Annotated in this window: 50 protein-coding genes and 1 tRNA gene (2 of these 51 only partly in view); 30 read left to right on the top strand and 21 right to left on the bottom strand. The window is 73.3% G+C overall.

The genetic code is table 11. The features are described 5' to 3' along the window. From V1260_RS08870 to V1260_RS08850, 5 genes are all read left to right on the top strand, one after another. Positions 1-499, top strand: the 3' portion of a protein-coding gene (locus V1260_RS08870; RefSeq protein WP_329746451.1) for a heme-binding beta-barrel domain-containing protein. Its footprint begins 149 nt before the window's first position; only the last 499 of its 648 coding nucleotides appear in the window; its start codon lies off the left edge, out of view; the stop codon is at positions 497-499. Continuing rightward, a complete protein-coding gene (gene ygfZ, locus V1260_RS08865; RefSeq protein WP_329746450.1) occupies positions 492-1613 on the top strand; it encodes a CAF17-like 4Fe-4S cluster assembly/insertion protein YgfZ in 1122 nt (373 codons plus the stop codon). The genes V1260_RS08870 and ygfZ overlap by 8 nt, the downstream gene beginning before the upstream one ends. Positions 1614-1761: 148 nt before the next feature. Then, a complete protein-coding gene (locus V1260_RS08860) occupies positions 1762-2196 on the top strand; it encodes a hypothetical protein (RefSeq protein WP_329746449.1) in 435 nt (144 codons plus the stop codon). After that, positions 2193-3479 carry an FUSC family protein gene (locus V1260_RS08855; protein ID WP_329746448.1) on the top strand — a complete coding sequence of 429 codons (1287 nt, stop codon included), beginning with the start codon at positions 2193-2195 and terminating at the stop codon, positions 3477-3479. The genes V1260_RS08860 and V1260_RS08855 overlap by 4 nt, the downstream gene beginning before the upstream one ends. A gap of 75 nt (positions 3480-3554) precedes the next feature. Beyond that, a complete protein-coding gene (locus tag V1260_RS08850) occupies positions 3555-3881 on the top strand; it encodes a DUF2516 family protein (protein WP_329746447.1) in 327 nt (108 codons plus the stop codon). Positions 3882-4038: 157 nt separating this feature from the next. On the opposite strand, the gene fbaA is transcribed toward V1260_RS08850, so the two are convergent. The 3 genes from fbaA to V1260_RS08835 all read right to left on the bottom strand — a co-directional run bounded on the left by fbaA (position 4039) and on the right by V1260_RS08835 (position 6611). Further along, positions 4039-5064 carry a class II fructose-bisphosphate aldolase gene (fbaA, locus tag V1260_RS08845; RefSeq protein ID WP_329746446.1) on the bottom strand — a complete coding sequence of 342 codons (1026 nt, stop codon included), beginning with the start codon at positions 5062-5064 and terminating at the stop codon, positions 4039-4041. 165 nt (positions 5065-5229) lie between these two features. Further along, a complete protein-coding gene (locus V1260_RS08840) occupies positions 5230-5880 on the bottom strand; it encodes a TrmH family RNA methyltransferase (protein WP_329746445.1) in 651 nt (216 codons plus the stop codon). Further along, positions 5877-6611, bottom strand: a complete 735-nt coding sequence (locus V1260_RS08835) for a DedA family protein (RefSeq protein WP_329746444.1) — start codon at positions 6609-6611, stop codon at positions 5877-5879. Before V1260_RS08835 ends, V1260_RS08840 begins: the two co-directional genes overlap by 4 nt. Positions 6612-6759: 148 nt before the next feature. On the opposite strand from V1260_RS08835, the gene ypfJ reads away from it, so the two are divergent. Further along, positions 6760-7689 carry a KPN_02809 family neutral zinc metallopeptidase gene (gene ypfJ, locus V1260_RS08830; protein ID WP_329746443.1) on the top strand — a complete coding sequence of 310 codons (930 nt, stop codon included), beginning with the start codon at positions 6760-6762 and terminating at the stop codon, positions 7687-7689. 49 nt (positions 7690-7738) lie between these two features. Here ypfJ and V1260_RS08825 read toward each other — a convergent pair whose 3' ends face one another. Together V1260_RS08825 and V1260_RS08820 are read right to left on the bottom strand one after the other, a co-directional pair. After that, positions 7739-8350 carry an orotate phosphoribosyltransferase gene (locus tag V1260_RS08825; RefSeq protein ID WP_329746442.1) on the bottom strand — a complete coding sequence of 204 codons (612 nt, stop codon included), beginning with the start codon at positions 8348-8350 and terminating at the stop codon, positions 7739-7741. A 62-nt stretch (positions 8351-8412) separates the two neighbouring features. After that, complete coding sequence (locus tag V1260_RS08820) at positions 8413-9258, bottom strand: SDR family NAD(P)-dependent oxidoreductase (protein WP_329746441.1); 846 nt, start codon at positions 9256-9258, stop codon at positions 8413-8415. A 66-nt stretch (positions 9259-9324) separates the two neighbouring features. Between V1260_RS08820 and V1260_RS08815 the strand changes: the two genes are divergently transcribed. The 7 genes from V1260_RS08815 (at position 9325) to V1260_RS08785 (ending at position 15182) form a co-directional block, all read left to right on the top strand. Then, positions 9325-10134, top strand: coding sequence for an exodeoxyribonuclease III (locus V1260_RS08815; RefSeq protein ID WP_329746440.1), 810 nt, complete (start codon positions 9325-9327; stop codon positions 10132-10134). 372 nt (positions 10135-10506) lie between these two features. Continuing rightward, positions 10507-11658 (top strand): hypothetical protein, encoded by a 1152-nt coding sequence (locus V1260_RS08810; protein WP_329746439.1) that lies wholly within the window; start codon positions 10507-10509, stop codon positions 11656-11658. Further along, positions 11655-12938: a TadA family conjugal transfer-associated ATPase gene (locus V1260_RS08805; protein ID WP_329746438.1), complete on the top strand. Its 1284-nt coding sequence runs from the start codon at positions 11655-11657 to the stop codon at positions 12936-12938. Before V1260_RS08810 ends, V1260_RS08805 begins: the two co-directional genes overlap by 4 nt. A gap of 188 nt (positions 12939-13126) precedes the next feature. Further along, positions 13127-14086 carry a type II secretion system F family protein gene (locus tag V1260_RS08800; RefSeq protein ID WP_329746437.1) on the top strand — a complete coding sequence of 320 codons (960 nt, stop codon included), beginning with the start codon at positions 13127-13129 and terminating at the stop codon, positions 14084-14086. Positions 14087-14242: 156 nt separating this feature from the next. Next, positions 14243-14443, top strand: a complete 201-nt coding sequence (locus tag V1260_RS08795) for a DUF4244 domain-containing protein (protein WP_329746436.1) — start codon at positions 14243-14245, stop codon at positions 14441-14443. Beyond that, a complete protein-coding gene (locus tag V1260_RS08790; RefSeq protein WP_329746435.1) occupies positions 14443-14838 on the top strand; it encodes a TadE family type IV pilus minor pilin in 396 nt (131 codons plus the stop codon). Before V1260_RS08795 ends, V1260_RS08790 begins: the two co-directional genes overlap by 1 nt. Beyond that, a complete protein-coding gene (locus V1260_RS08785) occupies positions 14835-15182 on the top strand; it encodes an Rv3654c family TadE-like protein (RefSeq protein ID WP_329746434.1) in 348 nt (115 codons plus the stop codon). The genes V1260_RS08790 and V1260_RS08785 overlap by 4 nt, the downstream gene beginning before the upstream one ends. 38 nt (positions 15183-15220) lie before the next feature. On the opposite strand, the gene V1260_RS08780 is transcribed toward V1260_RS08785, so the two are convergent. Further along, positions 15221-17710 carry a DEAD/DEAH box helicase gene (locus tag V1260_RS08780; RefSeq protein ID WP_329746433.1) on the bottom strand — a complete coding sequence of 830 codons (2490 nt, stop codon included), beginning with the start codon at positions 17708-17710 and terminating at the stop codon, positions 15221-15223. Positions 17711-17786: 76 nt separating this feature from the next. Between V1260_RS08780 and V1260_RS08775 the strand changes: the two genes are divergently transcribed. The 9 genes from V1260_RS08775 to V1260_RS08735 all read left to right on the top strand — a co-directional run bounded on the left by V1260_RS08775 (position 17787) and on the right by V1260_RS08735 (position 29914). After that, positions 17787-19427 (top strand): DUF7059 domain-containing protein, encoded by a 1641-nt coding sequence (locus V1260_RS08775; RefSeq protein WP_329746432.1) that lies wholly within the window; start codon positions 17787-17789, stop codon positions 19425-19427. Then, positions 19424-20404, top strand: coding sequence for a phosphatase PAP2 family protein (locus V1260_RS08770; RefSeq protein ID WP_329746431.1), 981 nt, complete (start codon positions 19424-19426; stop codon positions 20402-20404). Before V1260_RS08775 ends, V1260_RS08770 begins: the two co-directional genes overlap by 4 nt. 121 nt (positions 20405-20525) lie before the next feature. Continuing rightward, positions 20526-23234 (top strand): type I DNA topoisomerase, encoded by a 2709-nt coding sequence (topA, locus tag V1260_RS08765; protein ID WP_329746430.1) that lies wholly within the window; start codon positions 20526-20528, stop codon positions 23232-23234. 250 nt (positions 23235-23484) lie between these two features. Then, a complete protein-coding gene (locus tag V1260_RS08760) occupies positions 23485-24831 on the top strand; it encodes an ABC transporter substrate-binding protein (RefSeq protein ID WP_329746429.1) in 1347 nt (448 codons plus the stop codon). Then, the gene (locus V1260_RS08755; protein WP_329746428.1) at positions 24828-25982 is read left to right on the top strand and encodes a carbohydrate ABC transporter permease; all 1155 of its coding nucleotides are present in this window, start codon (positions 24828-24830) and stop codon (positions 25980-25982) included. The genes V1260_RS08760 and V1260_RS08755 overlap by 4 nt, the downstream gene beginning before the upstream one ends. Beyond that, entirely contained in the window at positions 25979-26833 is an 855-nt protein-coding gene (locus tag V1260_RS08750; protein WP_329746427.1) for a carbohydrate ABC transporter permease, read from the top strand. The genes V1260_RS08755 and V1260_RS08750 overlap by 4 nt, the downstream gene beginning before the upstream one ends. Before the next feature lie 80 nt (positions 26834-26913). Continuing rightward, the gene (locus tag V1260_RS08745) at positions 26914-27987 is read left to right on the top strand and encodes a Gfo/Idh/MocA family protein (protein WP_329746426.1); all 1074 of its coding nucleotides are present in this window, start codon (positions 26914-26916) and stop codon (positions 27985-27987) included. Beyond that, entirely contained in the window at positions 27984-28718 is a 735-nt protein-coding gene (gene tmk / locus V1260_RS08740; protein WP_329746425.1) for a dTMP kinase, read from the top strand. The genes V1260_RS08745 and tmk overlap by 4 nt, the downstream gene beginning before the upstream one ends. Positions 28719-28723: 5 nt before the next feature. Continuing rightward, positions 28724-29914, top strand: coding sequence for a DNA polymerase III subunit delta' (locus V1260_RS08735; RefSeq protein WP_329746502.1), 1191 nt, complete (start codon positions 28724-28726; stop codon positions 29912-29914). Between the two features lie 129 nt (positions 29915-30043). On the opposite strand, the gene V1260_RS08730 is transcribed toward V1260_RS08735, so the two are convergent. From V1260_RS08730 to V1260_RS08715, 4 genes are all read right to left on the bottom strand, one after another. Further along, entirely contained in the window at positions 30044-30949 is a 906-nt protein-coding gene (locus V1260_RS08730; RefSeq protein ID WP_329746424.1) for a DUF3027 domain-containing protein, read from the bottom strand. 5 nt (positions 30950-30954) lie between these two features. Continuing rightward, positions 30955-31341 (bottom strand): cold-shock protein, encoded by a 387-nt coding sequence (locus tag V1260_RS08725; protein ID WP_329746423.1) that lies wholly within the window; start codon positions 31339-31341, stop codon positions 30955-30957. A gap of 211 nt (positions 31342-31552) precedes the next feature. Next, positions 31553-32239, bottom strand: coding sequence for an NUDIX hydrolase (locus V1260_RS08720; RefSeq protein WP_329746422.1), 687 nt, complete (start codon positions 32237-32239; stop codon positions 31553-31555). After that, entirely contained in the window at positions 32236-32919 is a 684-nt protein-coding gene (locus V1260_RS08715; protein ID WP_329746421.1) for an endonuclease III domain-containing protein, read from the bottom strand. The genes V1260_RS08720 and V1260_RS08715 overlap by 4 nt, the downstream gene beginning before the upstream one ends. 159 nt (positions 32920-33078) lie before the next feature. Here V1260_RS08715 and V1260_RS08710 point away from each other — a divergent pair, with 159 nt between their 5' ends. Next, positions 33079-33756 (top strand): Crp/Fnr family transcriptional regulator, encoded by a 678-nt coding sequence (locus V1260_RS08710; protein ID WP_015776602.1) that lies wholly within the window; start codon positions 33079-33081, stop codon positions 33754-33756. A gap of 71 nt (positions 33757-33827) precedes the next feature. Here V1260_RS08710 and V1260_RS08705 read toward each other — a convergent pair whose 3' ends face one another. The 4 genes from V1260_RS08705 to V1260_RS08690 form a co-directional block, all read right to left on the bottom strand. Then, positions 33828-34649 (bottom strand): MBL fold metallo-hydrolase, encoded by an 822-nt coding sequence (locus V1260_RS08705; protein ID WP_329746420.1) that lies wholly within the window; start codon positions 34647-34649, stop codon positions 33828-33830. A 7-nt stretch (positions 34650-34656) separates the two neighbouring features. After that, complete coding sequence (locus tag V1260_RS08700) at positions 34657-35157, bottom strand: RidA family protein (RefSeq protein ID WP_329746419.1); 501 nt, start codon at positions 35155-35157, stop codon at positions 34657-34659. Between the two features lie 4 nt (positions 35158-35161). Further along, positions 35162-35341, bottom strand: coding sequence for a DUF4177 domain-containing protein (locus tag V1260_RS08695; RefSeq protein WP_442878144.1), 180 nt, complete (start codon positions 35339-35341; stop codon positions 35162-35164). A gap of 91 nt (positions 35342-35432) precedes the next feature. Beyond that, positions 35433-35747: a WhiB family transcriptional regulator gene (locus V1260_RS08690; protein WP_442878143.1), complete on the bottom strand. Its 315-nt coding sequence runs from the start codon at positions 35745-35747 to the stop codon at positions 35433-35435. Positions 35748-36021: 274 nt separating this feature from the next. Between V1260_RS08690 and V1260_RS08685 the strand changes: the two genes are divergently transcribed. From V1260_RS08685 to V1260_RS08660, 6 genes are all read left to right on the top strand, one after another. Then, positions 36022-38421, top strand: coding sequence for a penicillin-binding protein (locus V1260_RS08685; protein ID WP_329746418.1), 2400 nt, complete (start codon positions 36022-36024; stop codon positions 38419-38421). A gap of 1 nt (position 38422) precedes the next feature. Further along, the gene (locus V1260_RS08680; RefSeq protein WP_329746417.1) at positions 38423-39361 is read left to right on the top strand and encodes a metallophosphoesterase; all 939 of its coding nucleotides are present in this window, start codon (positions 38423-38425) and stop codon (positions 39359-39361) included. Between the two features lie 73 nt (positions 39362-39434). Further along, a tRNA-Pro gene (locus tag V1260_RS08675) sits at positions 39435-39508 on the top strand. Between the two features lie 443 nt (positions 39509-39951). After that, positions 39952-41100: a C40 family peptidase gene (locus V1260_RS08670; protein WP_329746416.1), complete on the top strand. Its 1149-nt coding sequence runs from the start codon at positions 39952-39954 to the stop codon at positions 41098-41100. Positions 41101-41462: 362 nt separating this feature from the next. After that, complete coding sequence (locus V1260_RS08665) at positions 41463-42872, top strand: beta-N-acetylhexosaminidase (RefSeq protein ID WP_329746415.1); 1410 nt, start codon at positions 41463-41465, stop codon at positions 42870-42872. Position 42873: 1 nt separating this feature from the next. Next, positions 42874-43485, top strand: coding sequence for a LytR C-terminal domain-containing protein (locus V1260_RS08660; RefSeq protein ID WP_329746414.1), 612 nt, complete (start codon positions 42874-42876; stop codon positions 43483-43485). A 24-nt stretch (positions 43486-43509) separates the two neighbouring features. Here V1260_RS08660 and V1260_RS08655 read toward each other — a convergent pair whose 3' ends face one another. Continuing rightward, positions 43510-45471, bottom strand: coding sequence for an Ig-like domain-containing protein (locus tag V1260_RS08655; RefSeq protein ID WP_329746413.1), 1962 nt, complete (start codon positions 45469-45471; stop codon positions 43510-43512). Positions 45472-45537: 66 nt separating this feature from the next. Between V1260_RS08655 and V1260_RS08650 the strand changes: the two genes are divergently transcribed. Beyond that, a complete protein-coding gene (locus tag V1260_RS08650; protein WP_329746412.1) occupies positions 45538-47208 on the top strand; it encodes a maltokinase N-terminal cap-like domain-containing protein in 1671 nt (556 codons plus the stop codon). Here V1260_RS08650 and V1260_RS08645 read toward each other — a convergent pair. From V1260_RS08645 to V1260_RS08620, 6 genes are all read right to left on the bottom strand, one after another. Then, positions 47171-47680 (bottom strand): hypothetical protein, encoded by a 510-nt coding sequence (locus V1260_RS08645; RefSeq protein WP_329746411.1) that lies wholly within the window; start codon positions 47678-47680, stop codon positions 47171-47173. The genes V1260_RS08650 and V1260_RS08645 overlap by 38 nt on opposite strands. A 143-nt stretch (positions 47681-47823) precedes the next feature. After that, the gene (locus tag V1260_RS08640) at positions 47824-51210 is read right to left on the bottom strand and encodes an ATP-binding protein (protein ID WP_329746410.1); all 3387 of its coding nucleotides are present in this window, start codon (positions 51208-51210) and stop codon (positions 47824-47826) included. A gap of 343 nt (positions 51211-51553) precedes the next feature. Next, the gene (locus tag V1260_RS08635) at positions 51554-53494 is read right to left on the bottom strand and encodes an SIP domain-containing protein (RefSeq protein ID WP_329746409.1); all 1941 of its coding nucleotides are present in this window, start codon (positions 53492-53494) and stop codon (positions 51554-51556) included. Positions 53495-53498: 4 nt separating this feature from the next. Next, positions 53499-54539, bottom strand: a complete 1041-nt coding sequence (locus V1260_RS08630) for a FecCD family ABC transporter permease (protein WP_329746408.1) — start codon at positions 54537-54539, stop codon at positions 53499-53501. Next, entirely contained in the window at positions 54536-55534 is a 999-nt protein-coding gene (locus tag V1260_RS08625) for a FecCD family ABC transporter permease (protein WP_329746407.1), read from the bottom strand. The genes V1260_RS08630 and V1260_RS08625 overlap by 4 nt, the downstream gene beginning before the upstream one ends. A gap of 4 nt (positions 55535-55538) precedes the next feature. Beyond that, positions 55539-56007, bottom strand: the 3' portion of a protein-coding gene (locus tag V1260_RS08620; protein WP_329746406.1) for an ABC transporter substrate-binding protein. The gene runs 602 nt beyond the window's last position; the window shows 469 of its 1071 coding nt (coding positions 603-1071); its start codon lies off the right edge, out of view — the gene reads right to left on this strand; its stop codon occupies positions 55539-55541.

The following is a 56007-nucleotide window of genomic DNA, read 5'->3' as shown; positions in this document are numbered from 1 at the left end:
CCGCCCGGACGGCACCCTCGCCTGGCGCTCGGTGATCCACGAGCTGGACGACTCCGCCCCCCTGCCTCCCACGAGCGCCTTCGCCGCCACGCAGCCCGTCGCCGCCGAGGCCTCGCGCCGTCTGCTGCTGCGCGAGGACGGCGTGTGGACCGTCGGCGATCCGCTGCCGGGACAGGACCTCGCCGCGGCGCGCGCCGCCCGCCCCGGCGACCCCGCCGCCTTCCTCTCTCACGCCCTGACCGCGCAGGTCACGCGCCGGGACGGGGAGACCGGGCAGGAGCACTCCGAGACCTGGCGCGGCGAGGTCCGCGGACCGCGGGTCCAGCTCGCCCTGGGTGAGAGCGCGGCCGACGGTCGTCCGCTGGTCACCGACACCCGCATGTTCGGCTACATCGCCGGGCGGATGATGTGGCTGTGGGAGCGGCGCCTGCCCGTCACCGCCGCGGATCCCCACCCGGATCTCGCCCCCTTCGTCTCCCTGGAGCTGCATCGTGCCTGAGCCCGTCGGCGCCCATCGTCGGCTGTTCGTCACCGGGGCGGTGCTCGGCGAGGGCCCCGACGCCGCGGTGCCCGTGCACTATGGCGCCCCGCTGCGCGAGCAGCGTCGGCTCCTGGACCGGCGCGCGGTCGTCGACCTCGGCCAGCTCGAGCTGCTCGAGGTGCGCGGCACCGACGCCCGCACCTGGATGACCACCATCACCAGCCAGGTCCTCGCCGGCACCCCCGTCGGCTCCTCGGCGAGCCTCGCCGTGCTCTCTCCGCAGGGTCGCGTCGAGCATCTCGCCTCCTCGGTGGTCCTCGAGGAGGAGGCGCTGCTGCTGATCCTGGACGCGGGAGCGCGGGCCGGCCTGCGGCGTTACCTCGAGATGATGCGCTTCGCCGCCCGCGTCGAGCTGATCGACCGCGACGACCTGCGGGTCCTCGGCGCTCTCGCACCCGCGGCCGAGGTGCTCCCCGGTCTCGGCCTGCCCGATCCGGTGGCCGTCTGGGCCGAGCCCTGGCCGCAGGTCGCCCTCGGCGGCGTGGCCTACGGGCCGGATCCGGAGGATCCCGTCGGCGCCGTCCTCACCGTGCTCGACGCGGCGGCCCTCGGCGGCCTCCCCTGGGCCGGGGAGCAGCTGGCTGGCATGTCCTCCTGGGAGGCGCTGCGGATCGCGGACCATCGGGCTCGCGCCGCCCGCGAGATCGACGAGCGCACCATCCCGCACGAGCTCGACCTGCTGCGCACCGCGGTGCACACGGCGAAGGGCTGCTACCGCGGCCAGGAGACGGTCGCGAAGGTGCTCAACCTCGGTCAGCCGCCGCGCCGGCTGGTCATGCTGCACCTCGACGGCTCGCAGGACCTCCCGGTCGGGGTGGGCGGTGAGGTGCGCCTCGGAGGGGCCGACGGGAAAGCAGTCGGCACCGTCACCTCCTCCGCGCTGCACGCGGATCTGGGGCCGATCGCCCTCGCCGTGGTGCGCCGCGCCGTGCCGCTCGACGCCCCGCTGAGCGTGGGGGTCGCGGTCGCCGACTCGGCCGGCGAGGATCGCGTGACCTGGGTGGACGCCGCCCAGGAGCCGATCGTCGTGGCCCGCGACCACGGCGAGCGCCCCGCGACCGCGAAGCTCTGAGCCCGCGGCGGCGCCTGCGCCGGCCTCTGAGCCCTCGACTGCGCCGGTGCCCGCGCCGGCAAGCCCGGGCCCACCTGCGCGGCACCTTCACGCACCTCCCACGCCGTCTCCCGGACGGTGCGCCCGCCCACCTGGAACAATGGACGCCATGAGCGCGCAGGACGATCAGGCCGAGTGGATCCGGCACCGCCGCGAGGTGGTCGAGGCCAAGGAGCAGGCCCTGCGCGCCGCCCGCCAGGACGAGCACGAGCGGGCCACCGCCCTCATCCGGGAGGCCGTCGCCGGGTACGCCGCCGCCGGGATCGACCCGATCCCCCTGCGGGCCCGTCCGTACACGGGGAGCGGCACGCTGCGCACATCCCTGCAGGGCTGGTATCTCAAGCAGGACCGGTCCCTGGCCGTGGACGCCGCGGGCAACTACTACGTGATGCGGGTCGAGGGCGGGCTGCTGGCCCGGCTGCGCGGCGCGGACCCGGGGCCCTCCCCGGCCCCGCTGGTCGTCGGGCGCGGTGCGCGCGACGGCGACACCTTCGAGCTCACCGAGCTGCTGCGCCTGCGGCGAGAGGACCCGGTCCGCCCATGAGCCCGCTCTCCTCCCCCGCCCCCTGGCCCGAGCGGGCCCGCGGTGCGATCACCGGCTGGTTCACCACCGGGTTCTCCCGCGGGCGCTCCGACGCCCTGACCGTCGCCCGCGCCGCCCTCGCCGCGTCCCTCGCCTATCTCGTCTCGGGATTCCTGTGGAACCACGAGCATCCCTTCTTCTCCTCGATCGTCGCCTTCATCATCATCGGCTTCGGCATCGAGAAGAAGATGCGCAAGGTCGTCGAGCTGGCGTCGGGCGTCATGCTCGGCGTGCTCCTCGGCGAGCTGGCCCGCTCCCTGCTCGGCTCCGGCACCTGGCAGATCTTCGTGGTGGTGCTGGTCGCCGGGCTGCTGGCCCGCTTCATCGACAAGTCCTCGCTGTTCGGCTTCCAGACCGCGATCCAGTCGCTGCTGGTGATGATCATGCCGGTCACCCCGGGGATGACCCCGGGCGGGCGGGTGCTCGACGCCCTGACCGGCGTGACCGTCGCGATCGTCGTGCACCTGCTGCTGTCGGGGAACCCGCTGCGCCTGCAGGCCCGCGCCGCCTGCTCGTTCTTCGGCGAGCTCGACGACACGCTCGTGGCCCTCGCCCTCGCCGCCCGCAGCGGCGATCACGGCGTCGCGCGGGCGGCCCTCGTGAGCCTGCGCTCCAGCTCCCAGAAGTACACCGACGAGTGGACCCTCGCCAACGACGTCGCCAACGAGATGGCGACCTTCTCCCCCACCGGGGTTCGCCACGCCCACCAGGTCGAGCGGCTGCAGCACCTCCTGATCGGCTCGGACCGGGCGATGCGGAATATGCGCGTCATCGCCCGGCGCGAGGTCGAGTTCCTCGAGGCGGTCCACGGCGATGCCCACTCGCGGCTCGCCGACGCGCTGCTCGCCGCGCGGGACGCGGTCGGTGCCCTGCGGGAGGCCGTGCAGCGCGACGAGGTCGACTTCACCGAGGCGCGGCGTCGGCTGCGGCTGTTCTGCTCCTATCTCACCCCCGAGATGCTGCTGCAGAACGACGAGGGAACCCGGCCCGGGCGGGCCGGGCACTTCGAGGGCGTGACCCTCACCATCCAGCTGCGCTCCCTCGCGATCGACCTGCTGCAGTCGACCGGTCTGAGCGCCGTCGAGGCCAAGAGGTTCCTGCCCAGCCTGGTGGTCGCGGCAGACGGCGAGGCGATCGGGCCGCGCCCCCTCACCCGGGAGATGCGGGCGCTCGAGCCGCCCGCCACCACCGAGGCGCTCGAGCTGCTGATCACCGACCGCTCGGACCCGGATCGCTCCCGCTGAGGCGTCCCTCCCCCACACAGGCCCCAGGCGGTCCGCCCTCGAAGGGCCTTCAGCACGCGACCGTATCCTGAGGCGATGATCGCCCTCATCCAGATGTGGATCCTCGCCGTGCTCGCCCTCGTCCTGCTCGCCGTCGAGGTGTGGGCCTTCGTGAACGCCCTGCGCTTCCGCCCCGACGCGTACACCGCGGCGGACAAGCGCTCGAAGGTGTTCTGGTGCGTGCTGACCGGGGTCGCGATGCTGCTCGGCTTCCTGTCGCTCCCCTACCCGATCGGCAACGGCGGCGCCTCGATGCTGTTCATGCTCATCGGCATCGTCATCGCCGGGGTCTTCCTCGCCGACGTGCTGCCCGCGCTGCGCCGCGTGATGGGTCGCGCCCAGGGGCCGCGCCGCCGCTGGTGAGCACGGCCGACGGACAGCACGAGGCCCCCGGAGCAGCGCTCCGGGGGCCTCGGTCGTTAGGGTCGATCAGGCGGTGTCCAGCTGCCTGATCCCCTCCCGTTCGCCCTGCGCCGCCGACTCGTACCTCGCCGACGACTGCGGGCTCACAGCTCGTCGATCAGGCGTGAGTACCCGCCGAGCGGAGGTTCTCGCAGGCCTCGACGATGCGGGCGGCCATGCCGGCCTCGGCCTTCTTGCCCCAGGCACGGGGGTCGTAGGCCTTCTTGTTGCCGACCTCGCCGTCGATCTTCAGCACGCCGTCGTAGTTCTCGAACATGTGCGAGACGACGGGGCGGGTGAAGGCGTACTGGGTGTCGGTGTCGATGTTCATCTTGATGACGCCGTTGTCGACCGCGGTCCGGATCTCCTCGAGGGTCGAGCCGGAGCCGCCGTGCATCACCAGGTCGAAGGGCATCTCCTTGCCGTACTTCTCGCCCACGGCCTTCTGGATGTCCAGCAGGATCGAGGGGGTGAGCTTCACGTTGCCGGGCTTGTACACGCCGTGCACGTTGCCGAAGGTGAGCGCGGTCAGGTAGCGGCCGTTCTCGCCGAGGCCCAGCGCGGCGGCGGTCTTCAGGCCGTCCTCCGGGGTGGAGAAGAGCTTGGACTCGTCGACGTCCGCGGAGACGCCGTCCTCCTCGCCGCCCACGACGCCGACCTCGATCTCGAGGATCTTCTTGGCGGCGGTGGTCTTGGCGAGCAGCTTCTCGGCGATCTCGAGGTTCTCGTCGACCGGCACGGCCGAGCCGTCCCACATGTGCGACTGGAACAGCGGGTCCAGGCCCTTGTTCACGCGGTTCTCGAGGTCCCACTCGATGAGGGGCTCGACCCAGGTGGGCAGGACCTCCTTGGCGCAGTGGTCGGTGTGCAGCGCGACGTTGATCGGGTAGTTCTTGGCGACCGCGTGCACGTACTCAGCGAGCGCGATGGAGCCGGCGACGCGGTCCTTGATGGTCGAGCCGGAGAGGTACTCGGCGCCGCCGAAGGACACCTGGATGATGCCGTCGGAGTTCGCCTCGGCGAAGCCCTGCAACGCGGCGGTGGCGGTCTGGGAGCTCGAGACGTTCACGGCCGGGTAGGCGAACTTGCCCGCCTTGGCGCGGTCGATCATCTCTGCGTACTGATCCGGGGTGGCGACTGCCATGGGGGTTCTCCTTCGTCGATGGGAGTCCGTGACGACCTCCGCGCGCCAGAGGGCGCGGGTCGTCCGATCGGGCTCATTGTTCCACAGCGCGCCTGACCCTCCCCGGGCCGAGGTCCCGCATGGACAGTCGCCCCTCGTGCTGCGCCGGCGGCCTCCCGGACCCTCTCAGCGCAGCGGGCCCTCGGGGATGTCGGCGTGCTGCAGGATCCAGACGTGCATCGCGATCGCGGCCGCGGCGGCGACGTTGATCGAGCGGGTCGAGCCGAACTGGGTGATGCCCACGACGAGGTCGGCGGCGGCGAGGATCTCGGGACTCACGCCCGGTCCCTCCTGGCCGACCACGAGCACGGCATTCCGCGGCAGTCGGGTGCGCTCGAGCGGCAGCGCGCCGGGCACGAGGTCGATCGCGACCAGCGGCCGCCCCTCCGCGCGCGCCCAGGCGATCAGTCCGTCGGCGTCGGCGTGGTGGATCTCGTGCTGGTAGCGGTCGGTGACCATGGCGCCGCGCCGGTTCCAGCGGCGTCGGCCGACGATGTGGAAGGCGCCGACGGCGAAGGCGTTGGCGGTGCGCACGACCGAGCCGATGTTCGCGTCGTGCTCGAGGTTCTCGATCGCGACGTGGAGGTCGTGGCGGTGGGTGTCGAGCTCGGCGATGATCGCGTCGCGCCGCCAGTAGCGGAAGCGGTCCTCGACGTTGCGGCGGTCGCCGTTCTCGAGCAGCTCAGGGTCGAGCCGCGAGTCCTCGGGCCAGGGCTCGGGGTGGGGTCCGACGCCGACCTCGCGCGGCTCCTCCGTCGCGGGGGACGCCTCCGTCATCGTCCCTCGGCCTTCTCCTCCTCGAGCTCGGCGAGCTCCTCCGCGTCCGGATCGGGCAGACCCGCCGCGCGGCGCTTCCGCTCGCGCAGCAGGAGCCTGATCCCGAACCAGGCCGCGACCAGCAGGATGATCACGTAGACGACGTTCGAGAAGACATCGGTGTAGGGCTCGATCACGGTCCAGTTCGAGCCCATGAAATACCCGATGGTCATGAAGATCGTGTTCCAGATCCCGCTGCCCAGCGCGGTCAGCAGCGTGAACATGCCCAGCGGCATCGCGTACAGGCCCGCGGGGATCGAGATCAGGGAGCGGATGCCGGGCACGAAGCGGCCGAAGAAGATGGCCTTGTAGCCGTGGCGGTCCATGAAGGCGACGGTCTTGTCGTAGTCCTCGACGTGCACGAGGGGGAGGCGGATGAAGATCACCCGCAGCCGCTCGGGGCCCAGCAGGCGCCCGATCCCGTAGAGCAGCCAGGCTCCGGTGACGGAACCGGCGATCGAGGCCAGCAGCATCAGCCAGTACGACTGGCTCGGCCCGGCGGAGGCCACGCCCGCGAGCGGCAGGATCACCTCGGAGGGGATCGGCGGGAAGATGTTCTCGAGGAAGATCAGCAGGAACACGCCGATCGGTCCGAGGGCGTCCATGGTCGAGATCGCCCAGTCGACGATGTTCACGGTGTTCTCCCGGGGGTCGGTCGGCGGGGTCGGGGCGCCGGGGACCGGCCCCTCCATCCTAGGGATCCGCGCCCCGGCGATTCCTCACCGCGGGGGAAGCTCCCCAGCATGTTCACGGATCGTCCCCGTGACCGCCTCACGGCACCCCCGGATCACCTGGATCGTTCCGCCCTGTCGCAGGAGTTCCTGGGCTTACCCTGTGCGCATGAGCTTCAATCCCAACGCCGAGATCCGATCGGACAACGTGGCGCGCTCCGGCGGGGGCGGCACCGGCGGCGGCTTCCGGCCCGGCGGCGGCGGGCTCAAGGTCGGCGGTGCCGGAGGCTGCGTGATCCTCGTGGTGCTGCTCGTGCTGATGATGACCGGGATCCTCTCCCCCGGCCAGGTGATGGACCTCGTCGCGGGCGGCGGCACCTCCCAGGGGCAGAGCGGCCAGGGCGGGGTGCTCGAGCAGTGCACCAGCGGGGCCGATGCGAACGCCGACGACGAGTGCCTCGTCCAGGCCACGATCGAGTCCGGCGACTCGCTGTGGGCGCAGCTCGCGCCCGAGGCGGGCTGGGAGTTCGTCGAGCCGCAGGGCATCGTCTTCTCGCAGTCGGTGCAGACCGGATGCGGCGCGGCGACGGCCGACGTCGGCCCGTTCTACTGCCCCGCCGACTCCACGATCTACGTGGACGTCGACTTCTTCGACTCCCTCACGTCCCGCTTCGGGGCCGACGGCGGACAGCTCGCGAAGATGTACGTGGTCGCGCACGAGTACGGGCACCACGTCCAGTACCTCTCCGGGGCGATGCAGTCCGCGGACCGCAGCGGCACCGGCCCGCAGTCCGACGCCGTGCGGCTCGAGCTGCAGGCCGACTGCTACGCGGGGGTGTGGGCCCACCACGCCTCGGCCACGACCGACGACCAGGGCCAGCCGATGCTCGCCCCGCTCACCGACGAGGACATCGCCTCGGCGCTGTCCGCCGCGAGCGCCGTGGGTGACGACCACATCCAGGGCGACGTCGCCGGCGGCCAGGTCAACCCCGAGTCCTGGACCCACGGCTCCTCCGAGCAGCGCCAGCACTGGTTCACCGTCGGCTACTCCGAGGGCACCGTCCAGGCCTGCGACACCTTCGCGGTCGACGAGGTCTGATCGCGACGGCGGGACCGGCTCGCCGCTCCGCCCCGCCCGTGCGGGCGGCTCAGATCTCGAGCTCGGAGATGTCGTACGCGGCGAGGTAGCGGTAGCCGGCCTGCTCGACGGCCTCGCGGGAGGCGTCGGCGCGGTGCACGATCACGGCGACCGCGGCGATCTCCGCCCCCGCCTCGGTGAGCGCCTCGCAGGCGGTCAGCACGCTGCCGCCGGTGGTGGAGGTGTCCTCGACGGCGACCACGCGTCGGCCAGCGACCTCGGGGCCCTCGATGCGGCGCTGCAGGCCGTGGGACTTCTGCGCCTTGCGCACCACGAAGGCGTCGAGCGCAGGCGAGTCCGCGTCGGCGGCGGAGGCGTGCAGGATCGAGGTCGCGACCGGGTCCGCGCCGAGGGTCAGCCCGCCGACGGCCTCGACCCCGGGCACCAGGCCCTCGCGCCGCAGCAGGTCCAGCATGACCCGGCCGACGAGCGGCGAGGCCTCGTGGTGGAGGGTGATGCGCCGCAGGTCGACGTAGTGGTCCGCCTCGACGCCCGAGGAGAGCGTGACCTTCCCGCGCACGACGGCGAGGTCGCGGATCAGCTCGCGCAGGCGCTCGCGGTCGGCGGCGAGAGCGGGATCGACGATCGGACGGGCGGAGGCGGAGGCGCTTGTCTCGGGCATGCGGTCAGCGTAATGGACCGTACCCTCCCGACCCGGGACGCATCCGGGGCACCCGGGCAGGATCAGTCCTCGTCGCGCTGCCAGTGCGCATGGAGGTTCCGGCGGGAGGCCCGTTTGCGGGAGCGGTCCACGGCCCGCGCCGTGATCCGGGCGTACCAGGACGGGGAAGACAGCGCCCGCAGCACCGAACGGGGAGCGACCCGGGAGACCTCGCCGGCGGTGCGATAGCCGACCGACGGGATGGACAGCACCACGCCCTTCGCGGCGTCCTTGAGGGCGTGCTCGACGACGAACGGGGCCCGCAGCCAGGTGACGCGGGGTAGTCCGTCCCGGTGGCGGGAGGCGCCCTCGTGCAGCTCGGTCTGCACGAAACCGGGCAGGAGCGCGGTCGCGGTCACGCCCGTGCCCTTGAGCTCCATGGCGAGGGACTCGGTGAACACCGTGACCCAGCCCTTCGAGGCCGCGTAGGGTCCGGCGGCGGTGTAGCCGGCGAGCGAGCTGACGTTGATGATCGCGCCCTTGCGCCGCTGGACCATGCTTCGGGCGGCGGCATGGGAGAGCACCAGCACTGCGCGCATGAGGGTGTCCATCTGCCGCTCGTGGTCCTCGACGCCGATCTCGAGGAAGCCGCCCCTCAGTCCGTACCCGGCGTTGTTGACGAGCAGGTCGATGCGCTCCACGGGATCGGTGAGCCGGATCGCGACCCGGTCGAGCTCCTCACGGTCGGCGAGGTCCGCCGCGATCACCTCGACCTGCACGGGATGCACGTCCCGGATCTGCTCGGCGATCGTACGCAGCCTGCTCTCGTCCCGGGCGACCAGCACGAGGTGGTGCCCGGTGCCCGCGAGCTGCCAGGCGAACTCGAGGCCGAGGCCCGAGGTGGATCCGGTGACGAGAGCGCGCGCCATGAGGGAGAGTCTACGAGCGCTCGACTCCTCCCGCTGGCGACTGCGCTCCCCCGTAGGATCGACACCATGCGCATCGCGACCTGGAACATCAACTCCCTGCGGGCCCGGATGGACCGCGTCCTCGCCTTCCTGGACCGCCACCAGGTGGACGTCCTGGCCCTGCAGGAGATCAAGGCCAAGCCCGCCCAGCTCGACCTTGCCGCGCTCGAGGCGGCCGGCTACGAGGTCGCCGCCCACGGCCTGAACCAATGGAACGGCGTCGCGCTGATCTCGCGCGTCGGCCTGCGGGACGTGCAGACCGAGCTGCCGGCCGTGCCCACCTGGCCCGAGGACGGAACCGGCGTCGTGGAGGCGCGGGCGCTCGGCGGCACCGTCGGCGCGGAGGGCGCCGACCTGCGGATCTGGTCGTTGTACGTCCCCAACGGGCGCGAGCTGGACCACCCCCACTACGGCTACAAGCTGCGCTGGCTGGAGGCGCTGCGCGCGGAGGGCGCCCGCGAGCTCGCGGCGGACCCCGCGGCGCGGGCCGTGCTGGTCGGCGACTTCAACGTCGCCCCGCAGGACGACGACGTGTGGGACATGGGCTTCTTCGACGGCAAGACCCACGTCACCGAACCGGAGCGGGCCGCCTTCCGCGCCGTCGTGGACGAGGGCTTCGCCGATGTGGTCCGGCCCGAGCACCCCGGCCCCGGCGTCTACACCTACTGGGACTACCAGGCGCTGCGCTTCCCGAAGAAGGAGGGCATGCGCATCGACTTCGTGCTCGGCTCCCCCGCCGTGCAGCAGGCCGTGACGGGCACCTTCATCGACCGCGAGGAGCGCAAGGGCAAGGGCGCCTCGGACCACGCGCCGGTCGTGGTGGACCTGGAGCTCTGAGCGGAGGCAGGGGGCGCGTCCGATTCCGGCACGGGTCCGGACATCACGGGCCGGGGCATCACGGGCCCGGACATGGCGGAGCGGCGTCACGATCATCGTGGCGCCGCTCCTGACGAGCCGTCTGCATCGGGATCAGGCGTTCACGGGGTGTGGCTGCGGTGGCGCTGTCGACGCCTCACAGCCGGTCCATTGCGGGGACCAGTCGAACGTGGGTTCCGATGCCGGTATTCGTCGTTGTCCAGATCACAGTACACCCGGGCCCCGGGGTGTGCAACGGGGGTGAGTGTCTGACCGTTCCTCCCCAGGTGCGGGTTATCCACCGTGGGGCCGATGGGGGCGCGCAGGTCGCGTTCGTGTCGCCACGATGGCGGCATGACCAGCACTTCTCTCGCCGACGCCACGGATCTGCGCCCTGTGCCGACCGAGCCCGATCCCCTCGGGGACGGCTCCTCGCGCCGCCGCCGCTCCCGGTTCCCGGAGCTCCCGCTGCCGCGGGTCGCCGGCCCGCCGCCGCGAGGCTCCGCGGTGCTCTGGAGAGGCCGCTCGGAGGGTCTCCGCGAGCAGCTGGCGGACCATACCGCCGCCGTGGGGTTGGCGCTCGTCGACGCCGACGCCGCGAGCGAGGGCGCCGCCGGTGTGGGCGCCGCCTGCGCGGTGGTCACGGAGGCCGGCGTCACCCTCGGATCCCCGCTCGCGCGGGATGCCCCGCCGCTGCTCGTCCTCACCGGGGACGAGGAGATCGCGCCGGAGGTCTGGAGGGTCGCCCTCGCGGAACAGGCGCGGGCCGTGCTGCGGCTCCCGCGGGACTCGGAGTCGCTGCTCGCCCATCTCGCCGAGCTCTCCCGGCCCCGCGGCTCCGCCCTCCTCCTCGGGGTCGCCGGGGGCTGCGGTGGTGCGGGGGCCTCGAGCCTCGCCGCGCGGCTGGCCGCCGCGGCACGTGCCGACGGCCCGGTGGTGCTGATCGATGCGGATCCTCTCGGCGGCGGTCTGGACCTGCTCGTCGAGGCTCCCCCGATCAGCGGCATCACCTGGCAGGAGGCGACACGGCTGGGACCGGATGACGGCGAGGCCCTGCGCACGGGACTGCCGCTCGTGGACGACGTCCGTCTGCTCGTGGCCGGGGAGGACGGGGGTCCCGGCGCGGAGGCCCTGCGCCGGGCGCTCTCCTCCCTCGCCCCGCTCGCGGGGACCGTCGTCGTGGACCTCGCCCCGTCGCTGGTCCGGCCCGCCCTGGATCTCCTGGACCACCTCGTGCTGGTCGTGCCGGGGCGGGAGGACGCGGTCCGGGCTGCGGAACGGCGGCTGCGGGACTGGGCCCCGGCCGCGGGCCGGGTCGGTGCGGTCGTGCGTCGGGACCGTGGTCCGAGCGCCCGCGAGGTCGTCGCGGCCCTCGGCCTGCCCCTCCTCGGAACTTTCCGCGACGGGCCGCGGGGGGACGTTCCGCTCCTCGATGTGCGACGGGGCGGCGCCGACCGCACCGCCCGCGAGCTGGTGTCGCGGCTGCGCGAGGAGGCACGGCGATGAGCACCGCGGCGACCCCGCTCCCTGCCGCGGGCGCCGGTGCGGATCCCGCCGGTCTCGGGGAGCTGCTGCACCGGGTCCGCGCGGATCTCGTGCGCCGGCCGGGGCCCGTGGACGTCACCCGGATCGCGGGCCTGCTCCGGGAGCAGGGCCGGGTGCTGGGCGCGGCCGCGACCCTCGAGCTGACCGCTCGGGTACGGGACCACGTCGACGGGCTCGGGCCGCTCCAGGCGCTGATCGCCCCGGGCGTCACCGACCTGCTGGTCAACGACGACGGCACGGTCTGGGCCGACGACGGCACGGGCCTGCACCGCAGCGGGGTCCGTCTGTCGCCCGAGGAGGCGCGCGACCTCGCCGTGCGCCTGGCGACCAGCGGCGGGCGACGCCTCGACGACGCCATGCCCTGGGCGGACGCCCACCTCCCGAGCGGCATCCGCTTCCATGCCGTGCTGCCTCCGCTCTCCCCGGGCGGGGCGATCCTGTCCCTACGCCTGCCGGCGAGGGAACATCTGGACCTCGCGGCGCTGCAGGCCCGCGGCGCCTTCGGCCCCGAGACGGCGGAGGTGCTGCGCGCGGTCGTGGCCGCCCGGGTCCCCTTCCTGGTCACCGGCGGGACGGGCACCGGGAAGTCGACCCTGCTGGCGGCGATGCTCGCCTCGGTCCCGGAGACCGAACGGATCGTCGTCGTCGAGGATGTCCTCGAGCTCGCGGTGGACCATCCGCACGTCGTGCACCTGCAGTCCCGGCACGCCAACTCCGAGGGTGCCGGTGCCGTGGACCTCACCGCGCTCGTGCGGCAGAGCCTGCGCATGCGCCCTGACCGGCTGGTGCTCGGCGAGTGCCGCGGCGCCGAGATCCGCGAGCTGCTGCAGGCGCTCAACACGGGGCATGAAGGCGGCTGCGGCACGGTCCACGCGAACACCGCCGCGGACGTGCCCGCCCGGCTCGAGGCCCTCGGCGCCCTCGGCGGGCTCGACCGCGGAGCCCTCGCGGCCCAGGTCGCGAGCGCCCTGGAGGTCGTCATCCAGCTCGGACGGCACCACGGCCGCCGCGTGCTCGAGGAGATCGCGGTCCTGGACCGCGGCGAGGACGGCCTGCTCCGCGCGAGCACCGCGCTGCGCCCCGTCGACGGACGCCTCCTCGAAGGCCCGGCCGCCGGGCACCTCGCCGAACGGCTGCGCCCCGCCGCCGAGGCCCCGCGGCGCGAAAACCCCGCGGAGCCGCCGGCCGCGCGCTCCGAGCGGTCCCTGACGATCTCGACCCCGGGGCGGCGAGCGGCATGAGCCTCGACACCCTCCTCCCGCTGGGGCTGCCCCGACTCGAGGCGCCGAGCACAGCGCTGCTGCTCCTACCCCTCGTCCTCGGACTCGTCGTCCTCTGGGCGCCGGCCCCCGCACGGGACAGGACCGGAGAGCCCGGTCCGCGGACCCGGATCCGCCGTTCCGCATCCGGCCCCCTCGAGACGGCTCGGATGATCGAGCAGCTGGCGACCGTGATCGCCTCCGGGGCAGGGCTCCGCCAGGCCTGGGCCGCCCTCGCCCGCACTCTCCCTGCCGGCGATCTCGCTGAGGTCGCGCGGGCCGGGGCGGCGGGGGCGGATCCCCGGCGGGCCGCCACCGGGGCGCTGGCCCGGAGCGCGCGGATCGGCAGCCTCGGCGCCGCGCTCGCGGTGTGCGAGCGGACCGGTGCCCCGACCGCCGGGATGCTGCAGGGCCTCGCCGATGCGCAGCGGGACCTCCACGACGCGGCCCTCGCCCGCCGCTCGGCCTTCGCCGGGCCCCGCTCGACCGCCCGGATCCTGCTGGTGCTGCCGCTCGCCGGACTCGGCCTGGGCATTTTGCTCGGCGGGGACCCGCTGCGGCTGCTGCTGGCCTCCCCCGCCGGGAACCTCCTCGGCGCGACCGGCCTCGCCCTCACGGGCCTCGGCTGGTGGTGGATGCGCCGCCTGCTGGACCGCGCCGATCCGCCGACGGACGACGAGGTCGATCCCTCGGTGGCGCTCGAGCTGATCGCCGGGGTGCTCGAGGCGGGCTCTCCCCTCGCCCACGCCGTCACCGCCGTGGCGGAGTCGCTGCCCGACGGCCCGGACGCCCGCGGTCTCGCCCGCCTCGGCACGGCCCTGCGCGGTGGCGTACCGGCCGCCCTCGCCGTCGCCGACCTGCCCGAGCGGTTCGCGGCGCTGGGCCGCTCCGCGGTGCTCGCCGAGACCTCCGGGGCGGACCTCGCCCGAGTGCTGCGCTCGGCCGCACTCGACGCCCGCCGCGGGAAGGCACGGGACGCCGAGGTGCGTGCCGCCCAGCTCGCGGTGCGCCTGGTGCTGCCCACCGGCATCGCGCTCCTCCCCGCCTTCGTCGCGCTCGGCATCATCCCCACCGTCATCTCCCTGCTGGGCGGCATCCTCCAGCTCGGGGCGCCCGGGGCGACGCCATGAGCGCGCCCTCCCTCCGCGTCCTCCCCACCGGTCCTCCGGACCCTCCAGGACCCGCCGGGGATTCCCGGCGGGGGCGGCTCGCGCCGCCCCACCCGGCCGACTCCCGTCGACCGGTCCCGGACGGCCTCCCCCGTCCACGACCCGAAGGAGCACGACATGTCCCTCACTCTCACAAGGATGCGCCGGGGCCTCTCCCGCGCGCTGCGCGACGAGACCGGCGCCTCGACCGCCGAGTACGCCATCACAGTGCTCGCGGCCTGCGGTTTCGCCGCGGTGCTGGTCGCCCTGCTGGCCTCCGGAGAGGTCCGCGAGATCCTCTTCGGCATCATCACCTCGGCACTGTCCAAGGGGTCGTGATGCCTCGGCGTCCCCGGTCGTCCCCGCTGCGGGACGACCGGGGCTCCGCCACCGCCGAGACCGCGATCGTGCTCCCGGTGGTGGTGATGATGGTGCTCGTGCTGCTGCTCGTCGGCCTCGGCCTCGGCGCCCAGGTGCGACTCGAGAGCGCGGCCCGGGGCGCCGTCCGCGAGCTCGCCCGCGGCGAGGACCCCGCCGCCGCGATCGCGACCGCCGAGCGCATCGGCGGGCCCGGCGCGGTCGTGTCGATCAGCGGCGAGGGCGCCTGGGTGCGGGTCGAGGTGCGCCGCACCCTGCGCGCCGGCTCCGGTCCGCTCGCGGGCGCCGCCTGGGAGATCAGCGCCGACGCCGAGGCCCGCCGCGAGCCGCAGCTGATCGAGGGGGCCGGACCATGAGCACCGGGGCCGCGGGGGTGCTGGCCTGGACCGGGGCGAGCACACTGCTGATCGCGGGGCTGTCGCTGCTGGGCGGCGGCACCCTCGCCCAGGCGCGCGCCGCGACCGCAGCGGACCTCGCCGCTCTCGCCGGGGCCGACGCCCTCGCCGTCGCCCACGGCGACCCCTGCGGCGTCGCCGCCGAAGTCGCCTCCCGCAACGACGCCCGTCTCACCGCCTGCGAGCTGCGGGAGTGGGACGTGCTGGTGACCGTCGAGGTCGTGGCCGCACCGCTGCCAGAGCGGACCGCGCGGGCCCGTGCCGGTCCTGACCCCCGCGATCAGCAGACGGTGACCCGTCCATGACGGCGGGACGCCCGGGGCGACCGACGGCCCGGGACGCCTCAGGGATGCAGCAGCCCGAGCAGCACCTCGGCCTGCGCCTTCGAGAGCGGCTCGTTGCCGTTGCCGCACTTGGGCGAGACCACGCAGGCCGGGCAGCCCGACTCGCAGCCGCACTCGCCGATCATGTCCGCGGTCGCCCGCACCCAGGCCGCGGCGTCGTCGGCCCCGCGCTCGGCGAAGCCCGCGCCGCCGGGCGCGCCGTCGTACACGAAGATCGTCGGCTCGCCGGTGTCCTCGTGCTGCGCCGTGGAGACTCCGCCGATGTCCCAGCGGTCGCACGTGGCCAGCAGCGGCAGCATCGAGATCGCCGCATGCTCGGCGGCGTGCAGCGCCCCGGGCAGCTCCTCGCCGGGGATGTCGGCGGCGTCCGTCGTGGACCGCGGCATCACCCACCACACCGCCTTCGTGGTGAGCGTGCGCGGCGGCAGGTCCAGCGGGTGCTGGCCGAGCACGACCTGCGTGTACACGTCCCGCACCTGGTATCCCGTGACCTGGTCGGTGACGTCCACGGTGCCGAAGCAGAGCTGCACCCCGCCCGCCCACGGCACCTCCCGGTCGATCTGCCGGATACGGATGGTCGAGGTCGACTGCGGATGCGTCGAGTGCAGCGGATCCTCCCGGTGCACGAAGGCGACGGCCCGCTCGACGTCGAGGTGATTCACCACGAAGCTGGTGCCCTGGTGGAGGTAGACCGCCCCGTCATGGACCTGGCTGTGGGCGCTCGCCGCGTCGACCGTGCCCAGCAGCGCACCGCTCGCCTCCTCCACGATCCGCACCGGCTCCCCGCCGCTTCCCCGCAGGTCGGTCAGGTCGTGCGCCGACTCCGTCATCGTCCAGTACCAGCCGTGCGGACGGCGCCGCAGCACCCCGCGGCCGGCGAGGGTGTCCAGCAGCTCCCGCGCCGTCGGCCCGAAGATGTCCTCCTCGCCGTCGCGGATCGCCAGCTCGCTGGCCGCCGCGCACAGGTGCGGGGTCATCACATACGGGTTCGCGGGATCGAAGACCGCCGCCTCCACAGGGGCCTGGAACACCGTCTCGGGATGGTGGACCACATAGGTGTCCAGCGGGTCCTCCCGCGCGACGAACAGGGCGAGGGCTCCCCCGCCCCCGTCCTGCCGTCGACCGGCGCGGCCGAACTGCTGCCACAGGGAGGCCCGGGTCCCCGGCCATCCCGCGACCACCACCGCGTCGAGGCCCGCGATGTCGATCCCCAGCTCGAGGGCGTTGGTCGAGGCGAGGGCGCGCAGCTCGCCCGAACGCAGGGAGTCCTCGAGGGCGCGGCGCTCGCGCGCCAGGTACCCGCCGCGGTAGGCCGCGATGCGACGGGCACGGTCGGCGAGCGCCGGCGCGAGCATGTGCTCCGCCTTCTGGTCCAACAGCCGACGCGAGCCCGAGGCGACGAGCTCCGCCCCGCGCCGCGAGCGGGCGAAGACGAGCGTCTGCACATCCCGCTCGACCAGATCCGCGAGCAGGGCGGCCGCCTCGCTCGTCGCCGAGCGGCGCAGGGGCGCCTCGCGTCCGCCGTCGCGGCCGTCGGCGTGCTCCCCCGACTGCTCGAGCTCGGCATCGAGCAGCTCCGCGCCGTCCGCCGCGGCCCGAGTCCCCACTGCACCGTCCGTCGCAGTACCGTCCGCCGTCGCCCCGGGGCCGCGTCCGTCCACCCGGGCGCGGGTCCCGGGTTCCCACAGCCCGATCGTGAGCCCCGACCGCGGGGACCCGTCCTCGGTGACCGCCTGCACGTCCCGACCGATCAGCCGCGAGGCGGACAGCTCGGGGTTCGCGGTCGTCGCGGAGGCGAGCACGAACGTGGGCTCGGCACGGTAGTGCTCCGCGATGCGCCGCAGCCGCCGCATCACCATCGCCACGTGGCTGCCGAACACACCCCGATAGGTGTGGCACTCGTCGATCACCACATAGCGCAGGGCCCGGAAGAAGCTCGCCCACTGCTCGTGCCCCGGGAGGATCCCGAAGTGCAGCATGTCGGGATTGGTGAGCACCACGGTGGCGTGGCGCCGCACCCAGCGCCGCTGCTCGGTGGGGGTGTCCCCGTCGTACACCGCGACGCGCGCATCGTGCAGCCCCGCCCCGTCGGCGAGCGCGGTGATGTTCGTCAGCTGATCGGCGGCGAGGGCCTTGGTGGGCGAGAGGTACAGGGCGGTCGCACGGCGCGCCGTCACGTCCAGCTCGCGCGCCCCCACCGCCGTGAGCACCGGCAGCAGGTAGGCGAGGGACTTGCCCGAGGCGGTCGCCGTCGCGAGCACCACGTCCTGTCCCCCGTGCGCCAGCTCCGCGGCCTCCTCCTGGTGGATCCACGGCGCCGTGATCCCCCGCTCGGCGAGGTGCGCGAGCAGGCGCGGATCGGTCCAGCTCGGGAAGGCGCCGCGTCGGCCCTCCCGCTCGGGACGGACCTCGACGTGCGTGAGGCAGCTGCGGCGGGTCAGGGGCGCCGTGAGATCGGTGAGGAGGTCGGCCGCTCTGCCTGCCCTCATCGACTCCTCATTCCCTGCGCGCGGTCCCCACAATGTCACCGCGAGCTCCCCTCACGGCTGGGGCACAATCGTAGCCATGCCCACCGACGTCCCCCAGGTCCAGCCCGCGCTGATCAGCGCCCTGCGCACCGACCTCCGCGCCGCCGACTACACCGTGGCCCGGACCGAGGAGCTGCTCGGCGAGGTCGCCGTGGCGGCGCTGCGCCGCGAGAACCCGCTGCCCGCGCGTCGGGCGCTGGCCGGCTCGTCGGACCCGGCGGCGCTGCTCTTCTCCCTGCTGACCCTGGGCAGTACGGCGACCCGCGCGGAGGTCGACGCGGCCCTGCCCTCGCTCGGCGCTTCCGGCGCGGAGGAGCTCGGGATCCTGGGGGTCGCCGACCTCGACCCGGGCGGCCCCGGATCCGCGCCTCCGCCGCTGCGCGCCCTCATCGACCTCGCCCCCTACGCCGCCCAGGACGACCTCGGCGAGATCTCCTGGTGGATCGTCTCGGACCCGTCCGAGCTCGCGACCGGGCACCCCCTTCGCCCCGAGCACGTCCTCGGGGTGGGCGGCGCCTCGCTCACCCTCGCCCGGATCACCCCGCGCGAGCGCGTCTCCCGCGTCCTGGACCTCGGCTGCGGCGGCGGCATCCAAGCGCTCCACGCCTCCCGGCACGCCGAGCACGTGGTCGCCACCGACCTGTCCGACCGCGCGCTCGCCATGGCGGCCTTCAACGCCGCCCTCAACCAGATCGAGCTCGACCTGCGCCACGGCTCGCTGCTCGAACCCGTCGCCGGCGAGCGCTTCGACCTCATCTTCTCCAATCCCCCCTTCGTGATCACGCCCCGGCAGGAGCCGGTGCCGGAGAACCGCACCGCCGGCAGCACGGGCGGGTGGACCTACCGCGACGGCGGCCGCGCGGGCGACACCCTGCTCGCCGAGCTGCTCGCCGCCCTGCCCGCGCACCTCTCCCCCGGCGGCCGTGCCGTGCTGCTCGGCAACTGGGAGATCCCCGCCGGCGCCGACTGGGACACCCATCCCCGCGCCTGGCTCGAGCCCGCCCGGGCCGACGGGGTGGACGCCTGGGTGATCCAGCGCGAGCAGGAGGATCCGGCGCAGTACGCGGAGACCTGGGCACGCGACGGCGGAATCACCGACCGGGACCCGGCCTGGACCGCGCTCGTCAGCGACTGGCTCGAGGACTTCGCCTCCCGCGACACCGCCGCGATCGGCTTCGGTTACCTCCTGCTGCGCCGTCCCGGGGATCCGGGGACCGCCGCGGGCATCGGGTCCGCCCCCGCCGCAGGCCCCACCTCCGACGAGCCCCGGCGCCCGGGCGTCCTGCGCACCGAGCACCAGGTGGGCAGCGGCAGCGGCACCCTCGGCGAGCACCTCGCCGCGGGCCTGCGGATGCTGAGCGAGCTCGAGGACCTCGACGACGACGCCCTCCTGGCGAGCCGTCCGGTCCGGGCCGCCGACGTGGTCGAGCGGCGCCACCTCACGCCCGGCGCGTGGGATCCGCTGCTGATCGAGCTGGTGCAGGGTGCGGGCCTCGGGCGCGTGGTCCCGGCCGACCAGATCCTCGCCGGGACCGTCGGGGCCCTCGACGGCACGCTCACGCTCGGTCAGGTCCTCGGGGCGGTGTGCGCCCTGACCGACTCCGACGCCGACGCCGAGCGCTCCCGGATCCTCCCTCTCGTCCGCGACCTCCTGATCTCCCGGATGGTGACCCTGTGACCACGAGCCCCACCTCCCCGACGAGCCCCGTCGACGCCGGCTCCGCCGAGCAGGCCCCGCCGCGCCTCGCCCCGCCCGTGCGGGCCGTGCTCTCGCTGCTCATGGCGCTCGCCTCCGCGGCGGCGGTCTGGGTGCTGGCCCGGGCCGCCGTCGGCACCGCGAGCGGGCAGCGGATGGACCAGCTGATCCTCTCCGGGGCGCAGGCCCACGAGGGCCGCCTCGCCGAGTATGCGCAGATCGCGATCCTCTCCGTGAGCGCCCCGGCCGTCATCGCCCTGCTCGCGATCGCGGCCGTGCTGGTGCTGCTGCGCCGACGCGGCGACCTGCTGCTGCCGATCGGCCTCGTCGTGCTCGGCGCGAACGTCACCACCCAGGTGCTGAAGCACCTGGTGATCACGCGCGAGGCCCTCGGCCCCGGCATCGAGATCACCCCGAACTCCTTCCCCTCGGGGCACACCACTCTCGCTGCGACCGCCCTCGTGGCCGTGGTCCTCGCGAGCGGCGGGGCCCGGGTGGTCCTCGCACCGCTCGGCGCCGCCTGGACCGCCGCCGCAGGGATCGGCACCCTCGTCGAGGGGTGGCACCGTCCCTCCGACGTCGTCGGGGCGATCGTGGTCGTGGCCGCCTGGACCTTCCTCGCGCTGGCCGTGGACGGGCTGCTCGCCCGTCGGCGCCTCGCCCGCCGCCCCGCCGCCCCCGCCCCCGGGCGCGGGCGACGCCGCGCCGCGACCTCCTCCGCCCTGCAGCGCACCCGAGCCATCGACATGCTGATCGGCGTGCTGCTCGGCGGCCTCGGCCTCGCGGGGCTCGCCCTCGGCGCCCTGGACCTCGGCTCCCTCGGCCTGCCCCTCGACCTCCAGGACGCCGCCCAGCAGTCCACCGCCTTCACCGCGACGGCCCTGCTGATCGCCGGGGGCACGGCGATCTGGATGGCGCTCGTGCTGCTGCTGCGCACGCCGATCTCACACCGGGCCTGAGTGGGCGACCGTGTACCGTGAACTCTCGGTGAGCGCCCTCAGCGCCCCGAATACTCTCTGACCTGGGCACCCTGCCCGGGATCATGCGCCGCGACATCGCGGCGGGGAAGGACTGCGCACCGTGACTGGCGGACGGCATCTCGTGATCGTCGAGTCCCCGGCGAAGGCCCGGACGATCGGCCGCTACCTCGGGGAGGACTACACGGTCCTCGCCTCGGTGGGCCACATCCGCGACATCCCCGTGCCCCGCGATCTCCCCGCCGAGATGAAGAAGGGGCCGTACGGGAAATTCGGCGTCGACGTCGCGGGCGACTTCGACCCGTACTACATCGTCAGCCCCGACAAGAAGAAGACCGTCGCGGACCTCAAGAAGGCCCTCAAGGACGCCGACACCCTCTACCTCGCCACCGATGAGGACCGCGAGGGAGAGGCGATCGCCTGGCACCTGCTCGAGACGCTCAAGCCCAAGAAGGGCCTGCCGGTCAAGCGGATGGTGTTCCACGAGATCACCAAGGACGCCATCCTCGGCGCGCTCGAGAACACCCGCGAGATCGACTCCCACCTGGTCGACGCGCAGGAGACCCGGCGCATCATCGACCGACTGGTCGGCTTCGAGCTGTCTCCGGTGCTGTGGCGCAAGATCAAGCCCTCGCTCTCCGCGGGGCGCGTGCAGTCCGTCGCGACCCGGCTCGTGGTCGAGCGGGAGCGCGAGCGGATGGCCTTCGTGGCCTCCGACTACTGGGACGTGACAGGCGTGTTCGGCCCGCAGGCCGAGGGCGGCGAGCAGTTCTCCGCGAAGATCGCCACCGTCGACGGCTCCCGCGTCGCGACCGGCAGCGACTTCGCCGACACCGGCGAGCTGAAGCCCCGCTCGCAGTCCGCGACGGTGCTCACCGAGGAGTCGGCCGGCGCCCTGGTCACGGCGCTCTCCGGCGCCCCCGCGGAGGTCACGGCTCTCGAGTCCAAGCCCTACACCCGTCGGCCCGCCGCTCCCTTCACCACCTCCTCGCTGCAGCAGGAAGCCAGCCGCAAGCTGCGCCTCGGCGCGCGCCAGGCGATGCGGGTCGCGCAGGCGCTGTACGAGAACGGCTACATCACCTACATGCGTACCGACTCGGTGACGCTCTCGCGCGAGGCGATCTCCGCCTCCCGCGCGCAGGCCGCCGAGCTGTACGGCGCCCAGTACGTGCCCGACAAGCCCCGGCTCTACCAGAACCGCTCGCAGTCCGCGCAGGAGGCGCACGAGGCGATCCGCCCCGCGGGCGACCGCTTCCGCACCCCGGCCGAGGTCGCCGGGCAGCTCTCCGGCGACGAGTTCCGCCTCTACGAGCTGATCTGGAAGCGCACCGTCGCCTCGCAGATGGCCGATGCGAAGGGCACCACCTCGACCGTCGAGCTGACCCTCGCGCAGGAGGGCCGCACCGCGACCTTCCGCGCCGCGGGCACCGTGATCACCTTCCGCGGCTTCCTCGCCGCCTACGAGGAGGGCCGTGACGCCTCCCGCTACGGCCAGGAGGACGAGGGCGGCGACAAGCGTCTGCCGCAGATGCAGGAGGGCCAGCAGCTGGACACCCGCGAGCTGACCCCCGACGGGCACACCACCACCCCGCCGCCCCGCTACACCGAGGCATCGCTGGTGCGGGCCCTCGAGGAGCGCGGCATCGGCCGCCCCTCGACCTACGCCTCGACCGTCGCGACCGTTCAGGACCGAGGCTACGTGCTGCGCCGCGGCACCGCCCTGGTCCCCTCCTGGACGGCCTTCGCGGTGGTGCGACTGCTCGAGGAGCACTTCGAGACCTACGTCGACTACGACTTCACCGCGCAGATGGAGCAGCAGCTCGACCGCATGGCGCGCGGCGATCTCGACCGCTCCCGCTACCTGAAGGACTTCTACCTCTCCGACGGAGAGGAGACCCCGATCGGCCTGAAGCCGATGGTCGACGATCTCGGCGAGATCGATGCCCGGGCGATCAACAGCATCGAGATCGGCGAGGGCATCACCCTGCGCGTGGGCCGCTACGGCGCCTACGTGGAGCGGGCCGCCCGCGACGAGCAGGGCGAGGTGATCGAGGGCGCCGACCCGCAACGCGCCAACGTCTCCGACGAGATCGCGCCCGACGAGCTGACCGTGCAGGCCGCGCAGGAGCTGCTCGAGCGCGCCAAGGACGACGGCCGCGTGCTCGGCACCGACCCCGCCTCCGGCCACGAGATCGTCGCCAAGGACGGCCGCTACGGCCCCTATGTCACCGAGGTGCTGCCCGAGCCGGAGGAGACCGGCGGCAAGAAGGTCCCGAAGTCGAAACAGCCGAAGCCCCGCACCGGCTCGCTGCTGTCCTCCCAGGACCTCTCCTCGATCACCCTCGAGCAGGCTCTCGCGCTGCTGAGCCTGCCCCGCGTGGTGGGCACCGCCGCCGACGGCACCGAGATCACCGCCCAGAACGGCCGGTACGGCCCGTACCTGAAGAAGGGCACCGACTCCCGCTCGCTCGAGTCCGAGGAGCAGATCTTCACGGTCACCCTCGAGGAGGCGGAGAAGATCTACGCGCAGCCGAAGACCCGTGGCCGCGCCGCCGCGAAGCCGCCGCTCAAGGAGCTCGGCACGGACCCCACCTCCGAGAAGCCGATCGTCATCAAGGACGGCCGCTTCGGCCCGTACATCACCGACGGCACCACGAACGTGTCGCTGCGGGCCAGCGAGCGGGTCGAGGAGATCACCGAGCAGGTCGCGATCGAGAAACTCGCCGAGAAGCGCGCGAAGGGCCCCGCGAAGAAGCCCGCCGCGCGCCGCACCACGACGACGCGGAAGAAGTCGACGACCACCAAGAGCTGAGCGGGCCGGGCGTTCCCGCACATCGCCCTCAGCACCACCGGACGGGGTCCGGACCGTCGGGTCCGGGCCCCGTTCTGCACGTCGCTGCGCACGGAGGGTTCACGACGGGCAGGAACGCGCACGACCGTCACGACCCGGCCGCGGTGCCCGCCGGGTGCGCGGCCGCAGGACTAGTGTGTGACCCATCGGTCGACCTGCGGTGACGGTCGGAGGCGACGGACCAGTCCCCCTGCGTCACGAAGGAGTGATCATGGCTCGATCCCTGACTCGGCGCGCCGCCCTGGCCGGAGCCGCGGCGACCGCCGCGACCGTCGGCCTGGCCGGCTGCCTGCAGAATCCCGACAGCGGCGGCGGAGCCCTCGGCACCGTCGACCGCTACACCGACGGGGACGTCCCCGGTGACGGCACCGTCACCGTCCTCGGCGCCTTCGGCGGCCAGGAGCAGGAGGCCTTCGAGGCCTCCCTCGAGGAGTTCACCGCCTCGAGCGGCATCACCGTGCAGTACACCCCGGACAGCGACTTCACCAACACGATCCGGCAGCGGGTCGGGGCGGGCGACGTCCCGGACATCGCCCTGTTCCCCCAGCCCGGCGGGCTGTTCGACCAGGCGGCCGCCGGAGCCGTGGTGCCGATCGACGTCTACCTCGACTACGACGCCCTCGAGGGCACGCTCGTGCCCGGCTTCCTGGACTCCGCCCGTCTGCAGGGGCGGGTCTACGGGGCGCCGATGCGCATGGCCTGCAAGTCGCTGATCTGGTACCCGAAGCCCGCCTACGAGGCGGGCGGCTGGTCGACGGAGCCCGCGACGATGCAGGAGCTCTACGACATCGCCGACGACATCAAGGCCACCGGCATCGCCCCCTGGTCCGATGCCTGGGGCGCCGATCAGGCGACGGGCTGGGTGGGCACGGACTGGATCGAGGAGTTCATGCTCCGTGTCCACGGCCCGGACGTCTACGACGACTGGATCTACCACCGCATCCCCTTCAACGCCCCCGAGGTCGTGGAGGTCTTCGACCTGGTCGGCGAGCTGCTGCTCGGTGAGGGCAACGTGCTCGGCGGTCGCGAGACCATCCTCAACACCCCCTTCTCGGAGGCGCCGCTGCCGCTGTTCGAGGACCCGGCGCGGGCGATGCTCGTGCGGCAGGGCAACTTCGTCACCGGCTTCTTCCCCGAGGCGGTGCTCGCGGACATGGACAACCAGGTGGGCGTGTTCGCCATGCCGCCCTGGGAGGGCGGCTTCGAGGGCCAGCCGATCCTCGGCGGCGGCGACCTCGCGGCCCTGTTCTCGCTCGACGACGACTCGGTCGCGCTGATGCGCTTCCTCACCTCCCCCGAGTTCGGCGGCCCGTGGGCCCAGGCCGGCGGCTGGCTCAGCCCGCACACCACCTTCGACCCCTCGCAGTACGCCGATGAGACCACACGCCGGGTCGCCGAGATCGCCGGCGCCGCCCAGGTGTTCCGCTACGACGGCTCCGACGTGATGCCGGCGGCCGTCGGCGGCGGCTCCTTCTGGACCGGAATGGTCGAGTGGCTGCGCGGGTCGAAGACCGCCCAGCAGGTGTGCGACGAGATCGAGGCGGGGTGGCCGGCGTGAGCACCTCGGCCGTCACCGCACCGGCTCCGGCGGAGCCCGTCGGCCAGGAGCGCGGCGGATCCCCGGCCCGGCCCCTGCGCCTCGTCCTCGGCGCCGTCGGCATGGTGCTCACCGCCTGGCTGGCGTGCAACATCTTCCTCGCCTTCGCGTACTACCCGCAGTGGTTCGCGAGCTCCTCGATCCTCATCGGGCTGCTCGGCCTGATCGTCGGCATCGGCGGCTCGATGCTCTTCTTCCGATTCCTCAACATGTGCGTGGAGGGGCTCCCGAGCCGCTTCTCCGAGGGCGTGATCCCCTACGCCTTCCTGCTGCCGGGATTCGCGCTGATCACGCTGATGCTCCTGTACCCGACGGTGCAGACCGTCGTGTACTCCTTCGCGAACGACGACTCCACGCAGTGGGTCCGCCTCGCGAACTACCAGGCGATCTTCTCCAGCGGCGCCTTCTGGTCGGCGCTGCTGAACAACCTGCTGTGGATCCTCGTGGTGCCGATCGTGACGGTCGCCTTCGGGCTCGGCGTCGCGGTGCTGGCCGACAAGCTCTCCCCCGTCGGCGAGCAGACCACCAAGTCGCTGATCTTCCTGCCGATGGCGATCAGCTTCGTCGGCGCCGCGACCATCTGGGGCCTGGTCTACGCCTACAGCGATCCGAGCACCGCCCAGACCGGCCTGCTCAACGCGATCGTCGTCGGCCTCGGCGGAGAACCCCAGCCCTGGTACCAGATCGAGACGGCTCGCCTGAACTCGCTGGTGCTGATGGTGATCCTGATCTGGCTGCAGACGGGCTTCGCGATGGTGCTGCTGAGCTCGGCCATCAAGGCCGTCCCGGAGGACACGATCGAGGCGGGCCGGATGGACGGCGCGAGCGAGATCCGGATCTTCTGGCAGATTATCTTCCCGCAGGTGCGGGTGACGCTCATGGCCGTGTTCATCACGGTGCTGATCCTGGTGCTGAAGGTCTTCGACGTCATCTACGTGACCACCAACGGCCTGTACGACACCGACGTGATCGCCAACCTGTTCTTCCGCAAGCTGTTCACGGACCAGCAGGCCGGGCAGGCCTCGGCGGTCGTGGTGGTGCTGCTGATCCTGGTGCTGCCGATCCTGATCTATCAGGTCCGTGCCTTCCGAGCACAGGAGGCGGGACGATGAGCGGCACGATGAAGGACGGGCGCAAGCGGTCACCGCTCGCGATGATCGTCATGCCCCTGCTGGTGATCCTGTGGACCATCCCGACCCTGGGTCTGCTGGTGACGAGCCTGCGCACTCGCGAGGCGGCGGCGACGACGGGCTGGTGGACCTCGCTCACCACGGGCGGTTGGACCTTCGACAACTACGCGGAGCTGCTCGGGAACGGTTCGATGGGCACCACGCTCATCAACTCCGTGGTGGTCGCGGTGCCGGCCACGGTGCTGCCGATCATGTTCGCAGCTTTCGCGGCCTATGCCTTCACCTTCATGGAGTTCCGTGGCAAGGACGTGCTGTTCATCGTCATCGTCGCCCTGATGGTGGTGCCGATCCAGGTGGCCTTCCAGCCGATGCTGGACCTGCTGGGTCCGCGCGGGCTGGGCATCAACGGCCAGTTCGTGGCGGTGTGGCTGCTGCACACCGGCTTCGGCATGCCGCTGGCCGTGTACACCCTGCGGAACTACATGGCGACCCTTCCCGGCTCCGTCGTGGAGAGCGCGAAGATCGACGGGGCGAGCCACTTCCAGACCTTCTGGAAGCTGGTCGCGCCGATGTCCTCCCCGGCGATCGCGGCCTTCGCGACGCTGCAGTTCCTGTGGGTGTGGAACGACCTGCTGATCGCGCGGCTGTTCATCGGCGGCGGCGAGAACCGCACCGTGATCGTCGACCTGCAGCAGATGCTCGGCACCCAGGGCCAGGGAGCGGAGCTGCTCACCGCGGGCGCCTTCCTCTCCATGGTGATCCCGATGATCGTGTTCTTCTCCCTGCAGCGCTTCCTGGTGCGCGGCATGACCTCCGGCGCCGTGAAGGGCTGATCCCCCTCCTCCGGGGTCCGTCGTCCACCGAGCGCCCTCGACACCCCCGGGTGTCGGGGACGCTCGGTAGATTGGACCCCATGAGCGCCGATGACACCCGCGAGGGCGGGACCCTTCCCGACCTGGTCCTGCCCGCATCCACCGTCCCCGATCCGGCGGCGGCGCCGGGCCTGCGCTGGGGCGTGATCTCCCCGGGCCACATCGGCACCCAGTTCACCGAGACCGCGCAACGGGCGACCGCCTCCCGCGTCGTCTCCGTCGTCTCCCGCTCCGCCGAGCGGGCCGCGGCCTTCGCCGCCGAGCACGGCGTGGAGAGCTCCTACGACAGCGTCGGGGAGATGCTCGCGGCGGGCGGGATCGACGCCGTCTACATCGCCTCGCCGCACGCGCAGCACCACGAGCTGACCCGCCCGGTGCTCGAGGCCGGGGTTCCGGTGCTGGTGGAGAAGGCCTTCACCCTCAACGCCCCGCAGGCGCGGGACCTGCTGGACCTCGCCCGGGACCGCGGGGTCTTCGCGATGGAGGCGATGTGGGCGCGTTTCCTGCCGCAGTACGACGTGCTCCGCCAGGTGCTGGACAGCGGGATCCTCGGCGAGATCGTCGAGGTCGCGGCCGACCACGGCCAGGCGATGCCCACCGATCCCGCCCATCGCATGAACGACCCCGAGCTGGGCGGCGGGGCACTCCTGGACCTCGGCGTGTACCCGATCTCCTTCGCGCAGATGGTGCTCGGCGATCTCGGGGAGCTCGCGGTGCGCGGCGAACGGACGCCGACGGGGGTCGACGGAACCGTGGCCCTGCTCGCCCGGGGCGCCCGCGGCGGCATGGCGCGCCTCGGCACGACCCTGCGCGCCCGCACGCCCACGGCCGCCGTGGTCTCCGGGACCGCCGGCTCCGCGCACCTGGGCGGGGCGTTCTTCGCCCCCGGCACCCTCACCGTGACGCTTCTCGACGGCCGGACGGCGCGCGTCGAGCATCCCGGGCCCCACGGGGACGGCATGGCCTACGAGATCGCCGAGGCGGCCCGCCGGATCACCGCCGGGGAGCTCGAGTCGCCGCTGATGAGCTGGGCCGATACCCTCTCGGTGATGGAGACGATGGATGCCGTGCGCGCCGAGCTGGGCGTGGTCTACCCCGGGGAGGCCAGGGCATGACCCTCCAGATCGACGCCACCCGCGGTCTGCGCATCCCCGCGCCGCATCCCCCGCGCCGCGGTGCCTTCCTGTCCTTCGAGGGCGGCGAGGCGGCCGGCAAGTCCACGCAAATCGCCATGCTGCGCGAGCACCTGGTCTCCGAGCGCCACGTCGCCGAGGACCTCGTGCTCACCACGCGCGAACCCGGCGGGACCGCTCTCGGTGCGCAGATCCGCGACCTGCTGCTGCACGGCGAGCACGTGGAGGCGCGGGCGGAGGCGCTGCTGTACGCGGCCGATCGCGCCCACCACATCGCGACCGTGGTGCGCCCCCATCTCGCGCGCGGCGGGCTCGTGCTCGCCGACCGTTATCTCGACTCCTCGATCGCCTACCAGGGCGCGGGGCGGGCGCTGGATCCCGAGGAGATCGGCTCGCTCTCGCTGTGGGCGGCCGACGGGCTGCTCCCCCACCGCACCATCCTGCTGGACGTGCCCACGGAAGCCCTCGATGACCGACGGGACCCCGCGGGGAAGGACCGCCTCGAGCAGGCCGGCCGCGAGTTCCATGCCGCGGTCCGCCAGGAGTTCCTCGACCTCGCCGCCGCGGAGCCGGATCGCTTCGCGGTGATCGACGGGACCCTGCCCCGCGAGGAGGTGCACGCCCAGGTCCTCGCCTCGGTCGGCGAGGTGCTCGCCCTGTTCGACCCCACCTTCGAGCCGGCCCCACCGGCCCGCCACCGGGACGAGGCGTGAGCCCCCTGACCGGCGCCGGGACCGTCGCGCCCCCCGGGGTCGCGGACGGCCCGCTGCCGCGCGTCTGGGCCGACGTGGTCGGCCAGGACGCCGCGGTCGCGCAGTTCCGCCGCGCCGCCTCCCCCGAGGGCTCCCTCGCCCAGGCGTGGCTGATCACGGGACCTCCCGGCTCGGGCCGCTCCACGGCCGCGCGGGCCTTCGCCGCGACCCTCCAGTGCGAGCAGGGAACCGGCTGCGGCGAGTGCCGGGCCTGCCGCACGGTGCTCGCGGGCACCCACCCCGACGTCACCGTGGTCGCCACGGACAAGCTGTCCATCGCGAAGGAGGAGGTGCGCGCGCTGGTGATGACGGCGCAGCGCGCTCCCGCGACGGGACGGCACCGGGTGCTGGTCATCGAGGACGCCGACCGGATGAGCGCCGGCACCTTCAACGTGCTGCTGAAGTCGATCGAGGAGCCGCCCCCGTCGACCGTGTGGATGCTCTGCGCCCCCTCGGCGGAGGACCTCGCCGCCACCATCCGCTCCCGCTGCCGTCTGGTGACGCTCTCGGTGCCGGACGCGGCCGTGGTCGCGGAGCTGCTGCAGCGCCGCGACGGGGTCGATCCCGCGCTCGCCCTGCGCGCGGCCCGCGCCGCCCAGGGCCACATCGGCCTGGCCCTGCGCTACGCCACCCAGGAGGGCTCCCTCGCGGCCAGGGAGGAGGCGGCCCGGACCCTGCTGGGCCTGCGCAGCACCGGGGAGGCGGTGCTCGCGGCGCAGGGGCTCGTGGACCGGGCGACGGCCGAGGCCAAGGAGCACGCCGACACGGTCGCCGCCGAGGAGCGCGAGCGCTTCCTCCGCTCGGCGGGGATCGACGACGGCAAGGTCCCACCGGCGCTGCGCTCCCAGGTCAAGCAGCTCGAGGACGATGCCAAGCGCCGCCAGACCCGCCTGGTGCGGGACGTGCTGGATCGCTATCTGCTCGATGTGCACTCGGTGCTGCGGGACGTGCTCGGGCGGCAGCTCGGCACCGGCGGGGAGCTCGTGAACATCGAGGTCGCCCCCGAGATCGAGCAAGTCGCCTCCCGCAGGGACGGCCGGGTCACCCTCACTCTCCTAGAGGCGGTGCAGGAGGCCCGGGCGCGTATCGCCGGGAACGTCCCGCCGCTGCTCGCGATCGAGGCGCTGCTCGCCCGGATCGCGGTCTCCCTCGTCTGATCATCCCCGGACCCTGACCCTGACCCTGGTGACCGACACGTCATGTGCAGCGGTGTTCCCTCCAGGGAACTGAGCCGCACATGACCCGTCGGTACCGCGAGGGCGCGGAGCACCACGAGGGCGAGGAGCTCAGTCCTCCGGCGAGTCCGCCTCGGGGATCTCCGTGGCCTGCTCGTCGGTGCCGGGGATCTCGGTGGCCTGCTCGTCGGCTCCCGGAGTCTCGGCGGCCTGCTCGTCGGAGCCGCGCGGCTCGAGGTCGACCTCGAGCTCGTCGATCACCCCGCCGTGGAGCTGGATCTCGCGGTCGGGCTCCTCCTGGCCCGTCTCCGAGTGGGCGCCGCAGCCGTAGTCGAGATGGACCACGCGACCGTCGGCCGGGGACCACTCGTTGGTGCACACCCCGAACTCGGTGCGCAGCGAGCCGGAGAGCTTCATGAGGAAGCCGCAGCTGGTGCAGGAGGCCGCGACGGTGCCACGACGGCCCCGGCTCGAGGTCTGCCGCGGACCGAACTCGCCCTCGGCCCAGCGCTCGGCGGCCTCGGAGCGGCCCTCCGGGGAGAGCACGCGCGCCCTCCCGAGCCCCAGCTCCCACCGCGCCACGCGGTCCTCGTCCTCGTCCCCGGTGGACTCGAAGCCCTGCTCGAGACGCACGTCCTGCTCGCGGAACGGGAGCAGGTCGTCGGCGCCGACGTCCTCGGGCTTGAGCCGCTCGGACCACGGCTCCCAGTCGGGGGCGAGGATCGCGTCCTCCCCCGGCAGCAGCGCGGTCTCGGCGACGGTCGCGACCTTCGCCCGGGACGCCCGCGTGACCACGACGATCCACGACCAGCCGCGGTAGCCGGGCATGGTGCACTCGAAGACATGGGTGGCCAGCCGCTCCCCGCTCGCCTCGACGCGGAGGTGCTCGCCGACCTGGCCTGGCTCGGTGACCTCGAGCAGCGCCTCGCGGGCGAGCTCGACGGCCTCGGCCGCGATCGCGTCCAGCTTGGGTCGCGCGGCGCGGGTCCGGCGGGGGGCGGTGGTGGGCTGGGTCATCCGGTTCAGGCCTCGAAGTTGTCGGCGACGGCGCGCAGCACGGTGGCGATCTTCTGCGAGTGCCCGCGGTCGGGGTAGCGGCCCTGACGCAGCCCGTTGGAGGCGTCGTCGAGCAGACGGATCAGGTCCTCGACCATCCCGGCCATCTCGTCGGGCTTGGGGCGGCGCGCCCGGCTCACGGAGGGGGCGGGCTCGAGGAGCTGGAGGGAGAGGACCTGCGGGCCACGACGACCGTCGACCATGTCGAACTCGACGCGGGCACCCGGGCGGAGGGCCGTGACGTCCTCGGGGAGGTTCGTGGCGTGCACGTACACGCTCTGCCCGTCCTCGTCATCGAGGATGAAGCCGAAGCCCTTCTCGGCGTCGTAGAACTTCACCTTGCCGCGTGGCACGTGGATCCCATTCCTTGTCTGCTGCTGTGATTCGGGGGTGGACACCCGGGCGCGCGACGGACCGAACCGGACTCGCCTGCACCCCAGGGCGCCGGAGACGGTCCGGCAAGGGTCGAGTCTACCGGAGCGACCCGGGCTGTGCAGTGCCGCGGGCACCGCCGCGGGCACCCGGGTGAGGGGGCACACGCCGAGGTCGGGGCCGCACCGTCGCTCAGCGCCGGAAGGCGGGCGGGATCTGGACCGTCGGCACCCCCGGCGGGGTCCCCTCGAGGCCGAGCTCGGTGAGCACCCGATCAAGGATCATCGCCGTGAAGCCCCACACGAAGACACCGTCGGGCAGGTCGAAGACGGGGCCGACGGCGCGGTCGCCGAGGGCGCCCCGGAAGCGGCGGTCGGGATCGGTGAGCGAGCCCGGACCGCGCAGCGGCGCCCAGACCACCCGCTCGACCTCGACGGGGTCCTGCACGCCGAGCCTCGGTCGCCGCGGTGCCCAGCCCAGCACCGGAGTGACCCGCTGATCGCGCCACGGCATGGGGATGGGGGCGAAGGCGCCCAGGACCTCCACCTCGGCCGGGTGCAGGCCGGTCTCCTCGTGCGCCTCCCGCAGCGCGGCGTGGACGGGGCTGGGATCGTCGGCGTCGATGCCGCCGCCGGGGAGCGAGAACTGACCGGGCTGGGAGCGCAGGGCGTGTCCGCGCTCCTCGAGGACGAGCGCGGCGTCCTCGAGGCCCGTGCCCGCGATCAGGAGCAGCACCGCGCTGCGCCGTGGGCCGCCCGCGCCGGGACGCGGCGCACGCGGATCCTCCTCCCGCGGCACGAGGAACTCGCCGCGCCGGGCCCCGTCCGCGAGCGACCCCAGGAAGCGGGCCGCCTCCGGCAGCTCGGTCCCGGCGCTCATGCGGCCGCCCCGGGAGCGCTCGGGCAGATCTCCGCGAGGACGCACCGGCTGCAGCGGGGCGCGCGGGCGAGGCAGACCCGTCGACCGTGGAGGATCAACCGCAGCGAGAGCGCCGTGAGATTGATCGGCTCCCCGCCGACTGCGGCGATCACGTCCCGTTCGACCGCCCGCGGGTCGGTGCTCGCGGTCCAGCCGAGCCGCCGCGCGAGCCGACCCACATGGGTGTCGACGGCGAGCAGCGAGTGCCCGAACCAGGTGCCCCGCACCACGTGCGCGGTCTTGCGGCCCACCCCGGGCAGGGCCTCGAGGGCGGCCTGGTCATCGGGCACCTCGCCGTCGTGCCGGGCGAGCAGACCGCGGGCGAGGCCGACGGCGCGACGCGCCCGGGTCGGGCCCATCCCGAGCGGGGCGAGGATCGCGGTCAGCTCCGCCTCGTCGGCACCGGCGAGGGCGGCGGCGTCGGGCCAGCGGGAGAACAGCTCGGGGGTGACGTCGTTGACCCGCACGTCGGTCGTCTGGGCCGAGAGCATTGTCGCGACCAGCAGTTCGAAGGCATCGCGGTGGTCGAGCTCGGTGCGCGCGTCGGGGTGTGCGGCGCTCAGCAGGGCGTCCACGGCGTCCGGGTCCGCGGGCGGCCCGACGGGCGCTTCCCTGGTCCGGTCCGCTGTCTGCGCGCTCATCCGATGGGCTCCTCGATCGACGGGTGACGAGCCTCCGCGCCGCAGTCGCGATAGTGTTCCCACAACGTGTGACAGCGCCCACCGCTGGTGGTCGCATGGTTCACAATGGGTAGCACAGCACGGTCCCGGCGCACCGGGACCCCACCATCAGGAGGTTCCGTGGACGAGAACATCGTACGGTCGTCGCCGCTGTTCGCTGCGCTCGACGAGGACGGCAAGCAGGCCGTGCTGGCGTCGATGAAGCAGGAGGACTACCACCGCAGCGCCATCATCTTCCGCGAGGGCGATCCCGGTGACCGGCTCTTCATCATCGGCTCGGGCAAGGTCAAGGTCGGGCACGCCTCGGGCGACGGCCGCGAGAACCTGCTGGCCGTGCTCGGCCCGGGCGAGACCCTCGGCGAGCTGTCGCTCTTCGATCCGGCGCCGCGCAACGCGACCGCCACCGTCGTCGCCGAGTCCACCCTGTACTCGCTCTCGCAGCAGGACCTCTACCGGGTCCTCGCGCAGCGTCCCGAGGTGGGCCGCCACCTGCTGGCCTCGCTCGCCCGTCGCCTGCGCAAGACCAACGAGTCCCTCGCGGACCTGGTCTTCGCGGACGTCCCCGGCCGCGTCGCCAAGAACGTCCTCGACCTCGCCCAGCGCTTCGGTCGCCAGACCGACGACGGCGTGATGGTCGCCCACGGTCTCACCCAGGAGGAGCTGGCCCAGCTGGTCGGCGCCTCCCGCGAGACCGTCAACAAGGCCCTTGCGGACTTCGCCTCGCGCGGCTGGATCCGGCTCGAGGCCCGTGCGGTGCTCATCGTGGACGTCGAGCGTCTGCGCCGCCGCGCCCGCTGACCCGCTCTCTCCAGCCCTCCTGGCCGCCGAGCGCGCCGCCTCCCCTCGGGGTGGCGGCGCGTTCGGCGTTGTCAGTCCTGTTCGGAGAGGTGGGCGAGGCTCGCGCGGAGGTTCTGCAGCGCGGCGTCGCGGAGCCCCTCGGGCAGCTCCGGCCCGTAGACGGCGCGCAGCAGCCGGTCGAGAGTCAGGGCCCCGGCCTCGCGGGCGCGGCGCACCTGGTCGAGCCGCTCGAGGCGGTGGGTGATGGCCGCTTCGATCACCTCGAGTGCGGTGAGCGGGTCGAGCACGGGCTCGCCGTGTCCCGGGTGGAGGGAGCCGATGCGGCCGTCCTGCGCCATGGCCCGCAGGATTGCGAGGGACTGCAGGTGATCGGCGACGGAGCCCCCGTCCTCGAGCAGGATGACCGTCGAGGAGCCGCCCAGGAGCGTGTCGCCCGTCAGCAGTCGGCCGCCGTCGGCGAGCACCCCCACCGAGTCGGAGGTGTGTCCGGGCAGGTGGATGACATGACCGGCCACGCCGTTCTCGCCCTCGAGGGTCGCGGGCACGGGGCGGGATCCGGGGACCGCCTGCTGGTCGGCGGCCCACAGCGGCACCTCGAGACCGCTGCGGGCGGCGAGCTGGCGGGCGAGGGTCGCGGCGCCCGCGGTGTGGTCGAGATGCCGATGGGTGACGAGCACGCCGCGGGGCCGGGTGTCCGTCCCGCAGAGGCGCAGCAGTCCGGCGAGATGCCCGGGATCCCGGGGGCCGGGGTCGACCACCCAGATCTCGTCCCCGTCGCGCAGCACATAGCTGTTGGTGCCGCTGAGGGTCATCGGGCCGGGGTTGTCCGCCCGCAGCTCGAGCAGTTCCACCCCCGGCGCCTCCGGGTCGCGGTCCAGCGGCTCCTCGGTCATCGGGTCCTCAGTCGGCGGGGGCGATCTCGACCAGCAGGTCGAGCTCGACCGGGGCATCGAGCGGCAGCACCGCGACGCCGACAGCCGCGCGCGCATGGCGCCCGACCTCGCCGAAGACCTGGCCCAGCAGCTCGCTGGCCCCATTGATCACGGCCGGCTGCCCGGAGAAGGCGGGATCCGAGGCGACGTAACCGGTGACCTTGACGATCCGCACGATGCGGTCGAGATCGCCGATCTCCGCCTCGATCGCGGCGAGGGCGTTGAGACAGCAGGCCGCGGCGAGGCGCGCGGCGGCCTCGGGAGTCACCTCGGCGCCGACCTTTCCGGTCAGCGGCAGGGCACCTTTGACGAAGGGCAGCTGGCCGGAGGTCTGGACGAGCGAGCCGGTGACGATCGCGGGGACGTAGGCCGCGACGGGGGCCGCGACCTCCGGCAGGGGCAGGTTCAGCTGGGCCAGGCGCGCCCGGATCCGGGATCCGGCGGGCGCGGACTGCTCGGTGGCCGCCATCTGCTCAGCCCTCGGACGCCGCGGCGAGCGGGCGCTTGAGGTAGGCGACGAGCGACTCGGGGTTCGGGCCGGGGACGACCTGCACCAGCTCCCATCCCTCCCCGCCGTAGTTGTCGAGGATCTGCTTGGTCGCATGGATCAGCAGCGGGACGGTCAGGTACTCCCAGCGGGTCAGGGTGCTCATGGGGCGAGCCTACCGGCGCGGGGCCGCTCCGGGCAGGTCAGCCCCCGATCCCTCTCGGGATCCGCGCCGCACGTGCCCGCTCTCCCGCCGCTCAGCCGCCGACGGCGTGCTGGGAGACCTGGTGCAGCACCCGGCTCCAGTCGGTGACCTCGGGATGGCGGCGCAGCAGGCGCCGCCGCTCGCGCTCGGTCATCCCGCCCCACACCCCGAAGTCCACGCGGTTGTTCAGGGCATCGGCCAGGCACTCCCGCTGCACCGGGCAGGCGCCGCACGCGGCCTTGACGGCATGCTGCTCCGCGCCCTGCACGAAGAATCCGTCGGGGTCCATGCTCGCGCAGGCTCCCCGCGTCGCCCAGCTCGAGTCCGCGGCGCTCGCGCTCGAGATCGCCTCGATCGTCATCGTCATCCCCTTCCTCGGATCGTCGTTGATCCGTTCACACGGCCACTGTAAGGAGACCTTCGCCACAGGACAAATCAGATCGTCACCTGTACAGAAACCTGTCCCTCGGCGCGCCGGGCTGCACCTCCCGGCGATCCGCCCGGGACCTGCCCACGGGAATCCTGCGGACCACCTCCCGTCACGACCCGCAGCGGCCCGCGGACGGTGAGGTTTCGTGAAGATCGCCGCGCTCCCGGCCCGCCTCATGGCCCGTCGCGGCGGGCCGCCGTAGGGTGGGACCATGGCCCGCACTCCGTCCAGCTCCGCCCCCGGGCGCTCCCTGCCCGTCGCCCTCCTGCAGACGCTGTACCTGCTCCTGGGCGTGATCGCCGTGTCCATCCTCGGCGGGGTGCTCCTTGCCGGCTTCTTCCTGCCGGCGGTCTCCGCCACCTCGGCGGTCGCGGAGGACGGCGTGGACCTCTTCGAGTCCTACCCCACGGAGCTCGAGGTCGAGCCGCTGAACGAGGCGAGCCGCATCGAGGCGGCGGACGGCTCGCTGCTGGCCACCTTCTACACCGAGAACCGCATCATGGTCCCCCTCGAGGAGATCTCGCCGTACATGCAGCAAGCGGTGGTCGCGGTCGAGGACCGCCGCTTCTACGAGCACGGCGGCATCGACCCCAAGGGCACCGTGCGCGCCCTCCTGTCCAACGCGGCCGGCGGCGCCACCCAGGGCGGCTCGACCCTCACCCAGCAGTACGTCAAGAACGCTCTGCTGATGGATGCCGTACAGCGCGGCGACCAGGAGGACCAGGCGGCGGCCACCGAGCAGACCTACGGCCGCAAGCTGCGCGAGGCGAAGCTGGCGATCTCCCTCGAGAAGCAGTGGTCCAAGGACGAGATCCTCAACGCCTATCTCAACGTGGCGCAGTTCGGCCCCTCGCAGTACGGCGTCGAGACCGGCGCCCAGCACTACTTCTCCAAGAGCGCGAAGGACCTCAACCCCGGCGAGGCGGCGCTGCTCGCGGGCATCACCAACGGTCCGAACCAGTACGACCCCGTCGGTCGCCCCGAGGCGGGCGAGAAGCGGCGCAACGAGGTGCTCGGGGACATGCTCCGCGAGGGCTACATCACCCAGGCGGAGTACGACCAGTACACCGCCCAGCCGGTCGAGGAGATGCTCACCATCAAGAACGTGCGCGCCGGCTGCGCGGACGCGAAGGGCTCCGGCTTCTTCTGCGACTACGTGACCCGCACGCTGCTGAACGATCCCGAGTTCGCACCGACCTACGAGGAGCGCCGCAAGCTGCTCTACGGCGGCGGGCTCACGATCCGGACCACCCTGGACCCGGCCAAGCAGGCTGCCGCCGAGGAGATCCTGCAGCGCCGCGTGCCCGGCGACTCCGAGAGCGGCTTCGGCCACTCGATCGTCACCGTCGAGCCGGGCTCCGGCAAGATCCTCACGATGGCCGAGAACCGCGTGTTCAACCCCTATCAGGAGGTCGGACCGGGCGAGACGGCGATCAACTACAACGTGCCGCAGGACCTCGGCGGCAGCAGCGGCTTCCCGGTCGGCTCGACCTTCAAGCCCTTCGTGCTGCTGGAGTGGCTCAAGACCGGCCACGGGCTGATGGACCGCGTGGGCACGGCCCGGGAGCCGATGACGACCTTCCCCGCCCAGTGCCTGAGCGGGGGTGCCTGGCGCGAGCGCGAGGGCTACAACCCGGACAACGCGGTGTCGGTGCGGCTCGCCCCGATGGAGACCGTCCTGAACGCGACCAAGTTCTCCGTGAACACGAGCTACGCGAACATGGCCCGCCAGCTCGATCTGTGCGACATCGCCGAGGGCGCCCGGGACATCGGCGTGGTCCCGGCCACCTACAACCCCTATGACCCGACCACCTGGGACATGCCGATCGAGGAGATGTACAGCACCGAGCTGGCGCCCTCCGTGGTCGTCCTCGGCGAGCTGCGCATCTCGGCGCTCGACATGGCGGCGGCCTATGCGGTGTTCGCCGCGGACGGCACCTACTGCAAGCCGCAGGCCATCACCGAGGTCGTCGACCGGACCGGCGAGGCCATGCCGATCACCGGCGCGGCCTGCCACCAGGCGGTCGACAAGGACGTGGCCGACGCGATGGCCTGGACCCTGCAGCAGGACCTCGAGGATCCCCGCGCCACCGGCCGCGGCAAGACCATCCCCGGCCACCCGGCGGGCGGCAAGACCGGCACCTCGGGCTCGCAGTTCCACACCTGGTACGTCGGCTTCACCCGTCAGATGTCCACCGCCGTGTGGTTCGGCCATCCGCAGGCGAACATCCGCCCCCAGGGCTTCGCGGTCGACGGCCAGATGCTCCGCCGCGGCAGCGTCTGGGGCAACACCGTCTCCCTGCCCACCTGGCAGGAGTACATGATCCGCGTGCACGAGGGCCTGCCCAGCGAAGCCCTCCCCGCTCAGCCCGCCATGACGAACACGCAGGCCTCCCAGAGCGTGCAGCCCGGCACGGTGCCGGACGTCTCGGGGATGGTGCTCTCCGAGGCGCAGTCCGCGCTCGAGGCGGCCGGCTACACCGTCGAGGTGCAGCGCGAGGCGTCGGACTCCGTGGGGCAGTGGTACGTGATCGGCACCGATCCGGCTCCCGGCACCTCGCTTCCCGAGGGGCAGACCGTCGTCATCCGCCAGTCCTCCGGGCGCGGCTGAGATGCGCGCAGTCCCCACCGCCCTGGCCGCCGCCGGGGCCGTCGGGCTGGGCGTCGGCGCCGCGGCGCACGTCTGGGCGCGGCACGTCGAGATCCACCGCTTCACCCTGCGCGAGGCGGAGCTGCGGATCCTCCCGCCGGGCGCCCGCACGCTGCGGGTCCTGCATCTGAGCGACGTCCATCTGGTCCCGGACCAGGAGCGCAAGATCGCCTTCCTGCGCCACCTGGGGACCCTGCGGCCGCACCTGGTGATCGACACCGGCGACAACATCGCCTCCGCCGCCGCAGTGCCGGTGCTCGCCGAGGCGCTCGCCCCCCTGCTCGAGCGCCCGGGGGCCTTCGTCATGGGCTCGAACGACATGTTCGCGCCCGGGCCGAAGAACCCGCTGCGCTACTTCCTGCCCGATCCCCGTCCCGAGGGGATGACCGAGCGCACCGACCGCGATCTGCCGACGGAGGAGCTGGCCGCGGCGCTCTCCGCCCACGGCTGGGAGGACCTCACGAACCGTCGCGCAGCGATCGAGCTCGGCGGGCTCGAGGTGCGGCTCGTCGGCGTCGACGACCCCCACCTGGAGCGGGACGAGATGCCCGCCCCGGAGCGGCCGGATCGCCCGCTGCCGTCGCACGGGAATGTGCTGCGCCTCGGCGTGGCCCACGCCCCGTACCGGAGGGTGCTCGACGCCTTCACGGCCGACGGCGCGGACCTGATCCTGGCCGGGCACACCCACGGCGGGCAGCTGCGTCTGCCCGGCATCGGGGCCCTCGTGACCAACTGCGATCTGCCCCGGTCCCAGGCGCGCGGCCTCTCCTCCTGGCGGGGCGTGGCGCTCAACGTCAGCGCGGGGCTCGGGGCGAGCCCGTACTCGAACTACCGCCTGTTCACGCCGCCGGAGGCGACCTTGCTCACGTTGCGGTCGCCGAAGCCCGGAACGGGCGCGTGAGCATCCCGGGCGACTGCTAAGGTTTCTCCTCGGTGAGCCGCTCACGCGGCCCGCTGTAGTACCGCAGGACTTCCGGGGTGTGGCGCAGCTTGGTAGCGCGCCTCGTTCGGGACGAGGAGGTCGCAGGTTCAAATCCTGTCACCCCGACCGGAGAGATGAAGGGCCGTGGAGCGTCATGTGACGCGCCACGGCCCTTCTCGTCATCCACCCCCATGTACCCGTCGGCGCGCACTGGACATGGCGGAGAAATCGCCCACAGCAAGGGCGCGCACCCTGGCGTGCACCCTCGCGAATTACACAGCTGTAGTTACCACGCCGATGTCCGAAATGCGAGAGCGACACAACGATTTGTCACCTCTTTGTGCAAAATCTTCGCAAAGGGCACCCATCATGCGTCCCAAGTCCCTGGTCACCCGCACATTCCCTCCACATACAGTGAGCGGCGGTGCCGCCAGTGGTGGGGCACCCGCCGTGCCGCCGCCTTCCCGTCACCGGTCCGGACGCTTCCTCCACTTCCCCTCGGTGACGGGCGCAGCTCCCCCGCCCGATCTCGGGCGACTTCTGCGCGGCGACGGAGAGAGGCACACTCCATGTTCCGGACCGCCCCACGACGCACCCACCGGGCACCCGGCCGGGCCGTCATCGACTACCGCGGGCTGGTGGCCCCGGTCGGCAAGGGAGTCGGAGGTGTCGCCGCCCTCGGCGCCGTCTCCGCGACTGCCGTGCTCGCCGGTGCGGAGGCCGCCACCGCGCAGGCCCCCGCCCCTGCCGCCCCGATCGCCGCTCCGGCCGCGGGCTCGGCTCCGGCCGCCGCGACCGCCCCCGCCGCCTCGCCCTACGCGAACGTCAAGCTCCGCCTCGGCTCCCGCGGCGATGCCGTCGAGGACCTCCAGCAGCGCCTGCGCGATCGCGGCGAGTCGATCTCGGTCGACGGCAAGTTCGGTCCCGCGACCCTGCGGGCCGTGAAGAGCCAGCAGAGCGCCGCCGGCATCGGCGTGGACGGCGTCGTGGGCCCGAAGACCTGGAGCGCCCTCGCCGGCGGGAGCACGAGCGCCCCCGCCACCGGCGCCTCCGGCTCCTCCTCCTCGCAGCCGAAGCTGCGCAGCGGCTCGCGCGGCGACGCCGTGCGCACCCTGCAGCAGCAGCTGAACGCCTCGGGCGCGTCGCTCACCGTGGACGGCAAGTTCGGCCCCGCGACCCTCAAGGCCGTGCGGAACCTGCAGGCCTCGGCGGGGATCGGTGTGGACGGCGTGGTGGGTCCGAAGACCTGGAACGCTCTCAGCTCGGGCCAGCGCATCACCGAGACCGCGAGCCGCGACTCCGATCGCGACTCGGCGCCCTCCTCGAGCTCGGGCTCCTCGAGCTCCGGCTCCTCGTCGAGCTCCTTCGACGGCGCGGCGATCGTCTCCGCCGCCCGCTCGCAGATCGGCGTCGGCTACACGTGGGGCGGCAGCTCCCCGTCGAGCGGCTTCGACTGCTCGGGCCTGATCCACTACGCCTACAACCAGGCCGGCGTGGACATCTCGCGCAAGACCGCCAAGGGCTACACCTTCGGCGGGCGGATCATCTCGCAGTCCGAGGCGAAGCCCGGCGACCTCGTCGCCTTCACCGCGGGCAACTACGGGCACATCGGGATCTACGCGGGCAACGGCAAGATCATCGACGCCTCGAACTCGCGCCAGCGGGTCATGGAGCGGTCGATCTGGAACTCGCCGCACGTGTTCGTGACCTACCGCTGATCCCCGCGGAGGACTCCGGGTCGCAGCACCCGGTCCACGGCGACCTGCTCGACGCGTGAGCGTCACCGGGAAGGAGCAGGACCCGTGAGGAGGCCCGGTCGGCCCAGCACCGACCGGGCCTCCTGCTGTCCGCAGTCGATCGGGGAGTGGCTCTCCCCGCAACCGGGCCGGGCCCGGTGAGCCGGGCCGGTCGCGGGAGGCATCGGACGGGCCGCCTCGTGCGCGCACGCGGCTCCGCAGCCTCCGGCACGCGGCTCCGCGGGCACGGGCATCGTGGCAGACTGGGACACGATCCTCGGGGTGGGGCCGTTCGTCGTCTCCGCCCCGGATACACCGCCGACGCCGCAGTCCAGGAGTGCTCCATGCCGGATCCGATCGCCCTCGTCCCGCTCCCCCAGTCCGTCCTCTGGTCCGAGGGGGTCTGGGAGACGTCCGATCCCTGGGGCGAGCTGTCGGTGGGTCTGAGCGAGGACCTGCCGCGCACCGAGTACTCGCTGACCATCTCCCCCTCCGGGGCGAACCTGGCGGCGGGCAGCGAGGCCGCCCTCGCCGACGGCCGCAACACCTTCGCCCAGATCCTCACCGGCGCCGGCACCTCGATCCCCTGCGTGACGATCCACGACCACCCGCAGTACGCCTGGCGCGGCATGCACCTCGACGTGTCCCGGCACTTCCTGCCCGTCGGCGAGATCGAGACGCTGCTGGACGTCATGGCGCTGCACCGCTTGAACATCCTCCATCTGCACCTCACCGACGACCAGGGCTGGCGGCTCGAGATCCGCGGCTACCCGCGTCTGACCGAGGTCGGGGCCTGGCGCAGCCGCACCCTGAAGGGGCACATGAGTGGCGACGAGGAGTCGTGGGAGTTCGACGAGACCTCGCACGGCGGCTCCTACTCCCAGGACGAGATGCGCGGCCTCGTCGAATACGCGCGCCGCCGCGGGATCATGATCGTCCCCGAGGTGGACCTCCCGGGCCACATGCAGGCGGCGATCGCCGCCTACCCCGAGCTCGGCAACTTCCCCGAGCAGCGGCTCGGCGTGCGTGAGGTGTGGGGCATCTCCGACCACGTGCTCGGCGTCTCCGACACCGCCTTCGACTTCGTGCGTGACGTGCTCACCCAGGTCGCCGAGATCTTCCCGGCCCCCTACGTGCACATCGGCGGGGACGAGTGCCCGCGCACCGAGTGGGAGCGCTCCTCCGCTGCCCGCGCTCGGATGAACGAGTGGGGCCTCACCCGCGTCTCCGAGATCCAGGGCCGCTACACCCAGTTCGCCGCCGACGTCCTCGCCGAGCACGGCAAAAAGGTCATCGCCTGGGACGAGGTGCTCGAGAGCCACCTCCCGGACGACACCGTGATCATGAACTGGCGCCACGGCAACGGCCTCGCCACCGCGACCTCCCGCGGCTTCCGCACCATCATCGCGAACAACGAGCACACCTATTTCGACCACTACCAGGGCGACCCCGCCGACGAGCCGCTCGCCATCGGCGGGCACACCACGGTGAAGGACGTCTACACCGCGGAGTTCTCCCCGAAGAAGCTCACCGAGGACCAGGAGGGCCTGCTGATCGGCCTCCAGGGCCAGCTGTGGACCGAGTACATGCCCGATGCGGAGCACGTGCAGTACATGGCGTTCCCGCGCATGTGCGCCCTCGCCGAGCGGGCCTGGGGATCGCCGCGCCAGAGCTATGCCGAGTTCGAGGAGCGCCTGCGCGCGCACCTGCCGCGCCTGGACGCCTTCGGCGTGCGCTACCGCCCCCTGGACTGACATGCCCAGCTCGCACCACGACGCCCACCCCTACGGGCGCTCCTCCGACGATGTGCGCCGCCGCGACCAGCGGGTGCGGCGCATCCGCCGCCTGCGCCTGACGCAGCTGGTGTTCTTCTCCGTGGTCGCCCTCGCGCTCGTCGCCGTGGGCGCCTACGCCCTGCAGGAACTGCGCACCCCGCCCGCGGAACCCGGGGTGATCGCCGAGAAGACCTTCGGCACGGGGGCCGGCGAGGTCACCTGCCCGGAGCCCGGGGCACTCCCCCTGGAACCCGCGGACGTCCAGGTCACGGTGCTGAACGGCACCTCCCGCAGCGGCTTCGCGGGTCGTATCGCCGAGGATCTCACCGCCCGCGGCTACACGGTCGCCGAGACCGGGAACACCTCGAAGGCCGGGGCGCGCGCGACCATCGTGTACGGCCCGGAGGGCTATCTGGCGGCCCTGTCCGTGCAGGCGCAGGTGGGCGAGGCGGAGCTGCGCCTCGACGACCGCGAGGGCACCGCGGTGGACCTGCTGCTCGGCGAGGGCATCTCGAACCTCACCGAGGAGGCGGCGGCGAACGCGGCCCTCGCCGAACCGGCCGCGGCTCCGGAGGGCTGCGCGGCGGGCTGAGCGGGCGGCGGCACCGGAGGACTCTCAGTCCTCCCAGGCGCGGCGATCGGACTCGAGCCGCGAGCCGATCCACAGGGCCGCTCCCCCGCCGTACAGCAGGAGCATCACGATCGTCCCGAACACCACCGAGGTCGCCGGGGAGCTGGGCATGAGCCCCACCAGGAGGCTGTTGATCCCGGTGACCTCGGGGGACTCCGCTCCGGTGCCGATCTCCGGATCGACCTCGACCACGAAACTCGCCGAGGCCGGGACCCCGGCGCTGTCCTCCACGAAGTAGGTCACCGGGCTGGTGCGCCCGGTGAAGCCCTCCTCGGGGGTGAAGGTGATCGCCCCGTTCTCGTCGACCGTGTATACGCCCTCATCGGGCACCACCAGGCGCGTGCCGCGATGGTTCTCGAGCTCGGAGAGGTTGGTCGCCGAGAGCGAGCCGATCCGCAGGGTCGAGTTCTCGAGCGGGGCCGAGCCGCTGCCCGCGGTGTCGTTGCCGAGCACATCGAGGGTGACCGGGACGCCGGGCGCGGTGCGCTGCTCGTCATCGCGGAGGGTCGGGACCTCCTGGGCCACCGTCGCGGTCAGCGTCGCGGTGGTGGAGTTATCGGCGTAGGCGCTCTGCGCGGTGAGGCCGACGGGGCTCGCGACCCCGAGGAAACCCTCCTCCGGGGTCATCACCACCACCCGGCTGTCGAGGTCGATCCGCCAGCTGCCCTCGCCGGGGACCACGAGGGTCAGCCCGTCGGCGGAGAGCTCCGCCCCGTCGGGAACCTGGGCGGGATCGAAGCGGAGCGAGTCCGAGAGGATGTCCCGCACCCCGGCCCGCAGGTCGAACTGCAGATCGACACCGGGCACCTGGGCGAGGCTACGGTGGAGCATGACGGGATAGGCGGTGTAGAGCAGGGCGGTGTCGGCCACGGCTCCGGCCCCGTCGCTCCCGGTGATGCCCATGGGGGCGGTCTCGACCACGTCGGCGCTCTCGGGGCGGAAGCGCACCGTGGCCGTGTCCCGGTCGAGGGTCCAGGTGCCCTGCCCGGGCACCTCCACGCGCAGTCCGTCGGCCGAGGCGCGCGTCGCGGGCTCGCCCGGCAGCGGCACGAGCCGCAGGGTCGCGGGATCCACGAACTGCTGCCCCTCCCCCACCACGAACTGGATGTCCTCGCCGTACGGGGCGGACCAGTCGAGGTCGGAGATGATCGGGACGGTGAGGGTCACCTCGGACGAGCGGACCACCGCGCCCTCGGAGTCCTCGTCGACCACGCGCACCGGGTCGACCTGCCGTCCCAGCGGCGTGCCCGTCGGCGTGTGGGTGAGCACGGTGCCGTCGGCCGAGAGCTGCCAGGTGCCCTGGTCGGGGACGATCACCCGGCTGCCGTCGGCGACCGCGGCCGAGCCCTCGGGCAGCCCCGCGAGCTCGAGGCGCCGGGAGCCGCCCTCGGGGACGGGCTCGGTGAGGTCGAGGCTCACGGGGACGCCCGCGGAGCCGTGCATCGCGACCTGCTCGAGCGGGAGCATCTCCGGGGTCAGCACGAGCGGCAGGGAGCGGGTGTCGTGGAAGCCCGCGACGGTCAGGCCGACGGGGGTGCTCGGCCCGTCGACCCCGGCGAGCGGGGTGAAGACCAGGGACTGCTCGAGCAGGGTCCAGGTGCCCTCGCCGTCCACGGCGAGGCTGCGGCCGCCCTCGCCGAGGGTCATGAGGGCCCGCTCCGCCTCGGTGAGGTCCTGGGGGATGGAGAGCCGGGCGGAGGTCATGTCGACCTCGGGCTCCGCCGCGTCCTCGATCAGGGCGACCAGCGGGATGCGGGTGACGGCCCCGGCGACGATCTGCACGGTGCTGGTCGCGGCCGGGAACTCGAAGGGGCCGTCCTCGCCGAGTGCCGAGGCGGAGAGCGGGGCGGAGAGGACGAGCACGAGCGCGGCACCGAGGCAGGCGCCGCGCCGCGTCGCCCGACGCCACGGGCGGCACGGGACCGGTCGCGGCGTCGGCTCGAGCACCCGGCCAGCGTAGCAAGCCCGCCCCGGACGCCCACGGGGACGGCCTCCGCGCCCTAGAGTGGGACCATGGCCGAGCCGAGCTCCTCCGCGCCCATCAGCCCCCTCGACGAGGTCGTCGACGCCCCCGGGGAGGTTCTCCCGTTCCTCGACGCGACGGCGCTGCCGCCCCTCGACGAGCTGCTCGAGGAGCTCGCCGCGCAGCTCGCCGCCTGGATGCCGCGGCAGCGCTGGTATGCGCACAAGGGTGCGACGACGCCGACGGTCGCCGTGCGCGGGTGGGCGCCGCTCCGCGTCGCCCCGGACCATGCGGTGCTGCTCACGGTGGTCGTGGTGGGGCCGACGACGCCCGCCGACGCGGCTGCCGGGGTGGACGCGTCCGACGGGGCCACCGGGGCGGACCCGGACGCCGACGGTGCTCCGGGCGCGGCCGCGCACACCGCCCTCTACCAGGTGCCGCTGGTGCTCCGACCCGCCGCGTCGGCTCCCGCGGAGGAGGGTGCCGAGATCGCGGTGCTCGCCGTCCCGGGTGGGCCGCTGCGCTTCGACGACGCCCTGCGGGACGTGGACGGCCGTGCCGCTCTCGTGGCGACCCTGCTCTCCGGCGACGGCGCGCTCGGCGACTCCCTCGCGCTCACGGTGCGCCGACCCGATCCGGACGCCCCGCTGCCCTTCGGGCGCGCGATGACCTCGAGACTGCTCGCCGGCGAGCAGTCGAACACCTCGATGATCGTCGAGACCGAGGGCGCTCCGCCGCTGATCCTCAAACTGTTCCGTCTCCTGCAGCACGGCGAGAACCCGGACATCGTGCTCCAGGAGGCGCTCGCCCGGGCCGGCAGCACCCGCGTGCCCGCGCTGCGGGGCTCGGCCCGGCTGCGCTGCGGGGACCTGGTGGCCGATGCCCTCCTCGCCCAGGAGTTCCTGCCCGGGGTCGAGGACGCCTGGCGGGCCGCGCTGCGCTGGGCCGCGGCGGGCGAGGACGTCACCGACGCCATCGGGGCGCTCGGCGCGACGGTCGCGGAGGTGCACGCGGATCTCGCGCGCGCCCTCGGCACCGCCCCGGCCGATCCGTCGGCGCCCGCGGATCCCGCCCTGACCGCCGAGGTGGTCCGGACCCTGCGGGAGCGCCTGCGGACGGTCGCCGCCGAGCTGCCGCAGGTCGCGGAGCACGCCGCCGCGATCGGGGCGCTGCTCGACTCTGCGGCCGAGCAGCCGTGGCCCGCGCTGCAGCGGATCCACGGCGACCTGCACCTGGGACAGGTGCTGCTGGTCCCCGAGCGGGGCTGGGTGCTGCTGGACTTCGAGGGCGAGCCGCTGCGACCGCTCGTCGAGCGCTCCCGCCCGGACAGCCCCCTGCGGGACGTGGCGGGGATGCTGCGCAGCCTCGACTACGCCGCGGGCGCCGTGGCCCGCGACGCCCGCGCGGAGGGCGCCGATGGGGAGGGCGCCGATAGAGAGGGCGCCTATGCGGAGAGCGCCCCTGGGGAGAGCGCCCAGGCGACATCGGCCGAGGCCTGGGCGCTGCGGGCGAGGGAGGCCTTCCTCGCGGGCTACTCTCAGCAGTCGGGGACGGACCTGTCCGCCCCGTCACTCCGCGTGCTGCTCGCCGCGCTCGAGGCCGACAAGGCCGTCTACGAAGCGCTCTACGAGGCGCGGAACCGTCCCGACTGGCTGCCGATCCCGCTCACCGCGCTCGCGCGGATCAGCGCAGCGGCCGCGGCGGAGGGGTCAGCGGGCTGATCGGCGAGGGCGGGCTCGTCGTCGTGACCGGCGAGAGCGAGCCGGGCAGGAACGGGGCGCTGATGGCGCGCACGGCGACGCGCACCCCGACCACCAGGTCCAGCCGGTCGCCGGCCTCGTCGATCCAGCTCGCGCCGCGGCTCGCCGCGCCGTCCAGATCGCGGTGCCGGCGCATCCCGCGCAGGCTCGCGACGGAGTGGACCACCTCGACCAGGTCCTCGGTGTGCGCGTCCGCGGGCCGCGGGGCGCCGTGGGAGGCGAGGAGGGGGCTGACGTGGCAGAGGGTCCCCACCCCGTGCCAGGACTCCCCCGAGGAGCGGTCCCGCTGGGGGCGGCGGTCCTCGAAGGCGATCAGTTCCGGCTGCTCCTCGAGCAGGGCGGTGGTGACGGCCCCGAGCAGGTCGCGGATGCGTTCGTGGGTCTCGTCCTGGGTGGGGACGGTGTCCTGGCTCGCGGCGCGCAGGGCTGACATCCTCGTCCACCTCTCGCCCGACGTCCCCGGCGGGGACGTGCTTCCTGCTGGTCACCGCCCCGCAGGACGATCGGCGTCCAGGGTAGCGGGAGGGGCCGGGGAGTGCCGATGGGGAGAACTCCCCATGGCGCTCCCCGCCCGACTCATGCGTCGACGGGCACGAACTCCACGGGGGCGACCTGCGAGTAGCGGTCCTGCCGGATCGAGACGACGCCCACGCCGCCGATGAAGGGGGCGAGGGCCTGGGGGTTCTTGCCGGGGTTGGCGAGGATCACCTGGAACCCGAAGTGGCGGAAGGACTCCATCGCGGCGGTGATGAACTTGCCCGCGCCCTTGGAGAAGGCCTCGTCGATGATGATCGGGGCGTAGCGCGGGACCTCCTGGCCGGTGCCGGCGAGCTGGTAGCGCAGCGCCGCGGCGAGGCAGAAGGTGGTCAGGCGCTCGTTCTGGCCGCCGGAGAGCGGGCCGCCGGACTCGTGGGCATGGACCACCGTGCCCGCCGCGTCGACCTCCTCGGCGTGGAAGTGGACGTGACGGCGCACGTCGAGGATCACCCGGGAGACCTGGTCGTCGCGGGTCCGGGCCGCGCCGATCATGTCCATCAGGTGGCGCAGCGACTCGAAGCGCTCCTCGGCCAGCTCGCGGTCCCGGCTGATGTCGTTCAGCGCCGTGTCCGCGACGGCGCCCTCGAGGGCGCTGCGGAACTCGTCGAGCGCCGCCAGGTGCACCGGTCGCATCGACAGCTGCAGGTAGCGGCCGGCGTGGAACTCGACCTGGGCGAGCAGCGCGTTGATCCGCTGCAGGCGCTTGCGGATCTCGGCGGGCTCGCGCGCGATGGCGGTCGCGAGGGCCTGCACGTCCCCGAGGGTGTTGCCGGTGAAGAACTCGAAGAAGCGGTCCTCGACCTCGGGCAGCTTCTCCTCCTCGATGCCGCGCAGGATCTCGAGGTAGTCCCCCGCGGACTCGAGGCCCGGTGCGGTGTCCCCGGCCTGCGCGGGCCAGCGGCGGGAGAACTCGCGCATGGCGGTGCGGATGTCCTCCTCCGCCCGGGAGGTGCGCCGGGTCAGGGCCATCAGCTCGGCGTCGAGGGTCGCCGAGGCGTCCTTGGTGACCTGGTCGATGTTCGAGATGAGGAGCGTGGGCGCGATCGCGGCGAAGCGTCCGGCGAGTTCTTCCTCGACCTCCGGGGCGAGGCTCGACTCGGCGATCCGCTCGCGAGCGGCGGCGAGGCGCTCCGCGGCCCGATCGGCCTGCTCGCCGAGCTTGCCGGCCGAGCGCACCACCTCGAGCAGTTCCTCGTCGCTCTCGGCGATCGAGCGCTCGACCTCCTCGATCTGGCGGGCCAGCTCGGTCAGGGCGGCGGAGCCGTCCTCGGCCGCGCGGACCATGTCGCGCAGGTTCGCGACGCGCCGGGCGACGGAGGCGGCGTCGATGTCGTCCCAGGTGACGGCCGCGATGGCCTGGAGGGCGAAGAGCCGTTCCCGGCGCCGCTCGCGCTCGGCCTCGACGTCCTTGCGGCGGGCCTGCGCCTCGAAGAGGGCCTGTTCGGCGCGGGTGCGCTCCTGCTCGAAGACCGCCCGCTTCGCGCGGTTGTCGAAGCCGAGCACCCACTGGGAGCGGTCGTTGATCTGGCGGTCGGCGTTCTTCTCGTGCCGGGAGGCGGAGTGCTTGATCTGGCCCGAGCGGAGCACGGCCCGGTTCAGGCGGGTGAACTCCTCGAGCGTGTCCGCGCAGGTGTAGTCCATCCGCGCGGCGATCTCCCCGGTGAGCCAGGTGTGGAACTCGCCGTCCTTCACGTCGAGCTTCGCGGCGAGGGTGCGCGGATCGAGGCTGCGGGCGGGCCGGCGCAGGTCGGTGTTGACCCGGTTGTAGGAGATGCGGCGGCGCAGCTTGGTGCGGTCGATGACCGCGGCGACCTCGCGGTAGACCCGGTCGGGCACGAGGATCGAGCGCGCGAGGCCCCGCAGCGCCTGCTCGGCGGCGGCGGTCCACTCCTCCTCGCCGCTGCGCACCTGCAGCAGCTCGGCGGCGAAGGGCAGCTCGGTCGGGGCGATCCCGACCTCGGCGGCGATGTGGTCGCGCAGGGCGATGTCCTCGGAGTGGAGGTTCGAGGCGCGCGTGGTGAGGGAGGCGAGCTCCTCCTTGGTCCGGGCGAGTGCGGTGCTCAGCTCGCGGACCTGCGCCTCGGCCTCCCAGCGGGCCGTGTCGGCCCCCTTCTCCTCCTGGTCGAGCTGCTCGCGCAGGGTGGCGACCTCGCGCTGCAGGGCGAGGAACATATCCTCTCCCGCGGGGGTGCGCAGTTCGACGGTGGCGAGCTGCGCGGCGAACTCGGTGGCCCGCTCGCGGCGTCGCTCCCGCTCGACCTCGAGGCCGGCGATCTGCTGCTTCCAGTCGTCGATCTCGCCGCCGCCGGCGCGCTTGCGCTGCTCCTTGAGCTGGGCGAGGTCGCCGCGGGCCTCGGCGACGTCCTGGGTCAGCCGGCGCTGCTGGGCGCCGAGGGAGTCGCGCTCGAGCTGGAGGCGCCCGGACTCCTCCCCGAGCAGGCGCACCAGGTGGTGGGCGGCGAAGACGTCGATGTCCCCGCGGCGGTCCACGAGCTCCCCGCCGCGCTCGCGCATGGCGGTCCAGTCCTCGTGGGAGGTGCGCAGGCCGCGCAGCAGGTCACGCTGCTCCCGCGCGGTGACCAGCGCCTCGTGCACCTCGGAGAGGTTCTGGAAGTTGGCGAGGGCCTGGTCGGCGAGGTCGAAGGTGCGCGGCGCGTCGAGCATGTAGTCGCGCAGCAGGGCGTTGACGTCGCCGAGCTCCTTGGCGGACTGGATCTTGTGCAGCAGACCGAGCGCCTTCTCGTCGGGGATGCCGAGCAGCTGCGAGAAGGCGGCACGGTACTCGCGGAACTGGCGGAAGGTCTGGGTGCCGGGGTGGGCGGCCTCGAGCGCCTTGCCCTCGATCTGGGTGGAGACGAACTGGCGCAGGTCGGCGACATCCAGCGGGGTGCGGGCGACGACGTAGAGGCTCTTCACGTCGCTGTCGGCGCTGTGTCCGGCGTGGAGGAGCAGCAGGCGGGAGAGCTGGACGGTGCCGCCCTTCCCGTCCGAGTAACGCAGGGTGACGACGCTGAGGGTCGTGCGATCGCGCAGCACCTCCTGACTGAACTCGCCGGTGGCCTGGTCGTAGTGCATCGCCCAGGCGCCGCGCACATAGCTCGCCACGGTGCGGCGGTACTTCGACCGGGCGGGGCCGGCGTCGGAGGCGGCGGCGTTGAACTGCAGCGTGCGCGGAGGGGTGAGCAGCGCGCTGATCGCGTCCAGCAGCGTGGACTTGCCGGTGCCGGGGCCGCCGGTGAGGAAAAAGCCCTTGGGGGAGATCACGAGGTCGTGGGTGCCGTGGAAGGTGCCCCAGTTGGAGACCTGCACGTGGGTGAGCCGCCACTGCCCGGGATGCGGGTGGGCGGGGTCGGTCTGCACCTCGGCGGCCCCGGCCTCGGGGGCGGTCACACCGGGCAGGTCGAGGGTCGTCGCGTCGGTCTCCACCCGGGCAAGGGTAGTCGCTGCGCGGCCCTCAGCCCGCTCGACCCGGCGCGAGGCCGAGGTCGCGCGCCTGCGCGCGAGCCATGTGCACGAGATACGCCTCGCTCGGTGAGGATCACACCCCGCTCGAGGTCACCCTGCGCGCGGCGATGGAGGCCCTGCAGGAGCCCGCCCCCGCCCGATGAGCACGCGAGCTCCCGCCGGAGCGCGCCACACATGGTGACCAAGAAGTCATGTGCATCTCCGTTCCCCTCCGGGAACACCGCTGCACATGACCCGTCGGTAACCGGTGGGCTTCGGGGGTGGGGTGGGGTGGGCGGCCTCGGGGGTCGGGCGTGGTTCCCGATCAGCCTTCGGCACGCCCCACGCGCCAGTAGCCCATGAAGGAGACCTGCTTCCGATCCACCCCGAGCTCCTTGACGAGGTGACGCCGCAACGTGGTGATCACCTTCGCCTCCCCGGCGAGCCAGGCGTAGAACGGGCCCACGCCCTCGGTGGTCTCCCAGAGGATCACCGCGTCGGGGTCGACCTCCTCGAAGGCCTCCCCGGCCCGGGCCGGGCCCACCGAGCAGTCCTGACACAGCTCCGGCCGCTCCTCGAGGAGGGTCCGCACCGCGGGGTCCAGCAGCGTGCCGTGCGGGGCGTCGCCCCGGGCGAGCCACGAGATCTCGACGCCCGAGCGGGTGAGCACCCGCTGCGCGTCGTCCTCGTGCGGGACCTCGATCAGCGCGTGACCGGTGAAGCTCTCGGGCAGCGACTCGAGGATCGCGCAGATCGCGGGGAGCGCCGTCTCGTCCCCGGCGAGCAGCAGGCGCCGCGCGGTGCCGGGACGGAACTCGATGCCCGGGTAGTCCGGGGCGAGCAGGTGGCGGTTCGGGCCGAGCAGGGTGATCTCGTCGCCCACCTGGGCGGATGCGGCCCAGCGCGCCGCCACGCCGCGACCCGGGACCTCGGGCTGCTCGAGGTGCAGCACCATGTCGAGGTCGAGCTCGGGATCGGGGCCGAGGTTGCCCGGATGCCCCGCACCGCGCAGTTCGCGGATCGAGTAGGTGCGCATCCATCCGCGCTCGGCCGGCTCGACCTGCAGCCAGTCGCGGTACCAGCCGTCGAAGCGGTCGGGATCGGCGAGCGCCTCGGGGCGCAGCGCCGCGAAGAGGTCCGAGCGCGCCGCAGGCCCCGGGATGATCAGCTTCACGCGCAGGTCGAGCAGCGGCCCGTTCACCCCGAAGTGGCGCAGGTGCGGGCCGGTGAGGGTGAGCCGCACGAGATTCCGGCCCACCATGCGGCGGGCGCCGACGGTGAGCGGGAAGGCCAGCTGCGGACTCGCCTCGATCGCGGGCAGCAGCACGCTCTGCTGCTCCCCGCTCTGCTCCTCCGCGCCCTGCTCCTCCCCGCCCTCCGGGGCGGCGTCGGCACCGGGGGCGTCCTGGTCGGCGCGGTCCTGCGTGGCGGTGGCGGTGGTAGTCATGGTGCGCTCCTCGGGGTCGGAGTCGGGGGCGGTGACAGCGCCGCGGGCGAGCGGCAGCACCATCGGAGTGCCCGTGACGGGGTCGGGCGTGATCAGGGCGTCGAGCGCGAAGACTTCACGCACCATCGGCGCGGTGATCACCGCGCGCGGGCTGCCCTCGGAGTGGATCGCGCCGCCCGCGACGGCGACCAGGTGGTCGGCGTAGCGCGCGGCGAGGTTGAGGTCGTGCAGGACGATGCCCACGGTCGTGCCGCGCGTCCGGTTCAGTTCCCGGACCACGTCGAGCACCTCGAGCTGATGGGTCACGTCGAGGAAGGTGGTCGGCTCGTCGAGCAGGAGCACGTCGGTGCGCTGGGCGAGGGCCATGGCGATCCACACGCGCTGGCGCTGGCCGCCGGAGAGCTCGTCGAGCAGCCGTCCGGAGAGCTCGGCGGTGCGGGTCACCTCGAGGGCCTCGGCGACGGCCTGCTCGTCCTCCGTCGTCCACTGCGGGAACAGCCCCTGGTGGGGGTAGCGGCCGCGGGTGACGAGCTCGCGAACGGTCACACCGTCGGGGGGGATCGGCGACTGGGGCAGCAGGCCTAGCCGCCGGGCGAGGTCCTTGCCGCGGAGGGCGTGGATGTCGGCGCCGTCGAGCAGCACCTGTCCGCCGCGGGGCGGCAGCAGGCGCGAGAGCCCGCGCAGCAGGGTCGACTTCCCCGACCCGTTGGCGCCGACGATCATCGTCACCCGCCCCTCGGGCAGGGTGAGGTCGAGGTCCTCGACGATGACGCGGCGGTCGTAGGCGAGGTGGAGGGAGCGGGCGGTCAGCTGGGCCATGGGATCACCTTCCCGATCCGGCGGCGGAGCGCACGAGCATCCAGAGCAGGAACGGCGCTCCGAGCGCTCCCGTGATGACGCCGGCCGCGAGGTCGATACGGCCGAAGAGGTTCTGCCCGGCGACGTCGGCCGCGAGCACGAGCACCGCCCCGACGAGCGCCGCGAGCGGCACGCTGGGCCTCCCCGCGAGCATCCGGGCGATCGGCCCGGAGAGGAACGCAACGAAGGCGAGGGGTCCGGCGACCGCGACCGGCAGGGCGGAGAGCAGCACGCCGACGACGACCAGGGCGATGCGGGTCGCGGGGACCGGCAGGCCGAGGCTCGTGGCGGTGTCGTCGCCGAGCTGCAGGATCCGCAGTCGGCCGAGCAGCAGGGCGAGCAGCGGCACGAGCACGCAGAGGGCCCCGGCGAGCACCGCGAGGCGCGGCCAGGTGGCCCCGGAGAGCGAGCCGACGAGCCAGTGCATCGCATCTCCCGCTCGCTGCGTCGGCATGCGGCTGAGCAGGTACTGGATGAGCGCGGTGAGCGCGGCGGCCACGCCGATGCCGACGAGCACGAAGCGGTCGTCGACCGCCCCGGCCCCGCCGGCGCCCGCACCGCCGGCCCGGTGGGCGCGTGCGACCCACAGCACCAGCAGCGCGGTGGCGAGCCCGCCCAGCAGGGTCCACCAGAACAGGGTCAGGCCCTGCGCGTCGAGGACGGCGAGAGCGAACACTGCGGCGGCGGAGGAGCCGAGGCTCACCCCGATCACGTCGGGGCTCGCGAGCGGATTGCGCAGCAGGGTCTGGAAGACGGTGCCGGAGAGCCCGAAGGAGGCGCCGGCGAGCACGCCGACCAGCGCCGCCGGGAGCCGGTCGTCGAGCACGATGAAGGACACTCCGGGCACGTCCTCCCCGAGCAGCACCCGCACCGCGAGGTCGGCGTAGACGAAGGGGGTGCCCAGCAGCACGCGCGCCACGACCAGGACGAGCACGGCGGTGAGCAGTCCGGCGCCGAGCAGCAGGACGCGGCGCCGGGGCCGCGCGGCGGAGGCGGCGGCGGTCACAGCGAGACCCGCTTCCGGGTGCGGATCAGGAGCAGGAAGACGGGCACGCCCAGCAGCGCGGTCATCACGCCCACCTGCACCTCCGCGGGCGGGGCGATGACACGGCCGACGACATCGGCGAGCAGCAGCACCGTCGGCCCCGCGACCGCGCTGAGCGGCAGCAGCCGGCGGTGGTCGGAACCGACCACGAGACGGACCGCATGCGGGACGACGAGGCCGAGGAAGCCGATGGGGCCGGCGAGCGAGACCGCCGCCCCGACCAGGAGCACGATCCCGATCCCGAGGAGCACCCGCACCCGCCCGACGTGCACGCCGAGCCCGGTCGCGGCGTCGTCCCCCAGTGCGAGGGCGTTCAGCGAGCGGGCGCCGAGCAGCACGATCGCCGCGCCGAGCACCAGGACCGGGGTGACGGCGGCGAGGTCCCCGAGGTCGCGCGCGCCGAGCGTACCGACCTGCCACATGCGCATGCGGTCCAGCGCCCCCTGGTCCAGGAGCACGAGGCCGTGGACCACGGAGCCGAGTCCCGCGGTGACCGCGGCGCCCGCGATCGCGAGGGTCACGGGGGTCGCGCCGCTGCGGCTCGCGGCAGCGATCGCGTAGACGACGACGGCGGCGAGCGCGGCCCCGACGAAGCCGGCGACCATGAACTCGGCGACCCGGGAGATCGACAGCACGTAGACGGCGAGGGCCACCACGGCGGCGGCCCCGGCGTTCAGCCCCAGGATGCCGGGATCGGCGAGGGGGTTGCGGGTCATGCCCTGCAGGGCGGCGCCGGCCAGGGCCAGGGCGACGCCGACCGCGAGGCCGGTGAGGGTGCGCTGGAGGCGCGAGAGCACCACCGCATGGTCAGCACTGTCCGCGTCGAAGGCGACGAGGGCCTGCCAGGCCGCGCCCGGCGGCATGGAGCGCGCCCCGACCAGGAGCGACAGCGCGCACGCGATCGCCAGCAGCACGAGGCAGCCGGCGATCGCGAGTGCGGTGGCGCGAGAGGGCACAGGCTCAGGCCCGTGCGGTCTTCGCGGCCTCGACCACGGAGGGGACGACGTTCTCGAGCGCCCACGGGATGCTCAGGGCGCTCGCCGCGGAGACCGACAGGGTCTGGTGGTCGTCGGCCGTGAGCACCAGCGCGCCGGAGGCGACCGCGGGGATGGTGGAGAAGAGCGAGTCCTGCTGGAAGGTCTCGACGGTGTCGCCGGCGGCGGCCCAGGTGTAGAAGACGTCGGAGACGAGCTCGTCGGCGCGCTCGGCGGACCACTCGAAGTAGAAGGTGCTCTCGTCGGCGGTGTTCTCGGTGACCACCTCGGCCTGGGTCATGCCGAGCGCCGTGAAGAAGCGGGGGCGGGTGTCCTCACCCGAGTAGATCGAGATCAGGTGGTCGGACAGCGAGAGGTTGCCGGCGATGAAGGTCGAGTCGGCGACCTCCGGGTTCTCCTCGCCGACGGCCGCGAGATCAGCGGTGAGCTGGTCG

Origin of the sequence: Brachybacterium sp. J144, from assembly GCF_036321705.1 — a bacterium.
Lineage (GTDB): Bacteria > Actinomycetota > Actinomycetes > Actinomycetales > Dermabacteraceae > Brachybacterium.
This window is presented reverse-complemented; position numbering and strand designations above follow the sequence as displayed.

Excerpts from the sequence above, each read along its gene's own strand:
- V1260_RS08860 (WP_329746449.1), top strand. The coding sequence starts at position 1,762 with ATGAGCGCGCAGGACGATCAGGCCGAGTGGATCCGGCACCGCCGCGAG.
- V1260_RS08855 (WP_329746448.1), top strand. The coding sequence starts at position 2,193 with ATGAGCCCGCTCTCCTCCCCCGCCCCCTGGCCCGAGCGGGCCCGCGGT.
- V1260_RS08850 (WP_329746447.1), top strand. The coding sequence starts at position 3,555 with ATGATCGCCCTCATCCAGATGTGGATCCTCGCCGTGCTCGCCCTCGTC.
- fbaA (WP_329746446.1), bottom strand. The coding sequence starts at position 5,064 with ATGGCAGTCGCCACCCCGGATCAGTACGCAGAGATGATCGACCGCGCC.
- V1260_RS08840 (WP_329746445.1), bottom strand. The coding sequence starts at position 5,880 with ATGACGGAGGCGTCCCCCGCGACGGAGGAGCCGCGCGAGGTCGGCGTC.
- V1260_RS08835 (WP_329746444.1), bottom strand. The coding sequence starts at position 6,611 with ATGGAGGGGCCGGTCCCCGGCGCCCCGACCCCGCCGACCGACCCCCGG.
- ypfJ (WP_329746443.1), top strand. The coding sequence starts at position 6,760 with ATGAGCTTCAATCCCAACGCCGAGATCCGATCGGACAACGTGGCGCGC.
- V1260_RS08825 (WP_329746442.1), bottom strand. The coding sequence starts at position 8,350 with ATGCCCGAGACAAGCGCCTCCGCCTCCGCCCGTCCGATCGTCGATCCC.
- V1260_RS08820 (WP_329746441.1), bottom strand. The coding sequence starts at position 9,258 with ATGGCGCGCGCTCTCGTCACCGGATCCACCTCGGGCCTCGGCCTCGAG.
- V1260_RS08815 (WP_329746440.1), top strand. The coding sequence starts at position 9,325 with ATGCGCATCGCGACCTGGAACATCAACTCCCTGCGGGCCCGGATGGAC.
- V1260_RS08810 (WP_329746439.1), top strand. The coding sequence starts at position 10,507 with ATGACCAGCACTTCTCTCGCCGACGCCACGGATCTGCGCCCTGTGCCG.
- V1260_RS08805 (WP_329746438.1), top strand. The coding sequence starts at position 11,655 with ATGAGCACCGCGGCGACCCCGCTCCCTGCCGCGGGCGCCGGTGCGGAT.
- V1260_RS08800 (WP_329746437.1), top strand. The coding sequence starts at position 13,127 with ATGATCGAGCAGCTGGCGACCGTGATCGCCTCCGGGGCAGGGCTCCGC.
- V1260_RS08795 (WP_329746436.1), top strand. The coding sequence starts at position 14,243 with ATGTCCCTCACTCTCACAAGGATGCGCCGGGGCCTCTCCCGCGCGCTG.
- V1260_RS08790 (WP_329746435.1), top strand. The coding sequence starts at position 14,443 with ATGCCTCGGCGTCCCCGGTCGTCCCCGCTGCGGGACGACCGGGGCTCC.
- V1260_RS08785 (WP_329746434.1), top strand. The coding sequence starts at position 14,835 with ATGAGCACCGGGGCCGCGGGGGTGCTGGCCTGGACCGGGGCGAGCACA.
- V1260_RS08780 (WP_329746433.1), bottom strand. The coding sequence starts at position 17,710 with ATGAGGGCAGGCAGAGCGGCCGACCTCCTCACCGATCTCACGGCGCCC.
- V1260_RS08775 (WP_329746432.1), top strand. The coding sequence starts at position 17,787 with ATGCCCACCGACGTCCCCCAGGTCCAGCCCGCGCTGATCAGCGCCCTG.
- V1260_RS08760 (WP_329746429.1), top strand. The coding sequence starts at position 23,485 with ATGGCTCGATCCCTGACTCGGCGCGCCGCCCTGGCCGGAGCCGCGGCG.
- V1260_RS08750 (WP_329746427.1), top strand. The coding sequence starts at position 25,979 with ATGAGCGGCACGATGAAGGACGGGCGCAAGCGGTCACCGCTCGCGATG.
- V1260_RS08745 (WP_329746426.1), top strand. The coding sequence starts at position 26,914 with ATGAGCGCCGATGACACCCGCGAGGGCGGGACCCTTCCCGACCTGGTC.
- tmk (WP_329746425.1), top strand. The coding sequence starts at position 27,984 with ATGACCCTCCAGATCGACGCCACCCGCGGTCTGCGCATCCCCGCGCCG.
- V1260_RS08730 (WP_329746424.1), bottom strand. The coding sequence starts at position 30,949 with ATGACCCAGCCCACCACCGCCCCCCGCCGGACCCGCGCCGCGCGACCC.
- V1260_RS08720 (WP_329746422.1), bottom strand. The coding sequence starts at position 32,239 with ATGAGCGCCGGGACCGAGCTGCCGGAGGCGGCCCGCTTCCTGGGGTCG.
- V1260_RS08715 (WP_329746421.1), bottom strand. The coding sequence starts at position 32,919 with ATGAGCGCGCAGACAGCGGACCGGACCAGGGAAGCGCCCGTCGGGCCG.
- V1260_RS08705 (WP_329746420.1), bottom strand. The coding sequence starts at position 34,649 with ATGACCGAGGAGCCGCTGGACCGCGACCCGGAGGCGCCGGGGGTGGAA.
- V1260_RS08700 (WP_329746419.1), bottom strand. The coding sequence starts at position 35,157 with ATGGCGGCCACCGAGCAGTCCGCGCCCGCCGGATCCCGGATCCGGGCG.
- V1260_RS08695 (WP_442878144.1), bottom strand. The coding sequence starts at position 35,341 with ATGAGCACCCTGACCCGCTGGGAGTACCTGACCGTCCCGCTGCTGATC.
- V1260_RS08690 (WP_442878143.1), bottom strand. The coding sequence starts at position 35,747 with ATGACGATGACGATCGAGGCGATCTCGAGCGCGAGCGCCGCGGACTCG.
- V1260_RS08685 (WP_329746418.1), top strand. The coding sequence starts at position 36,022 with ATGGCCCGCACTCCGTCCAGCTCCGCCCCCGGGCGCTCCCTGCCCGTC.
- V1260_RS08680 (WP_329746417.1), top strand. The coding sequence starts at position 38,423 with ATGCGCGCAGTCCCCACCGCCCTGGCCGCCGCCGGGGCCGTCGGGCTG.
- V1260_RS08670 (WP_329746416.1), top strand. The coding sequence starts at position 39,952 with ATGTTCCGGACCGCCCCACGACGCACCCACCGGGCACCCGGCCGGGCC.
- V1260_RS08665 (WP_329746415.1), top strand. The coding sequence starts at position 41,463 with ATGCCGGATCCGATCGCCCTCGTCCCGCTCCCCCAGTCCGTCCTCTGG.
- V1260_RS08660 (WP_329746414.1), top strand. The coding sequence starts at position 42,874 with ATGCCCAGCTCGCACCACGACGCCCACCCCTACGGGCGCTCCTCCGAC.
- V1260_RS08650 (WP_329746412.1), top strand. The coding sequence starts at position 45,538 with ATGGCCGAGCCGAGCTCCTCCGCGCCCATCAGCCCCCTCGACGAGGTC.
- V1260_RS08645 (WP_329746411.1), bottom strand. The coding sequence starts at position 47,680 with ATGTCAGCCCTGCGCGCCGCGAGCCAGGACACCGTCCCCACCCAGGAC.
- V1260_RS08635 (WP_329746409.1), bottom strand. The coding sequence starts at position 53,494 with ATGGCCCAGCTGACCGCCCGCTCCCTCCACCTCGCCTACGACCGCCGC.